General features: G+C 66.2%; 50 protein-coding genes and 1 pseudogene (2 of these 51 only partly in view). 26 read left to right on the top strand and 25 right to left on the bottom strand.

Annotated elements, in window-relative coordinates; translation table 11 throughout:
• On the top strand, positions 1 to 22 hold the 3' portion of the coding sequence (locus tag VGN62_RS03390; RefSeq protein ID WP_327451182.1) for a DUF6471 domain-containing protein. The gene continues 191 nt to the left of window position 1, outside the view; 22 of the gene's 213 nt are visible here — the last part of the coding sequence; the start codon falls outside the window, past its left edge; its stop codon occupies positions 20 to 22.
• 291 nt (positions 23 to 313) lie between these two features.
• Here VGN62_RS03390 and VGN62_RS03385 read toward each other — a convergent pair whose 3' ends face one another.
• Positions 314 to 817, bottom strand: coding sequence for a hypothetical protein (locus VGN62_RS03385; protein ID WP_327451179.1), 504 nt, complete (start codon positions 815 to 817; stop codon positions 314 to 316).
• 775 nt (positions 818 to 1,592) lie between these two features.
• Between VGN62_RS03385 and VGN62_RS03380 the strand changes: the two genes are divergently transcribed.
• The 8 genes from VGN62_RS03380 to VGN62_RS03345 all read left to right on the top strand — a co-directional run bounded on the left by VGN62_RS03380 (position 1,593) and on the right by VGN62_RS03345 (position 10,928).
• Complete coding sequence (locus VGN62_RS03380) at positions 1,593 to 4,031, top strand: TonB-dependent receptor (RefSeq protein ID WP_327451177.1); 2,439 nt, start codon at positions 1,593 to 1,595, stop codon at positions 4,029 to 4,031.
• Between the two features lie 100 nt (positions 4,032 to 4,131).
• Positions 4,132 to 5,085 carry a TauD/TfdA family dioxygenase gene (locus VGN62_RS03375; RefSeq protein WP_327451175.1) on the top strand — a complete coding sequence of 318 codons (954 nt, stop codon included), beginning with the start codon at positions 4,132 to 4,134 and terminating at the stop codon, positions 5,083 to 5,085.
• Positions 5,086 to 5,202: 117 nt separating this feature from the next.
• Positions 5,203 to 6,864 (top strand): arylsulfatase, encoded by a 1,662-nt coding sequence (locus VGN62_RS03370; RefSeq protein ID WP_327451173.1) that lies wholly within the window; start codon positions 5,203 to 5,205, stop codon positions 6,862 to 6,864.
• 110 nt (positions 6,865 to 6,974) lie between these two features.
• Positions 6,975 to 7,868, top strand: a complete 894-nt coding sequence (locus VGN62_RS03365) for a TauD/TfdA dioxygenase family protein (RefSeq protein ID WP_327451171.1) — start codon at positions 6,975 to 6,977, stop codon at positions 7,866 to 7,868.
• On the top strand, positions 7,865 to 9,262 hold the full coding sequence (locus VGN62_RS03360) for an FAD/NAD(P)-binding protein (protein WP_327451169.1): 1,398 nt from the start codon (positions 7,865 to 7,867) through the stop codon (positions 9,260 to 9,262). The genes VGN62_RS03365 and VGN62_RS03360 overlap by 4 nt, the downstream gene beginning before the upstream one ends.
• 205 nt (positions 9,263 to 9,467) lie before the next feature.
• Positions 9,468 to 10,076 carry a hypothetical protein gene (locus VGN62_RS03355; RefSeq protein WP_327451167.1) on the top strand — a complete coding sequence of 203 codons (609 nt, stop codon included), beginning with the start codon at positions 9,468 to 9,470 and terminating at the stop codon, positions 10,074 to 10,076.
• Positions 10,054 to 10,608, top strand: a complete 555-nt coding sequence (locus VGN62_RS03350; RefSeq protein ID WP_327451165.1) for an RNA polymerase sigma factor — start codon at positions 10,054 to 10,056, stop codon at positions 10,606 to 10,608. The genes VGN62_RS03355 and VGN62_RS03350 overlap by 23 nt, the downstream gene beginning before the upstream one ends.
• Positions 10,605 to 10,928: a hypothetical protein gene (locus VGN62_RS03345; protein ID WP_327451163.1), complete on the top strand. Its 324-nt coding sequence runs from the start codon at positions 10,605 to 10,607 to the stop codon at positions 10,926 to 10,928. The genes VGN62_RS03350 and VGN62_RS03345 overlap by 4 nt, the downstream gene beginning before the upstream one ends.
• A gap of 10 nt (positions 10,929 to 10,938) precedes the next feature.
• Here VGN62_RS03345 and VGN62_RS03340 read toward each other — a convergent pair whose 3' ends face one another.
• From VGN62_RS03340 to VGN62_RS03330, 3 genes are all read right to left on the bottom strand, one after another.
• Positions 10,939 to 11,664, bottom strand: a complete 726-nt coding sequence (locus VGN62_RS03340) for a hypothetical protein (RefSeq protein WP_327451161.1) — start codon at positions 11,662 to 11,664, stop codon at positions 10,939 to 10,941.
• A 3-nt stretch (positions 11,665 to 11,667) separates the two neighbouring features.
• The gene (locus VGN62_RS03335) at positions 11,668 to 12,879 is read right to left on the bottom strand and encodes a toxic anion resistance protein (RefSeq protein ID WP_327451159.1); all 1,212 of its coding nucleotides are present in this window, start codon (positions 12,877 to 12,879) and stop codon (positions 11,668 to 11,670) included.
• Between the two features lie 76 nt (positions 12,880 to 12,955).
• Positions 12,956 to 13,918, bottom strand: coding sequence for a bile acid:sodium symporter family protein (locus VGN62_RS03330; protein WP_327451157.1), 963 nt, complete (start codon positions 13,916 to 13,918; stop codon positions 12,956 to 12,958).
• A 58-nt stretch (positions 13,919 to 13,976) separates the two neighbouring features.
• Here VGN62_RS03330 and VGN62_RS03325 point away from each other — a divergent pair, with 58 nt between their 5' ends.
• From VGN62_RS03325 to VGN62_RS03305, 5 genes are all read left to right on the top strand, one after another.
• Entirely contained in the window at positions 13,977 to 14,627 is a 651-nt protein-coding gene (locus VGN62_RS03325; RefSeq protein WP_327451155.1) for a 5'-methylthioadenosine/S-adenosylhomocysteine nucleosidase, read from the top strand.
• Between the two features lie 75 nt (positions 14,628 to 14,702).
• The gene (locus tag VGN62_RS03320) at positions 14,703 to 15,623 is read left to right on the top strand and encodes a tetratricopeptide repeat protein (protein ID WP_327451152.1); all 921 of its coding nucleotides are present in this window, start codon (positions 14,703 to 14,705) and stop codon (positions 15,621 to 15,623) included.
• Positions 15,563 to 16,519 carry a hypothetical protein gene (locus VGN62_RS03315; RefSeq protein ID WP_327451150.1) on the top strand — a complete coding sequence of 319 codons (957 nt, stop codon included), beginning with the start codon at positions 15,563 to 15,565 and terminating at the stop codon, positions 16,517 to 16,519. Before VGN62_RS03320 ends, VGN62_RS03315 begins: the two co-directional genes overlap by 61 nt.
• Positions 16,520 to 16,623: 104 nt before the next feature.
• On the top strand, positions 16,624 to 18,456 hold the full coding sequence (typA, locus tag VGN62_RS03310; RefSeq protein ID WP_327451148.1) for a translational GTPase TypA: 1,833 nt from the start codon (positions 16,624 to 16,626) through the stop codon (positions 18,454 to 18,456).
• A 58-nt stretch (positions 18,457 to 18,514) separates the two neighbouring features.
• Positions 18,515 to 19,060, top strand: a complete 546-nt coding sequence (locus tag VGN62_RS03305) for an rRNA large subunit pseudouridine synthase E (RefSeq protein WP_327451146.1) — start codon at positions 18,515 to 18,517, stop codon at positions 19,058 to 19,060.
• A 56-nt stretch (positions 19,061 to 19,116) separates the two neighbouring features.
• On the opposite strand, the gene VGN62_RS03300 is transcribed toward VGN62_RS03305, so the two are convergent.
• Complete coding sequence (locus VGN62_RS03300; protein WP_327451144.1) at positions 19,117 to 20,259, bottom strand: acyl-CoA dehydrogenase family protein; 1,143 nt, start codon at positions 20,257 to 20,259, stop codon at positions 19,117 to 19,119.
• A gap of 141 nt (positions 20,260 to 20,400) precedes the next feature.
• On the opposite strand from VGN62_RS03300, the gene VGN62_RS03295 reads away from it, so the two are divergent.
• Together VGN62_RS03295 and VGN62_RS03290 are read left to right on the top strand one after the other, a co-directional pair.
• Entirely contained in the window at positions 20,401 to 21,105 is a 705-nt protein-coding gene (locus tag VGN62_RS03295) for a helix-turn-helix domain-containing protein (RefSeq protein WP_327451142.1), read from the top strand.
• A gap of 103 nt (positions 21,106 to 21,208) precedes the next feature.
• Positions 21,209 to 21,703 (top strand): hypothetical protein, encoded by a 495-nt coding sequence (locus VGN62_RS03290; RefSeq protein ID WP_327451140.1) that lies wholly within the window; start codon positions 21,209 to 21,211, stop codon positions 21,701 to 21,703.
• A 28-nt stretch (positions 21,704 to 21,731) separates the two neighbouring features.
• Here the strand turns inward: VGN62_RS03290 and VGN62_RS03285 are convergent, their stop codons facing one another.
• Positions 21,732 to 23,267 (bottom strand): PepSY-associated TM helix domain-containing protein, encoded by a 1,536-nt coding sequence (locus VGN62_RS03285; RefSeq protein WP_327451138.1) that lies wholly within the window; start codon positions 23,265 to 23,267, stop codon positions 21,732 to 21,734.
• Entirely contained in the window at positions 23,264 to 23,839 is a 576-nt protein-coding gene (locus VGN62_RS03280) for a hypothetical protein (protein ID WP_327451136.1), read from the bottom strand. The genes VGN62_RS03285 and VGN62_RS03280 overlap by 4 nt, the downstream gene beginning before the upstream one ends.
• A 91-nt stretch (positions 23,840 to 23,930) precedes the next feature.
• Here VGN62_RS03280 and VGN62_RS03275 point away from each other — a divergent pair, with 91 nt between their 5' ends.
• Positions 23,931 to 26,258, top strand: coding sequence for a TonB-dependent receptor (locus tag VGN62_RS03275; RefSeq protein ID WP_327451134.1), 2,328 nt, complete (start codon positions 23,931 to 23,933; stop codon positions 26,256 to 26,258).
• 75 nt (positions 26,259 to 26,333) lie between these two features.
• Here the strand turns inward: VGN62_RS03275 and VGN62_RS03270 are convergent, their stop codons facing one another.
• On the bottom strand, positions 26,334 to 27,107 hold the full coding sequence (locus VGN62_RS03270; RefSeq protein WP_327451132.1) for an SDR family oxidoreductase: 774 nt from the start codon (positions 27,105 to 27,107) through the stop codon (positions 26,334 to 26,336).
• A gap of 121 nt (positions 27,108 to 27,228) precedes the next feature.
• On the opposite strand from VGN62_RS03270, the gene VGN62_RS03265 reads away from it, so the two are divergent.
• Entirely contained in the window at positions 27,229 to 28,086 is an 858-nt protein-coding gene (locus VGN62_RS03265) for an AraC family transcriptional regulator (protein ID WP_327451130.1), read from the top strand.
• Positions 28,087 to 28,136: 50 nt separating this feature from the next.
• Here the strand turns inward: VGN62_RS03265 and VGN62_RS03260 are convergent, their stop codons facing one another.
• From VGN62_RS03260 to VGN62_RS03245, 4 genes are all read right to left on the bottom strand, one after another.
• On the bottom strand, positions 28,137 to 30,812 hold the full coding sequence (locus tag VGN62_RS03260) for a TonB-dependent receptor (protein WP_327451128.1): 2,676 nt from the start codon (positions 30,810 to 30,812) through the stop codon (positions 28,137 to 28,139).
• A gap of 198 nt (positions 30,813 to 31,010) precedes the next feature.
• On the bottom strand, positions 31,011 to 33,530 hold the full coding sequence (ligD, locus tag VGN62_RS03255) for a DNA ligase D (RefSeq protein ID WP_327451126.1): 2,520 nt from the start codon (positions 33,528 to 33,530) through the stop codon (positions 31,011 to 31,013).
• A gap of 157 nt (positions 33,531 to 33,687) precedes the next feature.
• On the bottom strand, positions 33,688 to 34,554 hold the full coding sequence (locus VGN62_RS03250; RefSeq protein ID WP_327451121.1) for a Ku protein: 867 nt from the start codon (positions 34,552 to 34,554) through the stop codon (positions 33,688 to 33,690).
• A gap of 64 nt (positions 34,555 to 34,618) precedes the next feature.
• Positions 34,619 to 35,620, bottom strand: a complete 1,002-nt coding sequence (locus VGN62_RS03245) for a pyridoxamine 5'-phosphate oxidase family protein (RefSeq protein WP_327451119.1) — start codon at positions 35,618 to 35,620, stop codon at positions 34,619 to 34,621.
• Between the two features lie 150 nt (positions 35,621 to 35,770).
• Here VGN62_RS03245 and VGN62_RS03240 point away from each other — a divergent pair, with 150 nt between their 5' ends.
• A complete protein-coding gene (locus VGN62_RS03240; RefSeq protein WP_327451117.1) occupies positions 35,771 to 37,963 on the top strand; it encodes a TonB-dependent siderophore receptor in 2,193 nt (730 codons plus the stop codon).
• Between the two features lie 61 nt (positions 37,964 to 38,024).
• Here VGN62_RS03240 and VGN62_RS03235 read toward each other — a convergent pair whose 3' ends face one another.
• Both VGN62_RS03235 and VGN62_RS03230 read right to left on the bottom strand, forming a co-directional pair.
• Positions 38,025 to 38,204 (bottom strand): hypothetical protein, encoded by a 180-nt coding sequence (locus tag VGN62_RS03235; RefSeq protein ID WP_327451115.1) that lies wholly within the window; start codon positions 38,202 to 38,204, stop codon positions 38,025 to 38,027.
• Complete coding sequence (locus VGN62_RS03230; protein WP_327451113.1) at positions 38,201 to 39,367, bottom strand: PepSY domain-containing protein; 1,167 nt, start codon at positions 39,365 to 39,367, stop codon at positions 38,201 to 38,203. Before VGN62_RS03230 ends, VGN62_RS03235 begins: the two co-directional genes overlap by 4 nt.
• 213 nt (positions 39,368 to 39,580) lie before the next feature.
• On the opposite strand from VGN62_RS03230, the gene VGN62_RS03225 reads away from it, so the two are divergent.
• Positions 39,581 to 40,054 carry a hemerythrin domain-containing protein gene (locus tag VGN62_RS03225; protein WP_327451111.1) on the top strand — a complete coding sequence of 158 codons (474 nt, stop codon included), beginning with the start codon at positions 39,581 to 39,583 and terminating at the stop codon, positions 40,052 to 40,054.
• Here the strand turns inward: VGN62_RS03225 and VGN62_RS03220 are convergent.
• Together VGN62_RS03220 and VGN62_RS03215 are read right to left on the bottom strand one after the other, a co-directional pair.
• Positions 40,026 to 41,660, bottom strand: a complete 1,635-nt coding sequence (locus VGN62_RS03220; RefSeq protein WP_327451109.1) for a ShlB/FhaC/HecB family hemolysin secretion/activation protein — start codon at positions 41,658 to 41,660, stop codon at positions 40,026 to 40,028. The genes VGN62_RS03225 and VGN62_RS03220 overlap by 29 nt on opposite strands.
• A gap of 11 nt (positions 41,661 to 41,671) precedes the next feature.
• A complete protein-coding gene (locus VGN62_RS03215; protein ID WP_327451107.1) occupies positions 41,672 to 42,640 on the bottom strand; it encodes a hypothetical protein in 969 nt (322 codons plus the stop codon).
• 431 nt (positions 42,641 to 43,071) lie between these two features.
• On the opposite strand from VGN62_RS03215, the gene VGN62_RS03210 reads away from it, so the two are divergent.
• The gene (locus VGN62_RS03210) at positions 43,072 to 43,353 is read left to right on the top strand and encodes a DUF3297 family protein (protein WP_327451105.1); all 282 of its coding nucleotides are present in this window, start codon (positions 43,072 to 43,074) and stop codon (positions 43,351 to 43,353) included.
• A gap of 88 nt (positions 43,354 to 43,441) precedes the next feature.
• Here VGN62_RS03210 and VGN62_RS03205 read toward each other — a convergent pair whose 3' ends face one another.
• From VGN62_RS03205 to VGN62_RS03195, 3 genes are all read right to left on the bottom strand, one after another.
• Entirely contained in the window at positions 43,442 to 44,026 is a 585-nt protein-coding gene (locus tag VGN62_RS03205; protein ID WP_327451103.1) for a CHAP domain-containing protein, read from the bottom strand.
• Positions 44,027 to 44,222: 196 nt separating this feature from the next.
• Complete coding sequence (locus tag VGN62_RS03200; protein ID WP_327451101.1) at positions 44,223 to 46,577, bottom strand: putative bifunctional diguanylate cyclase/phosphodiesterase; 2,355 nt, start codon at positions 46,575 to 46,577, stop codon at positions 44,223 to 44,225.
• Positions 46,578 to 46,686: 109 nt separating this feature from the next.
• Positions 46,687 to 48,438 carry a fatty acyl-AMP ligase gene (locus VGN62_RS03195; RefSeq protein WP_327451099.1) on the bottom strand — a complete coding sequence of 584 codons (1,752 nt, stop codon included), beginning with the start codon at positions 48,436 to 48,438 and terminating at the stop codon, positions 46,687 to 46,689.
• Between the two features lie 180 nt (positions 48,439 to 48,618).
• On the opposite strand from VGN62_RS03195, the gene VGN62_RS03190 reads away from it, so the two are divergent.
• The 4 genes and pseudogenes from VGN62_RS03190 to VGN62_RS03175 all read left to right on the top strand — a co-directional run.
• A complete protein-coding gene (locus VGN62_RS03190; protein WP_327451097.1) occupies positions 48,619 to 49,191 on the top strand; it encodes a regulatory protein RecX in 573 nt (190 codons plus the stop codon).
• 32 nt (positions 49,192 to 49,223) lie between these two features.
• Entirely contained in the window at positions 49,224 to 49,685 is a 462-nt protein-coding gene (locus VGN62_RS03185) for a DUF192 domain-containing protein (RefSeq protein ID WP_327451095.1), read from the top strand.
• Between the two features lie 60 nt (positions 49,686 to 49,745).
• Positions 49,746 to 50,132 (top strand): NADH:ubiquinone oxidoreductase subunit NDUFA12, encoded by a 387-nt coding sequence (locus VGN62_RS03180; protein WP_327451093.1) that lies wholly within the window; start codon positions 49,746 to 49,748, stop codon positions 50,130 to 50,132.
• A 176-nt stretch (positions 50,133 to 50,308) separates the two neighbouring features.
• Positions 50,309 to 50,545, top strand: a pseudogene (locus VGN62_RS03175) (DUF2155 domain-containing protein); the annotation flags it as partial.
• Between the two features lie 35 nt (positions 50,546 to 50,580).
• On the opposite strand, the gene aat reads toward VGN62_RS03175, so the two are convergent.
• Positions 50,581 to 51,372 (bottom strand): leucyl/phenylalanyl-tRNA--protein transferase, encoded by a 792-nt coding sequence (gene aat, locus VGN62_RS03170; RefSeq protein ID WP_327451354.1) that lies wholly within the window; start codon positions 51,370 to 51,372, stop codon positions 50,581 to 50,583.
• Positions 51,369 to 52,208, bottom strand: coding sequence for a class I SAM-dependent methyltransferase (locus tag VGN62_RS03165; protein WP_327451091.1), 840 nt, complete (start codon positions 52,206 to 52,208; stop codon positions 51,369 to 51,371). The genes aat and VGN62_RS03165 overlap by 4 nt, the downstream gene beginning before the upstream one ends.
• Positions 52,209 to 52,287: 79 nt before the next feature.
• Here VGN62_RS03165 and VGN62_RS03160 point away from each other — a divergent pair, with 79 nt between their 5' ends.
• A complete protein-coding gene (locus VGN62_RS03160; protein ID WP_327451089.1) occupies positions 52,288 to 52,476 on the top strand; it encodes a hypothetical protein in 189 nt (62 codons plus the stop codon).
• A gap of 3 nt (positions 52,477 to 52,479) precedes the next feature.
• Here the strand turns inward: VGN62_RS03160 and VGN62_RS03155 are convergent, their stop codons facing one another.
• The 4 genes from VGN62_RS03155 to VGN62_RS03140 form a co-directional block, all read right to left on the bottom strand.
• The gene (locus VGN62_RS03155; protein ID WP_327451087.1) at positions 52,480 to 53,976 is read right to left on the bottom strand and encodes a CpaF family protein; all 1,497 of its coding nucleotides are present in this window, start codon (positions 53,974 to 53,976) and stop codon (positions 52,480 to 52,482) included.
• 190 nt (positions 53,977 to 54,166) lie between these two features.
• Positions 54,167 to 54,424, bottom strand: a complete 258-nt coding sequence (locus VGN62_RS03150; protein ID WP_327451085.1) for an ATP synthase F1 subunit epsilon — start codon at positions 54,422 to 54,424, stop codon at positions 54,167 to 54,169.
• A gap of 45 nt (positions 54,425 to 54,469) precedes the next feature.
• A complete protein-coding gene (gene atpD / locus VGN62_RS03145) occupies positions 54,470 to 56,005 on the bottom strand; it encodes a F0F1 ATP synthase subunit beta (protein WP_225940784.1) in 1,536 nt (511 codons plus the stop codon).
• A gap of 57 nt (positions 56,006 to 56,062) precedes the next feature.
• On the bottom strand, positions 56,063 to 56,606 hold the 3' portion of the coding sequence (locus VGN62_RS03140; protein ID WP_327451080.1) for a F0F1 ATP synthase subunit gamma. The gene runs 332 nt beyond the window's last position; the window shows 544 of its 876 coding nt (coding positions 333-876); its start codon lies beyond the right edge, outside the window — the gene reads right to left on this strand; it ends in the stop codon at positions 56,063 to 56,065.

Here is a 56,606-nt window from a genome sequence, read left to right as displayed (position 1 = left end):
CGTCAAAACGCTCCATCTCTAATAGAGAAAAGGCTGGACATTTTTCATATCCGCAAGTAATAAGCCTTCGTATCGCGGTAAACGCGCATACAGATAGCCCTCCCTTCTGACTCAAGGGTTGGTTCCAGAAGCCCGCAGACGGTCCTACCCGCTGCGGGCTTCGTCGTTTCTGACGACGGAAACGCAAATAGACGTGAAAAATCGCAAGGGCAAGCATTTTTTTGCTTGACTAAGAGCTTTTAGTTTAATTGCTACTATGTGGAGTCGGATTTACAGTCAATGTATATTTATACCTTACATTGACGGTATTAAATTAGGGATCAAATTCGACCTCCGGTTTGTTGATAGCTCGCCATTGCATCGGGTAGCGTCCGGAAGATTCAACGGTCTTGCCTCGATGGTGTCGAAGTGAGGCTTCAACTGCATTTACAGTTCGCTGGGCCAGCTTTTGATCTGGATTTTCACACCCTACCTCCCGCAATACCTGCATCGCAATTTCGCGCGCGGTCATCGGTTCGGAAGCGTCGCGAAGAATGTTCATCCCCCGCCTCCCGCATGAACCGAACGGAACGGGCAAGGTATGCGTCCATGGTTGAATGGGAGGGGCTTGCTCGGGCTTCCAATCTGGATGCGCGTCACGAAGTAGCAACTCTGCACCGGAGATTAGATTCTCCAACTGCGGGATGCGTGCCTCCAACTCAGGCAGCTTTTCGGCTTCGCGCCGTATCCGGGCGATCGACGCGTGGACGACCTGCAACTCACCAGTAAGGGCCGAGTAGCGTTGCTCCAGCGATTTCTTGAAGTTTGAAATTCCCATGCCCCAAAGCATAGGGAACGACGCTCGAGTCCGGCTAGGTAGCTCTTGGTGCGTTTGCTACCTAATACCGCAGACTCCTCCTATCGATGAGATCCTCCGGCCTTCGCTTTGCGGCGCGCGGCGTTCCGCCCGAAGATGCCGCCCAGATCCCCCGTTTTCCTGCTTTTGCGCTTGTCTGATAAGCCGCAGCTTGTCCGGCGAAAGATTTTCTTCGTCGCAAAAAGCGGTACCCGTCATTGACGAATCTAAAATCAATCGATTAAGTTGACATTGTCATTCGGGACTGGTCGAGACGGATGACGGGCTCTCCTCCTCGACCCGCGGCTTTTGACCGGGAAGCAGCTTGCTCCGCGTTACCAACGGCTAAAGCGCGTGATGCTCGGGCGACAGCGCCAGGCATTGCGTTCCCCCCAGAAGGGGTATTGCGATGCGTATGTGTAGCACCATCGACTAGATCATCGCCGCGTGCGTGCGCGGGGTAGCGGACCGACCGCGCCCCGCCGTGCACGGCAGCTCTCCATCCTCTCCAGCCGCGCCTCCTCACGCGAGACGTTTGCGGCCTGACGTCCGGCACCCGAGCGCCGGCGCGGGGAAATATCATGCCTTTGCTGACCCAATCCGACCTGTCGGATCTGGCTCGCTATCCTGCGTCCCTGCGCAGCGCCGCCCGTGCGCTGTGGGGGGCTCAGCTGGCGGCCGGATCGGGCGCGGCGCACCGCGCCACCATCCATCACATCAAAAAGGGGGCGGGAGCACCGCCCGGGGACCATATCCAATGAACCGTTTCTCTCCCGATCATCGTTTGAAGCTTCTCCTCGGCGCCGCGCTGTTGCTGCCTGCCGTACCCGCCGCTGCCACCGAAACCGGAACGGCCTCCGCCGACGGTGCCGCCGTGGACGACGACGCTGCCGGCGCCGCGGTGGCCGCCGCGTCTGCCGCCTCCTACGACGGCGCCGAAATCATCGTGTCGGCGCGCCGCCGCGACGAAAGCGCACAGGATGTGCCGATCGCGCTGTCGGTCGTGGGCGCGTCGCAGCTCGAGGCAACGGGCAATTACTCGCTGACGCAGATCCAGCAGATCGTGCCGAGCCTGCAGGTGTTCAGCTTCAACCCGCGCAACACCAATATCAACATTCGCGGGCTCGGCAGCAATGTCGCGCTGACCAACGACGGGCTGGAGAATGGCGTCGGCTTCTATGTCGACAATGTCTATTACGGGCGCCCCGGCCAGTCGCAGTTCGACCTGGTCGATTTGCAGCAGATTGAGGTGCTGCGCGGGCCGCAGGGGACCTTGTTCGGCAAGAACACGACCTCGGGCGCGATCAACATCACGTCGAAGAAGCCCAGCTTTGATCCCGAATTTTCGGGCGAGGCGAGCGTCGGCGACTATGGCTATTACCAGCTGCGCGCGTCGGCGTCGGGGGCAATCATCGACGACCTGCTCGCCATTCGCATCAGCGGCTCGTCCACCGAGCGCCGCGGCTTCCTCTACAATGACACGCAGAAGGAGCGGGCGCAGGACTATTCCAACTGGAGCGTGCGCGGGCAGTTGCTGTTCACCCCGACGCCCAATCTCGAGGCGCGCATCATCGGCGATTTCTCGCGGCAGAAGCAGAACCATGTCCTCAACGTCTTCGCCGATTATTTCGGTACCTATGACAATGGCGCCGCGATTCCGAACAGCTTTGCCGAACGCGCGGCGCGCTTTCCCGGCTACAGCTTCCCGACGATCGATCCCTTCGCGCGGCGCGGGGAGGCGAACAGCCATTATCAGTCGAACATGGACGGCTATGGCGTATCGGGGCAGCTCGACTGGGACGTCGGCGCCGTCAAGCTGACCTCGATCACCGCTTATCGCTGGTGGGACTGGAACCCCGCGAACGACGGCGATTCGACCTCGCTCCCCGTCATCACCAAGGCGCAGCAGGCGAACCGCCAGCGTCAGTTCAGCCAGGAAATCAGGCTGGCGTCCGACAGCGACGGCCCGATCGATTATGTCGTCGGCGCCTATTATTTCTGGCAGGTCATCCGCGGCAAGGGCGCGAGCGCCTATGGCCCGGCGGCCGCGTTGTGGAACCGCCCCGCGACCTCGCCGATCCCGCTTGCGGCATGGGAAGCCGCGCTGAACGGCTTCGAGGCCAATTCGACCTCGGACCCGCGGACCAAAAGCTATGCGCTGTTCGGCCAGCTCGACTGGAAATTCACCGACCGGCTGACGCTGACCGCGGGGCTGCGCTACACGCATGAAAAGAAGAGCGGCTCGTTCACGCAGATCCATGTCGCGGGGACCGATCTGTCGACATTGCCGGCCGGAATCGCGGCGCAGGCGGCGGCGCTCCGCGCGCAATTCAACCCGGTCACCAGCTACTCGACGGGATTCAAGGACAACAGCATATCGGGGCTCGCGACCTTGTCGTGGCAATTCTCGGACGATGCGCTCGCCTATGCGACCTATTCGCGCGGCAACAAGTCGGGCGGGCTCAACCTCACCAACCTGCCCGCCGGGATCGACCCCGACGTCGCGCCCGAAAAGGTCGACAGCTACGAACTCGGCATCAAGTCGCAATGGTTCGACAAGGCGGTGACGCTCAACGTTGCGGGCTATTGGACCGAGATCAGCGATTACCAGACTGCGATCACCGAGCAGGTGCCGAACACGGTCAACGTCCGCCAATATATCGCGAATATCCCCGGCGTGCGCTCACGCGGGGTCGAGGGCGACCTGAGCTATGCGCCGTCGGAGCGCGCGAGCTTCTATGCCTCGGTCGCTTATGCCGACACGACGTACAGCGATTACCGCACCGCGCCGCAGGCGCCCGAGCGGCTCAACCGGGGGGGTATCCAGGACCTGACAGGCGAGCAATTGCCCGGCGTGCCGAAGCTCACCTACACGCTTGGCGGCGACGTGTCGGCACCGCTCGGCAATCTCGGCGGGCGCGACCTGTCGCTCTATGGCCACGCCGATTATTCGCACCGGTCGACCTTCAACACCTCGTCGAGCGACAGCCGTTATGCCGATGTTCCGGCCTATGGCATTGCCAATGCGCGGATCGGCATCCGCACCGATGACGGTCTGTTCGACTTGTCGATCTGGGCGCGCAACCTGTTCGACAAGGATTATTTCCAGACGCTTTCGCCCGCCGTCACCGGCATCGTGACCTCGCTGATCGGCGAACCGCGCACGATCGGCGCGACGTTGCGGACAAAGCTGTGATGCGCCCCGCCCATTCCCGAAATTCGCCGCGACGACAGCCGGAACCGGCCGGACGCGCCTGCGCCGAATACCCGCCGTCCAACCCCCAAAGGAGACTGACATGACGGACCTTCACAACAGCTATGCCAATGCGCGCGACAAGACTATCGACCTCGACGTCACCCCGGTGACCGGCACGATCGGTGCGATCGTGAACGGCGTCCAGCTATCGGGCGACCTCCCCGCCACGACGGTGCAGGCGATCCAGGCGGCGCTCGTGCGGCACAAGGTGCTCTTCTTCCGCGACCAGCAGCATCTTACCGACCAGGAGCATGAAGACTTTGCTGCGCTGCTCGGCGATCCGGTCGCGCATCCGACGGTGCCGGTCGCCGAAGGGTCGCGCTACCTGCTCGAGCTCGACAGCAAGGAAGGCTATGCCGCGTCGAGCTGGCACACCGACGTCACCTTCGTCGACGCTTATCCGAAGGCGTCGATCCTGCGCGCACTGACGATCCCCGAAGCGGGCGGCGACACGCAATGGGCGAATGGCGAGACGGCCTATGAGGGCCTGCCCGAAGTGCTGCGCCAGCTCGTCAACAACCTCTGGGCGACGCACACCAACCTCTATGACTATGCGTCGATCCTGCAGTCGGCGCCCGACGGCGAAAGCGCGGCGAAGCGGATCAAGGAGCATCGCAACGTCTTTGCCTCGACGGTCTATGAGACCGAGCATCCGGTGGTGCGCGTCCATCCGGTGAGCGGGCAGCGCAGCTTGTTGCTCGGCCATTTTGTGAAGCAGTTCGTCGGATTGAACGCCGCCGACAGCGCGCGGCTGTTCCAGACGTTGCAGGATCATATCACCAAGCCCGAAAATGTCGTGCGCTGGCGCTGGCGCGAGGGCGACGTTGCCATCTGGGACAATCAGTCGACGCAGCACCGCGCGACCGCCGACTTCGGGTTGCAGCGCCGGACGCTTCGCCGCGCGACGATTTTGGGCGACGTGCCGGTGGGGATCGATGGGCGGCAGAGCCGCACCGTCCGCAAGGAAAAGGCGGTTCAATACGAACCCGCCTGACGAAATCGGCCGGCGTTTAAGGTTCTCCCTTTCCTTCCTGTGACTGGCGCCGGTCCTGTCTGCGGCGCGCCCCGGTTTCATTCGCCGGGCGCGCCGGCCTTTTTGAAAGACTGCTCGATGATCCATGGTTCGCGTTTCGCCCGCCTCCTTTTTTCCGCGCTGATCGGTGCCGCCGCGACGATCGGTCCCGCACAGGCGAAGGAGCGGCGGCCGAACCTGCTCGTCATCGTCGCCGACGATCTCGGCTATTCGGATCTGGGCGCATTCGGGGGCGAGATACGGACGCCGAACCTCGACAGGCTCGCGCTGAACGGCATCCGGCTCGCGGGCTTCCATACCGCGCCGACCTGTTCGCCGACGCGCTCGATGCTGCTCTCGGGCACCGACAATCACCGCGCCGGGCTGGGCACGATGGCCGAGATGATCCGCCCGAACCAGCAGGGCAAGCCGGGTTATGAGGGCTATTTGCGCAGCGACGTCGCGACGCTCGCCGAGCGGCTGGGCGCGAGCGGCTATCGAACCTTGCTGTCGGGCAAATGGCACCTCGGCCTGACCCCCGAACAGGATCCCCATGCGCGCGGTTTCGAGCGCAGCTTTGCGTTGCTGCAGGGCGGGCACAATCATTTCGGCACCGACGCCGACCCCGAAAAGGGCGGCCGGGCAACCTACACCGAGCAGGGGAAGCGCGTGACGCAGCTTCCCGCCGATTTCTATTCGAGCGACACGTTCGCGGCGCGGCTGATCGAATTCCTGGGCGAGACGCCCGCCGGTGGAAAGCCCGCGCGGCCCTTTTTCGGCTATCTCGCCTTCACCGCACCGCACTGGCCGCTGCAAGCGCATCCCGAAGACATTGCGCGCTACAAGGGGCGCTATGACGAAGGCTTCGACGTGCTGCGCGCGCGGCGGCTGGCGCGGCAGCGCGAACTCGGTATCCTTGGCCCCGATGTCGCCGCGCATCTTCCGCGCAACCGCGACGGCAGCTGGGATTCGCTGACCGCGGAGCAACAGCGGTTCGCGGCGCGCAACATGGAAATCTATGCCGCGATGGTCGACCGGCTCGACCAGAATGTCGGCCGCGTCGTCGAGGCGCTGCGGGCATCGGGCGAGCTCGACAATACCGTTATTATCTTCCTCGCCGACAATGGCGCCGAGGCGCTCGACGTCGAAACCACGGGGGCGCAGATGCTCGCCGCGCAGTTGAAGGGCGCCGACAATGGTTTCGCCAATCGCGGTAAGGCGACGTCGTATCTCACCTATGGCGCGGGCTGGGCACAGGCGGCCACCGCGCCGTCGTGGCTGACCAAGGGTTATCAAAGCGAGGGCGGGACGCGCGCGGTCGCGTTCATCAGCGGCGCGGGCATCGAAGCGCGCAAGGGCGCCGAGACGCAATATCTGTCGGTCGCCGATATCGCGCCGACCCTGCTCGACCTCGCGGGCGCCGACGCCAAGGCGACGCAGGTTGCGGGGCGGAAGGTCGTGCCTATCACTGGCCGGTCGTGGGCCGCATGGCTGAAGGATGCCGGTGCGCGCGTCTATGGTGCGGATGACGGCGTCGGCGCCGAGCTGTTCGGATCGCGCGCGTATCGCCGCGGCGACTGGAAACTCACCGATATCGGCGATGGCGTCTGGCGCCTGTTCGATATCGCGCGCGATCCCGGCGAAACGCGTGACCTGTCGCTCGTCCATCCGGACCGCGCGGCCGAGCTTGCGGCGGCGTGGGATCGTTATGCGCAGGATGTGGGCGTGGTCCTGCCCGACGCGATCCCCTATCGGCCATAGGTCGCGCATATCGCGCGCTTCGGCGCGTCGGGACTTGTCAATTATTTTAGTTGAGTTACTTTCAAGCGTTCCGGGACTTTTTCCGAATCGAACGACCGAAAGGATTGTGCATGGCCACGCAGCTCAACACCCCCGACCTGTTCGAGGCCGCGCGCTCGCTCGGCGTGTCGATTTCGCCCGCGACCCCGACGATCGGGGCGGAGATCGGCGGACTCGACCTCGATCGCCCGCTGACGTCGGCGGAGGGTGAATGGCTGCGCGCGGCGTGGCTGCGCTTCAAGGTCGTCTTCTTTCGCGATCAGGACATCAGCCACGAAAGCCATGTCCGCCTCGGGCGTTTCTTCGGCGAACTCGAAGGCCATCCGGTGATCCCCTCGGTCGAGGGCTATCCCGAAATCCTCAAGATCGAAGGCGTCGAGGGCGTCCAGCTCACCGCCGAAACGCTTGGCGCTTTCCAGGCGTATAACAAGTGGCACACCGACGTGACCTTCCGTGAGAAGCCGTCGATCACCTCGATCCTGCGCGCACGGCACCTGCCGCCGCTTGGCGGCGATACGATGTGGGCCGACACCGCCGCTGCTTACGCCGGGCTGCCGCAGCCGGTGAAGGACCGGATCGAGGGGCTCGAGGCCGAGCATGACATCGTGCGCAGCTTCGGCGGCCGCGTCAGCGAGGAAAAACGCGCGCAGCTCGGACGCGACTTCCCGCCGGTGCGCCACCCCGTCGTGCGCTCGCACCCCGAAACGGGCGAGAAGATCCTCTACGTCAACTACACCTTCACCAGCCGCATCATCGATTTGCCCGAGGAAGAAAGCGACAGCCTGCTGCGCCTGCTCTTCGACCGGATCAAGGTGCCCGAATATCAGGTGCGTTTCCGCTGGACGCCGAACGCGATCGGCATCTGGGACAATCGGTCGACCCAGCATTATGCGGTCGGCGACTATTGGCCCGAATATCGCCTGCTCGAACGCGTCACCGTGTCGGGCGACGTGGTGACGCGTTGATCGAAGCGCAGCTTCATTCGCCGCGCCCGCGTTTCCGCACCGCGACGCGCGTCGCGATCGTCGGCGCGGGCTTTTCGGGCACGCTGCTCGCGATCAACCTGCTCGAACAGCCCGATGTCGAGGTGCTGCTGATCGAGCGCGACCGGCACCGCATGGGCGCCGGGGTCGCGTATAGCAGCACCGAAACATCGCACCTGCTCAACGTCCGCGCGGGCAATATGAGCGCTTTTGCGGACCGTCCCGACCATTTTTGCGAATGGCTGACGGCGCGCGGCCTCGGCTGCGAGGCGGCGTTTGTGACGCGCGCGACCTATGGCCGTTACCTGCGCGAAACGCTGCGCGCGGCAATGGAGCGTTATGGGCGGAGGTTGAAACTGGTCGACGACGAGGTGCTCGATATCGCCGAGAAGGGCGGGCAGGTGACGCTCGGCCTCGTCAATGGCGGGCTGATCGAGGCCGACCGCGCGGTGCTCGCGATCGGCAATCTGCCGCCGCACGACCCGCCCGCGATCCATGGCGCGCACCTGCCCTCGCATCGTTATATCGGCGATCCTTGGGCGAGCGCGTTCGAAGAGGGGCTCGATAAACAGGCGCCGGTGCTGGTGATCGGCACCGGGCTGACCGCGGTCGACGTGATCCTGCGCCTCGTCGCGCACGGTCATGAAGGTCCGATCACCGCGCTGTCGCGCCGCGGGCTGCGCCCGCATCGCCATATCGACGGGCTGCCGCGGCCGAAGCCCGTGCTCGCAAAGCCCGCGCCCGACCTTTCCGAACTGGTGCGCTGGGCGCGTGACGAAGCGCGCGGGCGCGACTGGCGGCTCGTCGTCGATTCGATCCGCCCGATCACCCAGATGATGTGGGCCGCCGCCGACGCCGACAAGCGCGCGCGTTTCCTGCGGCATCTGCGGCCCTTCTGGGACGTCCACCGCCACCGGCTCGCGCCCGAAGTCGCCGACCGGATCGATGCGCTGATCGCGTCGGGCCAGCTCCATTTCCGCGCCGGCAAGATAGCGAATGTCGCGGTCGAACCCGACGCGCTCGCGGTGTCGTGGCTGCCGCGCGGTGAGGCCGAACGGGTGACGGCGCGCGCGGCGCGGATGATCAATTGCACCGGGCCGCAAGGCGACCTGTTGCGCTCGTCCGACCCGCTGGTGCGCCGCCTGCTCGGTACGCGGCGCATCCGCCCCGATGCGCTGCGCCTCGGGCTCGACATCGATCGCGACGGGCATGTCGTCGACGCCGCCGGCAAGGCGTCCGAACATATACTGGCGATCGGGCCGATGACGCGCGGCGACCTGTGGGAAGTCGTCGCGGTGCCCGACATCCGCAACCAGGTCAGCGCGCTTGCGCGCCGCCTCGTCAACGCGCACTGGACGGGCGGCGAGGGGCTGTAGGCCCTTCTCGCAAAAAAATTTCCCGGTCGTGCATCCGCTGAGGCCTCTCGCGCCGTCCAGTACCTGATCGGCCTCCGCGCCGGTCCGGGCGGCGGCGCCCTGCGGTGGTCGATATGTGCTCCCCGGTGCAGATCATCTCCGCCTTGCCGGAGGCCGCCGCCTGTGGTTTCACCATGCCAAAAAGGCATGACGGAGAAATATGTCGATGGATATTCTGATTGCCGCCGCGGCCGCCGCCGCCACTGCGACCACCCCCGCGGCGGTACCTCCCGCCGTCACGACGATCACGGTGCCGGCCGGCGAGTCGATCAGCGCCGAACAGGTCGCGGCCTATATCAGCCCGCGCGAGGTCGCCTCCTACGTGCCCGCGCCGCCGCCGACCACCGAGCTGGTCGCGGTCAGCGACGCCTTCTTCAGCTGGCTTGAAAATATCACGGTCGTCGCGCTGTTCGTCGTCGGCTTCTTTCTGCTCGCGCGGCTGCTGCACGCGTGGATGCTGCATCGCTCGATCCGCCGCGCGCTCGAGGCCAAGTCGGACGCGGTGAGCCCGCTGATCGACAAGCTCAACAAACCCTATGAGCATCTCGGCGGACAGGGCGACAAGGAAACGGCCAGTGGCGGCGACGACCGCAATGCGCTGGTGCTGCTGGCGATCGGCCTCGCGATGGCGGGGTTCGGGATCATCCAGGGACATGAAGAGCTGGTCCGCATTTCGGCCGGTGCCGCGCTATTTCCCGCCTTCGTCGGTATCGCGCTCCTCGTCCGCCGCCGCCTCGCGCGCGCCGCGGCGCTTGAGGAGCGCAACGCTGCGTGATGAGGCAAGCGCCGATGAAGATTGGGCCCTCAACCAGCGCGTTGCCGGGGGAGATCGCGCCGCTTTCCAGCTCCTCGTGTTGCGACACGAGGCGCGGTTGCGCGCCTTCCTGTCCCGCGCCGCCGGGTGCGACGCCGACGATCTGGCGCAGGAAGCTTTCGTTCGCGCGTGGCAACGCGCGGGCGAATATCGGGGGCAAGGGAGTTATGCGGCGTGGATCATGGGAATCGGCTGGCGCCTGTTCCTCGACCAGCGGCGCACCGCGCGGCGGCGCGAGGGACTGGCCGCGGGCGAGGAGCATTCGACGTCGACCGACCCACGCCCGGCAAGCGACGCGGCGATCGACGCCGACCGCCTTCTCGCTGCGCTGTCGCCACCGGAACGCGCCGCGCTTACGCTTTGCTTCGGCCATGGCTGGTCGCACGGCGAGGCGGCGGAGATCATGGGCGTGCCGCTCGGTACGCTCAAATCGCTGGTCTTGCGCGGGCGCGCAAAGGCGCAGAAGATGATCGGCGAAGGAGCGGACGCATGACGACCCCCGACGAACGCGAAACCGACGCGCTGCTCGCCGCGATGCTTGCGCCGCCCGCCCGCACGGGCGACCGCGGCTTTGCCGTCGGAGTCGAGCGCGCGATCGACGCGCGGGCCGCCTATACCCGCGCGCGCGCGCGTTTCTGGCGCAGCTTCGCGTTCGAAGCGGCCGCGGTCGGCGCCTTGCTGGCGGCGCTATGGCTGCTGTCGTCGGCGCCCTTGCTCGCGCCCTATGCCGGACCCGCACATTGGGGGCTGGCCCCGCCGCTGCTGCTCATCCTGCTGCTGTGGTTCGGGACGCAGCGCTGGCGCCAGACCTGACGCACCGGCTTTAGCCGGCGGGCGTGTCCTCACCGTCGAGGCCCTGATATTTGAGCTGGAGATAGCGTTCGCGCGTCGCAAGCTTGTCGAGTTCGCCCGCAGCGAGGTTACGCGCGGCGTTGCCGATCTCGCTTTCGAGCATCTTTAGCCCGCCGACCAGCGTCTCGTCGGGGGTACGCCCGGCGTGGGCTTCGGTACGCAGCCCCGCGGGAATGCGCTGATAGCCCGCGACGAGTTCGGGCAGGTCTTCGCCGACGAGTTTACGGATGTTCGCCGCTGCCGGGCTCGACGCGTCGAGCGTCTGGAGCTGCGGGGCGAGCAGGTCGAGCTGGACGCCGATGCCGTCGACGAGCTGGCGTGCGGGCGCGGGCAGCGCCGGGCGCTGCGCCTCCAGCCAGATTTCGGTGCGCCCCGCGAGCTGCTTCAGGTCGGCCTTCGGCAAATCGGCCTGGCGCGGTTCGGGGAAGGGCGTCCGGCCGAACAGCACCGCGACGCCGATGAGCAGGACGAACAGCGCGAGCAGGCCGGTGAAGCCGAGCGGCTGGATCAGCGCGCCGAAGACCGCGGCGCCGAGCAGCACGATGCCGCCCGCGATCAGCACGCGGCCGAGCTTCTTGTAGAGATGCTGGCGGCGCAGCGCGATGCTCTTGGTTCCGATCGGGCGGCGGCGTTCGCGCGATCTTTCGATCGCCGAAGCCGCCGAAATCCGGACCTTGTCGACTTCGCTCATCGTCATCCTTTAGCCTTCGAGTGCGGCAAGCGGGCTGGCCGCGCCGCTGACGCTCGACTGCGCCTGCGTCGCCCCTTCGGCGCGCGCGATATAACCCTTCGATTTGACGACCTCGCCTTCGAGCGTGGTGACCGTCGCCTTCATCGTGTCGAGCGCCTTCAGCTTGAAGGTGTCGATCGCGTCCATCGTGTCATAGATATTCTGGAAGGCGCGCTGGAGTGTTTCGACGGGGATCGTGCTCGATGCGGCCTGTTCGTGAATGCGCGCGGTATTGTCCTTCAGCATCTGCGAGGTGCCGTCGATGATGTTCGCGGTCGTCGTGTTGAGCGCGGTGATCTGTTCGAGCACCAGCTTCTGGTTCGTCATTGCCTGCGCGACGGTTATTGCGGTCTTGAGCGCGCCGACGGTCGTGGTCGAGGCGCGTTCGACCCCCTTTACCAGCTCGACATTATTCTTTTTGACGAGGTCGAGCGCGAGATAGCCCTGGACCGTCACCGCCATCTGCGTCAGCAGGTCCTGCGTACGCTGGCGCGCATAGAAGAGCGCGTTTTCGCGGATGACCTTCGCTTTCGCGGGGTTGCTGCTGTCGAGTTCGGCGGCCTTTTCCTCGAGCCGCCGGTCGAGCGTACCCGCGACGTGGATCATCTGTTCGAGCTTGCCCATCGCTTCCCACAGCTTGCGCCGTTCGACGTCGATCGCGGCATTGTCCATGAGCAGCTCGTCCTTGCCGTTCGACAAGGCGGTCAGGATGCCGCCGATATGCGTCTGCGCGCTGCGGTACTGGGCAAAATAATTGTTGATCTTGCTGCCGAAGATCTTGTCGAAAAAGCCGCGTTTGTTCAGCAGCTTGCCGTTCGCCGAGGGATCGAGCTTCTCGACCGTGGTGCGCAGTTCGATCAGGCTCTGGCCGATGTTGGTGTCGCGGTCCATCGCCTTGATCGGGCGGTCGAGGAAGCGGTTCGACTGGTTCGCCGCGTCGAGCATTTCCTTGCGGCCCATGTTGGTGATCTGGTCGATCCGCTTGCCGAATTCGGGCGAATTTTCATCCTGCGCGATCAGGTCGTCGATAAAGCCGTCGACGCGTTCCTCGAGCTTCGATTTCTGGTCGGTCGACAGCGGCACCAGGCCCGCCGCCTTTTCGGGCGTGATCGCGGGCATCGGCTCGGGCGGGGTCAGCTTCAGCTCATCGGTCGCGGTCGCCGTTGCAGTCAGTTCGCTCATTCGTCTTCCTTCCAGCCCCAAGTTACGATCCAGGGCCGCCTGCCTACATGGCATGCGGACCTGTGTTATTCAAGCACTACACCTTGTCATCGCGAAGCGCCGGCGCGATCCACGCGGACAGGATCAGTTGCGCCATGTGATAGACGAGGATCGGGACGAGCACCATGCCGGCGATGGCAGGCGGGAAAAGCGTCGCGGCGAGCGGTGCGCCGACCGCGATGCTCTTTTGCGCGCCCGAAAAGAGCAGGGTGATGCGGTCGGGCCGCGCGAGCTGCAGCAGCCCGCCGAGCGCCCAGGCGCCGCCGAAGGACAGCGCCAGCAGCGCGGCGACCGCGGCGAGCACGATGCCGATCTCGCGTCCGTCGAGCAGGCCCCAGATGCCGGCGACGACCGCCGCCGAAAAAGCGACATAGACCGCGATTGCGATCGCGGTGCGGTCCATGAAGGTCGCGAGGCCGCGGTGCGCGAGCACCCACGGCCGCAGCCAGCGCTGGACGAGCTGCCCCGCAATGAAGGGGACAAGCAGGATCGAAACGATGCGCAGCACCGCCTCCCCGTGGATTTCGCCCGCGCTGCCGGCGAGCAGCGCGAACAGCAGCGGTGAGAGCGCGACGCCGGACAGGTTGAGCAGCGCGGCGGCGACGACGCTCGCCGCGATGTTGCCGTCCGCGAGGCTCGACGCGGCGGTTGCCGACTGGACAGTCGAGGGCAGGATGCCGAGGAAGAGAAAGCCGAGCGCGAGCGTTGCGGGGAGCAGCGGCGCCATCGCCGCCTGCGCCGCGAGGCCGAGGAGGGCCATGAAGCCGAAACAGAAGGCGAGCGCAGCGCCTTGCAGCTTCCAGTTGCGGATGCCGTGCAGCACCTCGTCGCGCGGCAGGCGCACGCCGTTCAGGAAAAAGAGGAAGACGATCGCAGCGGTCGACAGTCCTCCCGCAACCGGCACCGCCGCGCCGCGCACGGGGGCCACGCTTGCGAGCAGGATCGTCACGAGCAGAACGGGGACGAAGCGGTCGGGAAAGATGCGAGCGAGCATTGCCATGAGCGATGGCGTTGCGACGCGCGCTTGGCAAGGCCGCACGAGACGGTAGACAGGTGCGATGTCCGATATCCTGATCCTCGCCGCCTTGCCCGAAGAGGCCGATGCGCTGTTTACCCGCGCGGGCGAGCCCGTTGCTGGTCCGTTCGCGGCAAGGCGATTCGACGGTTCCGGGCACCGCCTGACCATCGCGACCTGCGGGCTCGGCAAGGTCAACGCCGCGCTTTGCGCGGGCGTGCTTGGCGCCGACGCCGACCTGCTGCTGATGACCGGCACCTGCGGGTCGCTCGGCGCGGCGCCGGGGGCGTACTGGATCGCCGAGGCGTTGCAGCATGACTATGGTGCCAATCAACCGGGCCTGTTTCGCCGCTATCGCGCGGGCGAGTGGCCGATCGGCGAGGCGGGTGAGGCGCACTTCCGGGCGATGGCCGATCCGGGACTCGGCTTGCCCCGCGCGCGGATCGCGAGCGGCGACAGTTTCGTCGCCTGCCCCGATGCGGCGGCCGACCTGGCGGCGCTCGGCGCGACGCTCGTCGATATGGAGGTTGGCGCGGTGGCGCAGGTCGCGGCGCGGCTCGGCAAGCCATGGGGCGCGATCAAGGCGGTGACCGACGAAGCGAATGGCGACAGCGCGGGCGATTTCCATGCCAACCTCGTCCGCGCGGCGCGGACGGCCGGGCAGGAAATCGAGCGGCTGGTCGCGATGGTCTGAGCCGCGCTTCGCCGTTCCGCACGGGGCGCACTTGTGATAGGCTGACGTCCGTATCGACCGAGGGAGAGACTCGCCATGCGGTATCGATCTTCACTAGCCATTCTTGCCGCCTGCGCGGTCTTTGCCGCGCCGATGACCTTCGCGGCCGGCAGCGGCGGGAGCGGCAGCAGCGCGCCGCCGAGCCAGAGCAGCTACGACCCGACGGTCGATTATCAGAAGGGCACCGACGCCTTCGCCTCCGGTCAATATGCCGAGGCGGCGAAAGCCTTCAAAAAGGTCGTGTCGGCGGTGCCGAAAAACCCGCAGGCCAATTATCTGCTCGGCGCGAGCTATATGGCGCAGGGCGATTTCTCGCGCGCGGTGAAGCCGCTCGAAGCTGCGGTTCGCTATGACGAGAAGATGGTCGACGCGCGCCGCGACCTTGGCATCACGCAGGCGAAGCTCGGCAAGGCGGAAAAGGCCGACGAACAGCTCGGCGCGCTGAAGGCGATGCAGGAAGGGTGCGCGGGGACATGCACCGATTCGGCGAAGCTCGCCGACGCGGTTGCCAAGCTGGAGGCGGCGGTCGCCGCGGGACCGCAGGTGCAAAGCGCGGTCGAGCCCGAGGTACGGCTCGCCGCGGCCGAAACGCTCGATGCGACCTATGTCGCCGCCGTCGGCCTGATCAACGAGCATCGCTACGAAGCCGCGATCGCGAAGCTCGACGCGGCGCTGTGGGCGGCGGGACCGCACCCCGATGTGCTCACTTACCTGGGCTTCGCGAACCGCAAGCTGAAACGTTATGACGCGGCCGAAGCCTATTATCGCGAGGCGCTCGCGATCGCGCCGGCGCATCGCGGCGCGCTCGAATATTATGGCGAACTGAAGCTCGAGCGCGGCGATGTCGCGGGAGCGAAGGCGCATCTCGCGAAGCTCGAGACGATCTGCGGATTCGGATGCCACGAGGTCGACGAACTCCGGCGCTGGATCGCGGCGGGGCGCGCATCCGCAAGCTGATTGCGTTCGCGGCGCTGCTCCTTGGCGTGGCGGCGACGCGCGGCGATGCGCCGCCGGTTTTCGAGCAGTTGCGCTGGACCGCGCCGGGGGCCGAGCTGGCATTGTTGTCCGGACAGCCCGCGGCTTGCCTTGCGCCCGGCGACGACGCGCTGGTGCGGAGCGGACGCGCGCTGTTCGGCGCGCCGACGCTGCTTGGCGGGCAGGCGGCCAAGGCGGGGCTGAGCTGCGCCAGCTGCCATATCAACGGGCGCGGCAATCCGCATTTCCTGCTCGCCGGCGTCTCCGCCGCGCCGGGGACGGCCGACGTCACGAACAGCTTCTTCAGCGCCGCGCGCGGCAATGCGCGCTTCGACCCTGTTGTCATTCCCGACCTGGCGATGCCCGGAAAAATCTCGCGCGACCCCGATACGCGCTCGCTCGAACCCTTCGTCCGCAACCTGATCGTCGAGGAATTCGGGGGGCAGGAGCCGACCCCGGCGACACTCGAAGCGCTGGCCGCCTATGTTCGCGCGGTGCGGCCGTGCACACCCGAACGCACCGCCGCGCGGCGGCTGGACGACCAGCTTGGCGCGCTCGACGACGGCATCGCGGGGGCGCAACTGATGATTGGTCGCGGCGACCGGCAAGGGGCGGCGCTGTCGATCGCGGCGATGCGCCATCAACTGGGGCTGATCGCCGAGCGCTACGCGGGGCGAGGGTTCGCCCGCGAGCAGGCGGCGCTGCTCACGGCGTCGCGCGAATTGCGCGCAATCGGCGATATGTCCGACCCGGTCCGGTTGGCGGCCGCCCTCGACCGCTGGAAGGTCGATTTCGACAGGGGCGCGGCGAAACGGTTGCGCCGCGCCGAGAATCGCTCGCTCTATGAGGCGGGGCATTTGGCGCAATCGCAGCGATAGAGCGCGGCTTCGGCAATCATGTTGCGCCGCAGCACCACTTCTGTTAGGGGCGCGGCGTCTCGCGGCGCTCCGGGCGCTGCCCCCTTACATCAAGGCTTATCCGCATGTCTTTGCGCAATATCGCCATCATCGCGCACGTCGATCATGGCAAGACCACCCTCGTCGACCAATTGTTCCGCCAGTCGGGCACCTTTCGCGACAACCAGCGCGTCGAAGAGCGCGCGATGGATTCGAACGATCTCGAAAAGGAACGCGGGATCACCATCCTTGCGAAGTGCACCAGCGTCGAGTGGGGCGAAGGCGCCGACCAGACGCGGATCAACATCGTCGACACCCCGGGCCACGCCGACTTCGGCGGCGAGGTCGAGCGCATCCTTTCCATGGTCGACGGCGTCATCCTGCTCGTCGACGCGGCCGAAGGCCCGATGCCGCAGACCAAGTTCGTGACCGGCAAGGCGCTCGCGCTCGGCCTGAAGCCGATCGTCGTCGTCAACAAGATTGACCGCAGCGACGCGCGCGCCGCCGAAGTGCTCGACGAAGTGTTCGAACTCTTCCTCGCGCTCGAAGCCAATGACGAACAGCTCGACTTCCCGATCCTTTATGCCTCGGGCCGCGGCGGCTATGCCTCGGAAAGCCCCGAAGCGCGCGAAGGCACGCTCGAGCCGCTGTTCAAGACGATCGTCAGCCACGTGCCGACCCCGGGCCTGCCCGAAGACGCGCCCTTCACCTTCCTCGCGACCCTGCTCGACCGCGACAATTTCATCGGCCGCATCCTGACCGGCCGCGTCCAGTCGGGCACGGTCAAGGTCAACCAGCCGATCCACGCGCTCGACATGGACGGCAAGGTGATCGAAACCGGCCGCGCGTCGAAGCTGCTGGCGTTCCGCGGGCTCGACCGCGTGCCCGTCGAAGAAGCCAAGGCGGGCGACATCGTCGCGATCGCGGGCCTCACCAACGCGACCGTCGCGAACACGATCGCCGACACGAGCGTGAGCGAGCCGATCGCCGCGCAGCCGATCGACCCGCCGACGCTGTCGATGCGTTTTGCCGTGAACGATTCGCCGATGGCGGGCCGCGAAGGCAGCAAGGTGACGAGCCGCATGATCCGCGACCGCCTCTTCCGCGAAGCCGAAACGAACGTCGCGATTCGCATCACCGAAAGCGCCGACAAGGACAGCTTCGACGTCGCGGGCCGCGGCGAGCTCCAGCTTGGCGTGCTCATCGAAACGATGCGCCGCGAAGGCTTCGAACTCGGCATCAGCCGCCCGAAGGTCCTCTATGGCGAGGACGAAGCCGGCAAGCGCACCGAACCCTATGAAACCGTCGTCATCGACGTCGACGACGAGCATAGCGGCACGGTCGTCGAGAAGATGCAGGTCCGCAAGGCCGACCTGACCGACATGCGCCCGTCGGGTGGCGGCAAGACGCGCATCACCTTCAGCGGCCCCTCGCGCGGCCTGATCGGCTATCATGGCGAATTCCTGTCCGACACGCGCGGTACCGGGATCATGAACCGCCTGTTCGAGAAATACGGCCCGTACAAGGGCGTGATCGAAGGCCGCAAGAATGGCGTCCTGATCTCGAACGGCAATGGCGAAGCCGTCGGCTATGCGCTTGGCCCGCTCGAAGAGCGCGGCATCCTCTTCGTCTCGCCCGGCGAGGCGCTGTACGAGGGCATGATCATCGGCGAAAATGCCAAGCCCGACGACCTCGAGGTCAACCCGATGAAGTCGAAGCAGCTCACGAACTTCCGTTCGACGGGCAAGGACGACGCGATCCGCCTGACCCCGCCGCGCCGCATGACGCTCGAACAGGCGATCGCCTATATCGACGACGACGAAATGGTCGAGGTGACCCCGAAGAATATCCGCATCCGCAAGGCGCTGCTCGACCCGCACGAGCGCAAGAAGGCGTCGCGCAAGAAGGAAGCGGCATAAGATACAGACCGGCGGCCCCATCGGCCGCCGGTTTTTCTTTGGGGTTGAGGAGCGCGCCGTGGGACGGTTGATCCTGTTCAACAAGCCGTACGGCGTGCTGTCGCAATTCACCGATCGCGGCACGGACGGTGCGCGCGCGACGCTGTCCGACTATATCGACATGCCGGGCGTCTATCCGGCCGGACGGCTCGATCGGGATAGTGAGGGGCTGCTGATCCTGACCGACGACGGCGCGTTGCAGGCGCGGATTTCGTCGCCGAAGCACAAGACGCCCAAAACCTATCTGGCGCAGGTCGAGGGCGAGCCCGACGGGGCCGCGCTGGAAGCGCTCGGCCGCGGCGTCACGCTGAACGACGGCCCGACGCGCCCCGCGGCGGTCCGCCGCATCGACCCGCCCCAGCTCTGGGAGCGCGACCCGCCGGTGCGGTACCGCAAGAGCGTGCCCGACAGCTGGATCGAACTCACCATCACCGAAGGCCGCAACCGCCAGGTTCGCCGCATGACCGCCGCGGTCGGCTATCCGACGCTGCGGCTCGTCCGCTGGCGGATCGGGGGGTGGGAGATTGGCGGGCTGGCGCCGGGGGAGTGGCGCGAGGCGACATAATGCCGGCGGCGCCATGCTCTGCCACCCTGCGTTCGGGGTGACGGAGCGCGGCCGGCCTAGCCGTCGATGTCGAGCCCGAGCGCCAGCCGGCCGCTGAGGTCGCGTTGTGCAGGCTCCTGCAGCGGATGGAAGCGGGCGCCCTGGACGTCGCGGAAAGCGCGCTCGATCGTCGCACCCCGATAGAAGGCGCCGCCCCCGGCCAGTTCCAGCGCGAGTTCGGCGGTGCGGATCGCGGCGCGGCCCGTGACCGTTCTCCCGGTCATCACCGCGCTCGTCGTCTCCGGCCCGGGGCTGGCGCTCCCGGCGGTCGCGATCATCGCGGCGAGCGCGGTTTCGGCGGTCCAGAAGGCAGTCTGCATCTCGCCCGCCAGCGTTATCAGCGCGGGGCTGGCCGGCTTGCGCCGCGCCGCGGCGAGCGCGGCATCGCGCGCGCCCTCCGCGACGCCGAGATAGGCCGAATAGATGAGCGGAAAGGCGATCATGCTGATGATGTGGAACAGCGGGTGCCATTTGCCCTGCGGACGGCGGCCCGACACGGCTGCCTCGGCGAGGAAGACGTCCTTCAATTCGACATCGTGCGATCCGGTCCCGCGCATCCCCATGGTGTCCCATGTGTCGAGGATCGTCACCCCCTCGGCCCCGAACGGCAGCGCGAAATGGAGGACGGTGGGTTCGCCGGCCGGATCGTCGAGCACCGCGCTCGTCATCAAAAGATCGCCCGCGGGGCATCCGCTCGAAAAAATCTTGCGCGCGTTGATCCGGTAGCCGCCCTCGACCGGGGTGGCGGTTCCGCTTCCGTGCAGCCAATCCGACCCGCCGCTCGACACGAGGACGAGGTTTTCGGCGGCGACGCGGCGGAGCAACGCGTCGGTCGGCGCCTGCATATGCTGCCAGCGCCAGGCGGCGACGGCGACCTGGTGGCAGTGCATCGAAAAGGCGAGCGCGGTCGAGCCGCAGGCGGCCCCGATGCGGCGGACGATGCCGCACAGCGTGGCATAGTCGAGCCCGTCGCCGCCGAGTTCGATAGGGACCGCCGCGCCGATCAGCCCGGCCTCGCGGAGCAGGATATAGTTTTCGGCGACGAAGCGCCCGTGGCGGTCGTGATCCTCCGCCGATGCGGCGATCCTTTCGGCTATCCGGTCGGCGATCGCGTACCAATGGTCCGGGGTTTTACTTTGTGCTGCGATTAACATGGTCATCTCCTGAGCATTCCTTGCTGGCGATGGCATGACGACTTGCCGGTGCGGCGGATAGTTCAGGAACTGAATCCGCCCGGTACAGAAACTGAACTCGCGTTCCGCGCGACTCCTGAACTATAATATGTGCCGGAGGAGTGTATCATGGCGAACGCCAGTTACGGTCAATTCTGTCCCGTCGCGATGGCGGCGGAGATATTGTGTACGCGCTGGACGATCGTCCTTGTCCGCGAACTGGCGGCCGGATCGACCCGTTTCAATGACTTGCGACGTGGGGTTCCGCGCATGTCGCCCGCGCTGCTGTCGCAGCGGCTGAAGGACCTTGAGGCGGCAGGGATCGTCCACCGGACCCCGGTTGCGCGCGAATCGGGCGTATTCGATTACCGGCTGACGCGCGCAGGGCAGGAATTGGCGCCCGTCGTCGAGGCTTTTGGCGTCTGGGGCAAGCGTTGGATCGACGGCGACCTGACGCTCGAACGGCTCGATGTGCAGCTCTTGATGTGGGATATGCGCCGCGGCCTCGTCCTCGACCCGATGCCCGATCGCAAGGTCATCGTGCAATTCCGCTTTGGCGAGCTGGCCGCGGATCGGCGGTCGTGGTGGCTGGTCGTCGAACCCGACCGGGAAACCGAGCTATGTTCGATCGACCCCGGCTTCGACGTCGACCTCTATGTCGCGACGGACCTGCGGACGATGACGGCGATCTGGATGGGTTATGATACGCTCGCCGATGCGGCGAATGCACGGCGGCTGATGCTGACCGGCGACGACGCGCTGTCGGACAGCATCGAATCCTGGTTGGGCCTCAGCCCCTTTGCCAAGACGAAAGCGGTGGCCGCGGTTTCCTGATCTTGCCTTTTTCCCGGGCGCGGCCCGCCTTTTCCGGAAGGTGGCCATATCCATTATTTCGCCGCATTCCCGCGTGATGAAGCGGTTTCAGGGAGGGGCCATTATGACCATGAAACAGATTTCCGCTGCGATCGCGCTGCTCGCCTGCTGCGCGTCGCCCTTGCAGGCGCAGACCTTCGGCGGCGGCGCGCCGATGAACGGCGCTTCGCCGATCGCGACGGGCGGCTTCGTCGGTGCGCGCATCCGGATTCCGCTGGGCGGGAAGCAGGAAGGCGGCGAGAAATTGCGCGCGAGCCTGACCGTCGCACCGATGCAGCGGAGCGACGGGACGGGGCTGAAAGGCCCCGCGTGGCGGATCGGCGAGGGGCTTGAGTTCGGCTTTACGGGCGGCGACCGCGCGCCGCGGCTTTCGCTGGCGGGGCAGCAGCTGGCGACGACGCGCTATGCTCCCGGCGGGCGCGCCGCGACGAAGGGGCGGAGCAACATGTCCGACGCCGGGACCGCGGCGCTCGTCGTCGGCGGGCTCGCGCTCGTCGCGGGCATCGGCTTGCTCGTCGCGCTCGATGCGCAGGGCGACAATGACCGCTGCTGCGAATAGGCGCTGCTGACCCGCGCGCCGCCGCCGGTCAGGCCGGGGCGGTCGCGGGTTCGGGCCTGGCCGCGGCGGTGGCTGAACCGCGCCTCCACAGGAGCAGGAACAGTCCGCCCGCGACCAGCGCGGCGTTGACGATCCACGCCATGCTGTCGGCGGCGCCGATGCCGCCGCGCAGCGCGAGATGCGTCGCGGCGGCGGCGAGGATCAGCGCGCCGGTCGCAAGGCGGCCGACACGCGACAGGGCGGCGGCGGGCAAGCGGATCGCGGCGAGGAGGAAGGCGAGGCTGACGGCGAGCCACGCGGCGATCGCGGCGGGCGTGCTCGCGAGGGCGAGGCTGGCGATCGCGGCGGCGGCGAAGCCCGCGGGCTGGCCCCACACGGTCGCGGCCCAGGCGCGTTCCCACCCCGGTGCGGGGCGGCCCTTGTCGCGGCGGCGCGCGAGCCAGATGTTGACCCCGCTCGCGGCGAGATAGGTGAGGCCGAGGCCGAGCGCGAAATAGACGATCTTGACGATCCCGCCGCCGAACCAGCCGAAGTGCAGCGTGCCCGACGAGGCGAGGATATCTTCGCCGAGGTTGTTCGCCGCCGCCGGTTTTTCGTTGTAGATCGTCGCATCGCGGCGGAAGGCATAGCTGTCGGTGCCCGCGAGCCGGTTCGGATGCTTGACGTTGAACAGCGCCGCGCCGCCCATCTCGGTCGGATGTTCGGTGAAGACATATTCGATGCGGCCGCCATGGTCGGGCAGCTTCGCGAACATCGGCCGGAGGTCGAGCACCGGCGCGGGGCGCGGATCGTCGACGGGCGGCGCGGGGATGAACAGCGCATAGACCTTGTTCACATCGCCGTTGAACATCGCCATGCCGAGCACCCCGACGATGATCGTCGTGAGCCCGAGGAAGGCGCCGGTGAGCGATATGAGGATGTGGAAGGGCAGCGCCCAGACGCCGAGCCGGTTGTGGAAATCGGCCTCCTGCAAGCGCTTCGACCCGCCGAGGCGGAGGTGGAAGGCGTCGCGGAAGATGCGCGGATGCGCGAGAATGCCCGAGATGAGCGACGAGAGCAAAGCGACGCCGATCAGCCCGACGAGGAAGCCGCCCCAGGTACGCGGCAGGTGAAGGTTGATGTGGAGGCGCGTGATGAATTCGGTCCACGCCGCCTCGCCCCCCGGCGCGATCTGCCCCCCGGCGTCGGCGAGGAACTGGCGATCCTTGTCGGCATCGACATAAAGGAGAAGGCGCGGGAAGTCGGCCGAGGGGAGCGTGATATAGACATGTTCGACCCCGGGGCCGCTCCTGGCGATCGCGCCCTCGAACGCGGTCTGGACCGCATCGGGGGTTACGGCGGTGACTTGCGGCGCGGTCGCGCTTTCCCAGCGCTGGAATTCGTGCGCGAAGACCGCGATGCTGCCCGACAGGCAGACGAGGTAGATGAGCGCGGCGAAGGCAAGGCCGAGGCTGCTGTGCCCGCGCAGCACCGCGCGGACGAAGCCCGCGGGGATGCGCGACATCAGATCCTTCTTCTTTGCGGGCTTTTTGGTCGCGGGCTTGCCGGCGGGGGTGGCGGTCATGCGAAGCCCTTCACGATGGCGGCGGTAAAGCTGACGATCGCGACGCCGGTGAGAACCGCGGTCGCGCGCAGGATGCGGTTGTCGGCGAGCGTCCACGCCATGCAGGCGCCCCACGCGACGGGGACGATCATCCCCCCGACGACGAGCCGCGTCTGCTGTTCGCCGGGGACGAGCGCGGCATAAGCGATGCCGACGCCCATCGCGGCGATCATCCCGATCGGGCCCGCGAGCAGCCAGCGCAGCGTCTCGCGCCCTTTGGTCGTCGCGCGGTCGGAGGGTTCGGGGGCGAGGCTTTCGCGCGCGGCGCGCGCCTTCGCCTGACGGACGCTATAGTTGGAGGCGACGACGAGCAGCGCCGCGGTCGAGACGAGCGCGAGCGCGACGAAGAAGCCGCGCGCCGCGCCGAGCATCCACGCCGGCCAGACGAGCGAGAGGGCGATCAGCATCCAGCCGCCGAGCACGAGGCCCGGCTGCGGAGCCTTGCCCCGCCACGCGCGGCGGAGCAGCCACGCGCCCGCGCCCGCCATTCCGGCGATCAACAGCGCCGGCAAAAGCGCCGGAGTGTCTTGCATATATCCCCCTGTATCGTTCCGACTCACTATTGACTCGCATTCGCAATAGCAATAGCGCGCCCTTCGATAGCTAAGCGGGGAGCTAAAGACAATGACCAAGAATTTCCGGCCGGTTCTGGCCCTGATGCTCGCGAGCGCGGCGATGCCGGTCCATGCCGGGGAGGCCGCGCTGGATGCGGCCGCCGCCGACGCGGGCGCAGCGGGCGAAAGCAATGAGATCGTCGTCACCGGCATGAAATTCGACCGGACGCTGCAGGACACGCCCGAAAGCGTGAAGGTCTATACCGCCGAGCAGATCGACCGGCAGAATCTGGTCAGCGTCTACGACCTGATCGACCGCACCGCGAACGTCGCCTCGACCTTTGCCGAGTCCGGGTTCAACATCCGCGGCATTTCGAGCACCAATGTCTCGGGCTATGGTTTCGGCGACCTCGCGACGATCTACCTCGACGGATCGCCGCTCCCCAGCGAGGCGGCGGCGGGCGGACCGCTCGATCTGTGGGACCTCGAACAGGCCGAGATCCTGCGCGGGCCGCAGTCGACGCTGCAGGGGCGTAACGCGCTCGCGGGCGCGATCATCCTCAAGACCGCCGACCCCAGTTTCGACTGGCGCGGCAAGGCGCGCGCGATGATCACCGATGCCGATGGCGAATATCGCCTTGCCGCCGCGATCGGCGGGCCGATCATCGACGATGTGCTGGCGTTCCGCGTCGCGGGCGAACTCGCGCGCGGCGACGGGCTGATCAAGAACCGGCTGACCGGCGGCAATTACGCGCGGACGAACAGCGAGGTCGTGCGCGCCAAATTGCTGTTCACCCCCGCGGGTGCCGACGGGGTGCAGATCAAGGCGGCGTATCTCTATGACCGCCATTTCGGCAACGACGGGCGCGGCTATGTGTTCAGCGACGTTCCGAACGCGTGGGACAATCGCTACGTCCTTGCCAACCGGCCGACCTTTACGCGGACGAGCGCCGACCTGTTCACCTTCGACGTGACGCTGCCGGTCAGCGACGTCTTCACCCTGTCGTCGGTGAGCACCTACAACCACCTCAAGACCTTCTCGACCTATGATGGCGAGCTCCGCGCCGAGGACGAATCCTATGGCGATTTCGCGACCAACCAGAAAATCTACAGCCAGGAATTGCGGCTGACCTTCGATGCCGGGCCGCTGCAGGGGCTGGTCGGCGGCTATTATTCGCGAACGAAGAACCCCGCGTCGGATTCGAACAGCACCTTCAGCCTCGATCCCGATGCCGACCTCGGGCTGACCCCGCAGGTCGCGGCGCTGCTCCAGAGCCAGTTCGGGCTGCCCGCCGATCAGGCGCTGGGGCTCGCGCAGCTGGCGCGCAGCTATTATCCGCCGCGCGTCTTCATTTCGTCGGCCCAGCGCTATGCGGTCGATATCGAGACGATGGCGCTGTTCGGCGACGCGAACTGGGAGGTGGTGCCGGGGCTGAAGCTGCTCGCGGGTTTCCGCTATGACCATGAGCGGCAGAAGGTCGCGAACAACAATGTCGTCGTCCTCAACACGGTGCTTCCCGACCCCGCGGCGGCGCCCACGCCGACGCTCGGCCTGATCCTGCAGACGATCAACGGGCTGCTGCGCCAGCAGGTCGCGAACGCGAACAGCGCCGGACCCGAATCGACGACCACCTACAAGGCCTTCCTGCCCAAGGGTGGTATTTCGTGGGAGATCGCGCCCGACAAGACGCTCTCCGCCATCGTCCAGCGCGGCTATCGTTCGGGCGGCAGCGGGGTGAATCCGGGGCGCGCGACGACGCATGTCTACGATCCCGAATATACGTGGAACTACGAGCTGTCGCTGCGCACCCAGTGGCTCGACCGGCGGCTGACGCTCAACGCCAACGCCTTCTACGTCGACTGGAAGGACCAGCAGGTCTATGTCCAGCTGTCGGACAATGTCTATGATTACGAGACGCAGAATGCGGGCAGCTCGCGCGTCTGGGGTTTCGAGGTCGAAAGCGATTTCGACGTCACCGACCGGCTGAATGTCTATGGCTCGGTCGGCTATGCCAACAGCAAGTTCCTCGATTTCCAGACGACCAACGGGCAGGTGCTCGACCTTTCGGGTTTCGAGTTCGCCAATGCGCCGCGCTGGACCTGGGCGGCGGGGCTCGACTGGCGCCACCCGTCGGGGTTCAGTGCCAACCTCAACGTCAATTATCGCGGTCCGCAGTTCCAGGATATCCGCGACCAGAGCGGCGGTCGCGACGTGCCGGGGCGCACTTTGGTCAATGCCAAGGTCGGGTACAGCAACGAGAATTTCGGCGCCTATCTGGTCGCGACGAACCTCTTCGACGACAAATATTACGACTATCAGTACGAGAATGGCGGCCGGATGCAGGCGTTGTTCGGCGAACCGCGGATGATCGGGCTGACCTTCGAAGGGCGGTTCTGAGCGAACGGGCGGACGGCGCGGCGTCGCGCCATCCGCCCGGCTTCCCGGTCGCCGGGGCGGCGGCCGGGGGAGGGGTCACTTGGTCGTGTAGCCGCCGTTGACGAGGATCGTCTGGCCGGTCATCCACCAGCCGTCCGACACGAGCATGCGGATCCACGGCACGATATCCTCGATGTCGGTGAGCCCGGTCTTCGAATAGCCCGACAGCGCCGCAGCGGACTTGTGATAGGCCTGCGCATCGGCCTCTTCGGCGGGGTAGAAGAAGGGCGTGTCCATCGGGCCGGGGCCGATCGCGGTCACCGAAATCCCGCGCGCGCCGAACTCCTTCGACGCGGCGCGGGTGAAATGTTCGACCGGCGCCTTGGTGCCCGCATAGGCGGCGTAAAAGGGCGTGTAGGCGCCGAGCAACGATGTGACGAGCGTGCACACCTTGCCATTGTCGTTCACATGTTTGCCCGTCTCTTTCAGGAAGAAGAAGGCGGTCTTCGAATTGACCGCAGTCATCTCGTCATATTCGGCCTCGCTGATTTCGGTGAAGGGCTTCTTGAGCACCTTGCCGACGGTGTTGATCGCGATGTCGGGGCGCCCGATCGCGGCGATCGTGTCGGCGAACAGCTTTTCCATGGACGCGGCCGACGTGAGGTCGGCCTGGAAGGCGACCGCCTCGGCTCCGGCGGCGCGGATCGCGGCGAGCGTTTCTTCGGTCTCGGCGGCCGAAGCGGGGCTGTTGTAGTGGACCGCGATGGCTCTCGCGCCCTGTTCGGCGAGGTCGCGTGCGATCAGCCCGCCGAGATTCTTGCCGCCGCCGGCGATGAGGACGGTCTTACCCTTGATGCTGTGATCGGCCATTTTGGTCTCCTTGGTCGTTACCTGTCCAAGGCTAAGCCGCTTTGATCTTGTCCGCTTTCAAATTCCGGCGCAGCGTTCGAATATTGTTTCGGCGAGTCGTGGGGACTCGCAAGGTGGGTGATTGACCGAAGCCGCAACCGTCTGGGATGGCATCAGGCCGCGATCGCGACGCGACGTCGTCGCACGGCATCAGGCGCGGATCGGTCAGCTCGGCGTGCTGGCCGCCACCGAAAATCTCGAAGTACCGACCGACTGGGCGTTCGAGGAAGATCATCACACGATCGTCGTCCATCTCGGCGGCCGGCTCGACCGGATGGAATGCGAATTTTCGGTCGGGCCGTCGGGGCCGGCGCTGCCGGCGCGCGGCGATATCTGGGTGATCCCGGCGGCGTGCCGCTACGCCGCGCTCGCGCAGGGCGAAAGCGCGGCGTTTGTCGAATTGAGCGTGCCGACGGCGTTGCTCGCCGACGCCCCGCTGGCCGCGCGCGTGCGGCATCGCGACGAGGCGGTTTTCCGTGCGGCGGCCCGGCTGTTCGAACTGGTGTGCGCGGGCGACGATCTGGCCCGGATGGCGGCCCACGAGGTCGGCGATACGCTCGAGCGGCATTTCGGTGAGCGATATGCGCTTCGCGAGCGGTTCCGGGGGTATCGTGCCTTGTCGGCGTCGGATCGCAACCGCCTTGCCGAAGCGGTCCGCGGACAGCTAGATGCAGAGCATAGCCTTGCGGCGCTCGCCGCGCTCGTCGGCATGGACGTGAGGCGATTTACGTCGGCGTTTCACGACGCGTTCGGGCTGTCACCCTGGCAATATGTGATGCGTATGCGGCTCGACGAGGCGGCGCGGCGGCTGTGGTACGGGACGGCGCCGGTGACCGAGGTGGCGCTGGCGACGGGTTTCGCGTCGCCGAGCCATTTCGCGACGGCTTTTGCGCGGCGCTTCGGGGTGCCGCCGTCGCGTTACCGCGCGGCGGCGCGGTAAACCGGACCGGTATCGGGCGTGTGGCACGCCCGATACCGGCCGCGGGGGGATCAGAACTTCAGGCGCGCCCCGATATAGAATTGGCGGCCATTGTCATAGATCGCGCGCGGGCGGTCACGGCTGCCCGAATATTGCTCGATCTTCTCGTTGGTCAGGTTGATCGCGTCGGCGGTGAGCGCGATATTGTCGGTGATGTTGACGCTGACCGACGCGTCGAGCGACGAGAGCGCGGCCTGGTTGAGCGGCGCCGCGCGATCGATATCGATGAAGAATTTCGACCGGTAGTTGTACGAGAGCCGCGCGCTGACGAGGTCGTTTTCATAATAGCCCGTCAGGTTGAGCGAGTGTTTCGAATTGCCCGGGATCGGATCGCCATTGTTCGCCTTGGCGTCCGAATAGGTGTAGTTGACCACCGCGCCGAAGCCGCCCCAGATCGGGCGCGAAACCTGGAATTCGAAGCCCTGGTTGCGCCCGCCGTCGCCGTTGCTGCGGCGATTGATCTGATAGGGGCAGTTGAACAGGTTCGGATTGCCGCCGCCCGCCGCGACGCAGCCCGCGGGCTGCGACCCCGGCACGAAGACGCCCGGCAATATTTCGGTCGAGGTCGTGTTGACGATGTACGACTGGATATCCTTGTAGAAGGCAGCGAGCGCGACGATCGTCTCGCGGTCGGGATACCATTCGATCGACAAATCATACTGGTTGGCGCGATAGGGATCGAGGTTCGGATCGCCGCCGCGGCCGGTGAGCAGCGTGCCGTTGAGGTCGACGCCGGGGGTGATGTCGACGAAATCGGGGCGCGTCACCGTCTTGCCTGCGGCGAAGCGCAGCACGACCTGATCCGACAGGTCGACCGAGAGGTTCGCGCTCGGCAAGATGTCGGTGTACGACCGCTTCGCGGTCGACGGGGTGAAGCCGCCGAACGGGTTGGTGAATTGCGGGTTCGCGCCGCCGATGATGAAGCCGTCCGACGTCTGCTTCGTTTCGATCACGCGCACGCCGACATTGCCGCGCCAGCCCTCGCCGCCGAATTTGGCGAGGCCATAGCCGCCCCACGCCTTTTCGTTGATCGAGTAAGTGTTGCCGGGGACGAGGAAACGGTCGGTGCCGGGCGCGGTCTGCGACCCGTAGATCTGGCGCAGCTTCGCGGGATCGACGCGCCAGTAGTCTTTGAGCGTGCCGGGCGCCGCGATATTGTCGAGGAAGTCGCCGGGCATCCCGCTGCCGGTCGCGAAATCGGCCGAGGTGCATGGGGCGCCGCCGCAGCGCAGGCCGGGGGTGAACACCCCGCCGTTGGTCGCGAAGCGTTCGGCGACGCGGTCGTGGTCGGTATATTTGACCCCAAATTTGAGCGCGGTGAGCGGACCCCATTCGACCTGTTTTTCGATGTCGAGGTAGAAATATTTCTCCTCATCGTCGTTCGTCACCGACTGGATACGCGCGAAGTCGGGGCGGATCCCGGCCGGGTTGAGCGGGTTCGGGTTCGAGAAGCTGACTTCGGGGCGGCCGCTGCGCAGGTCGTAAGCAAAGGCACCGGGACCGGCGAACTCGATGAAATTCTCGTTGCTCGTGTCGCCGTTCGCCTTGGTCCAGCCCGCCTTGAAATGGACCGAGAGGCTGTCGGTCGGGCGGTACGTCAGGTCGAAGTCGGCCGAGACGGTCTTGGCGACCGCCTGGCGGTCGATCGCGTCATAGACGACGCCGAAGCCCGTCGTGCCGCCGGTCGCCGAGGCGATATTGCCCGCGACCGCGACACCGTCCTCGACCACGGCACCCGTGATCGCGCCGCCGCCGGCGAGCGCCTGTTCGCCCCATGCGATATAATTCTGGTTGAAGTTGTCGGCGTTGAAGCGCGAATAGAGCCCGGTGATGTTGATTTCGAGCTCGTCCGACGGGCGGAACTGGATGCCGATATTGGCGCCATAACGTTCGCGGTCCTGTTCGAACATCGTCGAGCCGATCAGCGTCGGGACGAGCGCATTCTGCCCGCCGCCGACGGGGAAGGAGCGGTAGCCGAAGATTTCGAGGCCGTCGCGGCGCGTGCGGCGCTTCTGGTAGATCGCGCCGAGGAGAACGCCGAAGGTTTCGTCGGCGTTCTTCCAGCTGACGAGCCCCGAAAGCTGCGGGTCGAACTTGCCCGACAGGTCCGAATAGACGCCCTGTACCGACGCCGAGAGGGTGAGCGGTTCGAGGTCGAGCGGGTTGCGCGTGATGACGTTGATCGTGCCGCCGACCCCGCCTTCTTCGACGTCGGCCTGCGGACTCTTGTAGACTTCGAGGCGGCCGATGATCTCGGCGGGCAGGGTCAGATAGTTGAAGCTGCGCGTCGAGGCGACCTGATCGAGGATGAACCAGTCGGCGGTCGCGACGCTGTGGCCGTTGAGCAGGGTCTTGGTGAGGTTCGGCGCGGTGCCGCGGAGTGAGACGCGTTCGCCTTCGCCGAATTCGCGGTTGACGACGATGCCGGGGACGCGCTGGAGCGCCTCGGCGACATTCTTGTCGGGGAATTTGCCGACATCCTCGGCGGTGACGACGTCGGCGATCACGGCAAGGTCGCGCTTCGCGTCGATCGCCTCGCGGAGCGATCCGCGGATGCCGGTGACGACGATTTCGCTCTCGGCTGCCGTGTCGGTCGCGGGGGCGGAGGTTTGCGCTTGGGCTGCGCTGGCGGCAAAAAGCAGCGTACCAATGCTGGCCGAAGCGAGCAGATATCTTGCATTGGTCATGTCGAGTCTCCCTTATTTTGATCGAAAATCAATTATTGCTCTGATTTTCGGGGGACATTAGACATACCAATCTATACGTCAAGCTCGTTTCGGCGCGATTTTGCCCCGGAGCGAACAAAATATGCTGCACTTTGGTATTCTATTGGTATTGTTAGAATGCTTATTAGTAAGCTAACCAATTTCTGGCGGCCGCAGGCGCTAGAAATCGGGGAGTGACTGGCTTGCGAAGCCCCAGCCCTTGAGGTCGGGCCCCGCCGCGCGGGCGAGCAGCTCGTCGGCATCGCCGATCGTCCATTGCCCCGCCTTTCGGGCGCCAGCAAGCGCGTCCCAGCCGATCGGGACCGCAACCGGTGCATTTTCGCGCGCGCGCACCGACCAGGGCATGATCGCGGTGCTGCCGCGCTGGTTGCGAAGCCAGTCGATGAAAATCTTGCCCTTGCGTTTCGCCTTGCTCATCGTCGCGACAAAACGGTCGGGCTCGGCGAGGCTCAAGGCCTCGGCGAAGCGTTTCGAGAAATCCTTGTGCGCGTCCCAGTCATGCCCCGGATCGAGCGGCACGACGACATGCACCCCCTTGCCGCCCGACAGCATCGCGAAGCTCACCAGCCCGATGTCGGCGAGCTGGCGGCGGATGTCGAGCGCGGCCTTCTTCACATCGGCGAAATCGAGCCCTTCGTCGGGATCGAGGTCGAACACCATGCGGTCGGGCTTTTCGAGGCTGCCGACATGGCTGCCCCAGCCGTGGAATTCGATCGTCCCCATCTGGACGCACGCGAGGATGCCGTCGGCGTCCTCGACATAGAGATAATCCTCGTGCCCGCCGTCCTTCTCCCTGATCGGCACGTGGAGGACGTGATCGCCGAACGATCCCGAATCATGCTTCTGGAAAAAGCATTTCTTGCCGCGGCCCTGCGGACAGCGGACGAGGCTGATCGGCCGGCGTGCGGTGTGCGGGAGCATGATCGGCGCGATCGCAGCATAATAATCCGCAAGGTCGCCCTTCGTCGCCTTCGCTTCGGGGAAGATGATGCGGTCGCGGCTGCTGATCGTGACATCGCTTTCCGGCGCGGGGGCGGGCTGCTTCTTTTCGGGGGTCACGTCTTTGGCCTCCTTGTCTTGGCGCAGGCCGCGGAAGCTTGCGTGGCGGACCGATCCGCTCGCGGTGAATTCGGCGAAGGCGATTTCGGCGACGAGATCGGGTTTGAGCCAGCGGACCTTGCGTGCGGTGGCGGCATCGACGTCGAGCGGGGCGGTCTTGCGTTCCAGCCTCGCAAATCTCTTCGCGAGGTCGGCCATCGTATCGCTGTCGAAGCCGGTCCCGACATTGCCTTTGTAGACAAGCTCGCCCTTCTCGCGCTGGGCGAGGAGAAGCGACGCGAAAGCGCGGCCCTTCGCCGAGGAGGGGTTCCAGCCGACGAGGATGAACTCCTGCCGCCGCGTGCATTTGACCTTCACCCAATTTTTCGAGCGGCGGCCCGAATAAGCGGCGTCGGCGCGCTTCGAGATGATACCTTCCTGTCCCGCGCCGCACATCGCGGCATAGAGCTTTTCCCCTGCGCCGATGACATGGTCGGCGACCGCGACCGGCGGCCTGGCATTGCGGAGCAACGCTTCGAGCCGCTCCTTGCGTTCGAGATTGCCGAGCTTTGCGAGCGATTTTCCGTCCAATTCGAGCAGGTCGAAGGCGAAGAGGTGGAGTGCGGTTTTCTCGTCCTGCGCGCCGTGGCCGCGCTTCAGCACAGCCTGCAGCGACGAGAAGTCGGGATTGCCGTCCTTGCCATAGGCGACGATCTCGCCGTCGATCAGGCACGGCGGCAGGTCGAGCGCCGCGATGTGGCGGACGAGCGGGGCGAACTTGTCGGTCCAGTCGAGGCCGTTCCTTGTGTAGACGCGCACGTCGGCGCTCGCCGCGGCGATTTCGGCGCGGTAGCCATCATATTTGATCTCGTGGAACCAGCCGTTGCCCGACGGCACCGCGTCGACCAGCGTTGCGAGCTGGGGCGGGCGGAATTTCGGCGGCTTGCCCTTGGCGGCAGGTTTCGCGACCTTTTTGTTGTGCGCTGCGGCCGTCCGCATCTTCTTCGTGAAGGCAGCGCCCCTGGCGTCCTTCAACGATTGCTCGCCGCCTTCGTCGCCCGCGATTTCGGCCATCGTGCGGCCGGTGAGGACGCTGGTGAGCTGCCGCCCGACGAGTTCGTCGGCGCCGCCTGCGAAGGCGTCGTCGATCTTGCGCAGCAGCCAGTTCTCGCGCTTTTCGCCGGGGCGCGGTTTCATGCGGACGAGCAGCCATTGGCCCTTCATGCGCTCGCCGTCGAGGGTGAAGTGGAGGTGACCCTTGTCGATATCCTTCGCGCTCTTGCCTTCGACGGGCTTCCACGTGCCGCGATCCCACAGCATCACCGTGCCGCCGCCATATTCGCCTTTGGGGATACCGCCCTCGAAGTCGGCGTAGCTCATCGGATGGTCTTCGGTGCGCACCGCGAGGCGCTTGTCGGCGGGGTCGGCGCTCGGACCCTTGGTGACGGCCCAGCTTTTGAGGACGCCATCGACCTCGAGGCGGAAGTCGTAGTGGAGCCGCGTCGCGTCGTGCTTCTGGACGATGAAGCGGTTGCGCGTTTGACGTTTTTGGCCCTTCTCGACCTTGCCCGCAGGTTCGGGGGTCAGCGCGAAATCGCGCTTGGCGTTATATTGCGCGAGCGGGTCGGTACGCCTGGCCATCAGAGTCTCGCCGCCGTGTGCCCCTGCGAAGGCAGGGGCCCATCACCGGACCCGGCCATATCAACCAACCCGGACCGAAATGAGGAAAGGGCAGGTGATGGGCCCCTGCCTTCGCAGGGGCACGGGCAGGGGAGGTGTGGCGCGATTCTCATGGGTATCAGGCGCGCTTGCGCGCTGGTGCCTTTTTCGCCGGGGCTTTCTTCGCAGATGCCGCTTTGGCAGGCGCGGTCTTCTTGCCGTCGACCGAGGCCTTGAGCGCCGCCATCAGGTCGATGACGTTCGAGCCGCGGCCGGTGCTCGCGGGTTCCTCGACATCCTCGAGCACGCGCTTGCCCTTGGCTTTCGCTTTCTTGGCGATCACGCGCTTGAGCGCGTCGATATAATGGTTGTGATAGTCGGAGGCGTCGAACTTGCCGCTTTTCTTGGCGATCAGCGTTTCGGCGAGGTCGAGCAGGTCGGCGTCGGGCTTGCTGGCCCCGACGTCGCGGAAATAATTGGCCGCCTTGTTCACCTCGTCGGCGTAGCGCAGCACTTCGAGCACAAGCCCGCGCCCGCACGGACGCAGCGCGACGAGCTGTTCCTGCCCGCGCAGCGCGAGCTGGCCGAGCCCGACCTTTTTCGTGCGCTTCAGCGCCTCACGCAGCACGATATAGGCTTCTTCGGCAAGCTCGTCGGCCGGGACGACATAATAGGGCTTGGTATAATAGAGGACGTCGATCGCGTCGGTGTCGACGAACTGGACGAGCTCCAGCGTGCGTTTGCTCTCGAGCTTGACCGCCTCGATTTCTTCCTCGTCGAGCAGGACATAATTGCCCTTCGACAGTTCGAAGCCCTTGACGATATCGTCATGGTCGATCGCGCCGATGCCGGGCACGACTTTTTCATATTTGACCGGCTTGCCGCTCGGCTCGTGGATCTGGCGGAAGGTCACCGCGGCGCCCGATTTGGTCGCCGAATAGATTTCGACCGGGATCGACACCAAAGCGAGGCGGATCTGACCCTTCCAATATGCGCGTGCGGCCATCGACGTTCCTTTCGCTGCCCGACTCCAAATGTCCGGGGGCGCGAGGGGTTCCGTCGGACGCGGCTTAGTAGAGATTGTCCTTGTAATCCTTGTCGAGCCCGCGCTGCATCAGCCCGGGGACCGAGACGAACGCGCCCGCGATGCGCGCACCGAGCCCCTTGTCCTTGTTGAGCCGGACATGTTCGGCAAACATCTTGGCGGGCTTGATATCGGCGGGTGCGGGGGCGGCGGGCCAAAGCGCGGCGCGCGCGAGGGCGGCGCTCGACCGGCGTTCGATCACGACATCGTCGACGCGCGTTGCGAGCAGCGGCACCTTGCTCTGCACCGCGAAGGTCGCGCGTGCGGTTTCGTCGTCGGTGAGCGTCGCGGTGCCGCGAAGGATCGCGACGTCCGCCGACCCGGGGATCAGCAGCGCGGCGGCGATACGCGGCTGCGCGATGAGGTTGCGGAAGCTGTCGGTGCGCCGGTTGCCGGGGCGGTCGGCGAACCAGAGCTGGTCGCCGTCGAGATGCGCCATCGACCCGGCGGGGTCGCCCTTCGGGCTGAGGTCGGCATGGCCCGCGGGGTCGATCGTCGCGAGCGCCATGAAGGAGGCCGCGGCGGCGAAGGCGGGGCTGGCGGCAGGTGCTGCCGCCATCGGATCGGCGGACCAGAAACTCGAGCGGATCAGCGCCTTGGCGCAATGGACGTAGCATTCCTCGACCGCGACCTGCACATCGCCGCCCGCCACCGCCGCGACGCGGCCGTTGATGCGCAACGTCTCGCCGATCCCGGGGACGAGGAACAGCGAACCGAAGCTCGCGCCCGGCAACGCGAGCGCCGGATCGTCGAGCGCGGCGAGGGGAATGGCGAGCGTCTTGTCGTCGGCGACGGCAAAGCCGGCTCCGCCGCCGCCGAGCGTGATCGCGATGCCGTTCGCGTCGCCGAACCCGGCGAACATCAGCGGCGAGGCTTCGAGCCAGCGGCGCGCCGTGGCGTCGGCATGATCGATGACCTTGAGATTCACCGCGGGCGGCGCCTTCCCCAAAATGGCCTCGAGGCCCGCGATGCTGTCGACGTCGCTCATCGGCTTTTCCTCTGTTTCCCTGTCGCCATGGCCCGATCGAGAAGCTTTTTGGCCCGAACGATGGACTGCTTCACCGCAGTCTTATTGCAAATCAGTCGCAATTGCCTTAGCGGTTTCGGCAGGACCGATCAAGCTTGAGGGATACGGAAAATGCGCGGATTCAGGGGCCTCGGCCTTCGCACGGGTGCGTTGCTGATGGCGGGGGCGGCTTGGGCGCCGTCGGCCGCGCTGGCGCAGGACAGCGCCGCGGTCCCGGCGGACACGGTCGAGGAAGGCGGCGTCGAAGCGGTGAAGCAGGACGATGGCGCAATCGTCGTCACCGCGCGCCGCTTCGTCCCTTCGGGCGCGATCACCGCGAGCAAGACGACCGCGCCGCTGATCGAGACGCCGCAGTCGGTGTCGGTGATCTCGCGCGACCAGATCGACCTGTTGAACTTCGTCGATGTGCAGCAGGCGGTGCGCTACACGGCGGGCATCGTCGGCGAAAATTACGGCCCCGACCTGCGCTTCGACTTCCTGACGCTGCGCGGCTTCGTCCCCGTGCAATATGTCGACGGACTGCAGGCGCCGGTCAGCTCGACGATTTCGAACGTCGGGGTCGATCTCTACGGCTTCGAGGCGGTCGATATATTGAAGGGTCCCGCGGGCGTCCTCTATGGCACGACACCCCCGGGCGGCATCTATAACCTCACCAGCCGCCGACCCTCGACGCGCACGAGCGGCGAAATCCAGCTCAAATATGGCACCGACGATTTCAAGCAGGCGGCAGGCACGATCACCGGCGAGCTGACCAACGGCGTCAGCGCTCGGCTGACCGGCCTGTATCGCGATCGCGACGGCCAGACCGATTTCGTCACCGCGCGCCGCGCCTATGTCGCGCCCGCCGTGGCGTTCGACATCGGCCCCGACACGAAGATCACCGCGCTCGGCTATTATCAGTGGGACCGCGTCGAAGGCGATACGAACGGCTTCCTGCCCGCGGTCGGCGTGCTTGTCCCCAACCCGGTCGGCAAGGTCCGCCGCGGTATCAACCTCGGCGAGCCCGACTATAATTATTACCGCCGCGAACAGTGGAGCCTCGGTTACGAATTCACGCACCGCTTCTCGTCGGCGCTGCGCTTCACGCAAAATGCGCGCTGGAGCGATTACAGCGAATATCAGCAGATCATCTATGCGAACGGCCTTTCGGCCGACAATCGCACGGTGACGCGCTCGAACTTCCCCTTTGCCGACGATGTGCAGCAGTTCGCGGTCGATTCGCGGTTCGACGCGCAGTTCGAAACGGGCGCGATCGAGCATCATGTCCTCGCGGGCCTCGACTATCGCAATTATCGCGAGCAGTCGGCGTTCAACTTCCTTCCCGCAACGAACATCGACCTGTTCAACCCGGTGTATAGCGCGACGCCGATCCCGGCGCCGACCTCGCTGTTCGACTTCACCAACCAGCGGCTGAAACAGACCGGCGTCTACCTGCAGGACCAGGCGCATATCGGCAACCTGATCCTGACGCTGTCGGGGCGTCACGACTGGATGACGATCAACAATTATGCGACCGGCGCCGCCTTCCCCGAAGTGAAGGAAAGGAAGTTCACCTGGCGCGCGGGCGCGACTTATGTGACCGACAGCGGTATCGCGCCGTACATCAGCTATGCGACCTCGTTCCAGCCGCTCGTCGGGCAGACGTTCGGCGGGAACGCCTTCGATCCGAGCGAGGGCAAGCAGATTGAGGCGGGGGTCAAGTTCGACGGCCGCAACATGGGCGACGATTTCAGGATCTTCGCGACCGGCGCCCTCTATCGCATCGTGCAGAGCAATGTGCTGACGCAAGACACGGTCAACCCGGGCTTCTCGGTCCAGACGGGCGAGGTCACCTCGAAGGGCCTCGAACTCGAGGTCGTGGCGCGTATCCGCCAGCAGCTGTCGATCAACGCATCCTACACCTATCTCGACGCGAAGGTCAGCGAGAGCAACAATCCCGCCGAGGTCGGCGCGCGCCTTGCCGCGCAGCCGCGACACAAGGCGTCGCTGTTCGTCGACTATACGCATGGTAGCGGCGCGGGCGGCGGGGTTGGCGTGCGCCACCTCAGCAGCAGCAATGGCGTCGTTGCGCTGCCCGGCGCGACGGTGACCACGCCGAGCGGGATCGTCATCCCGGCGACCTTCACCAGCCCCGCGGTGACATTGTTCGACGCGGCGCTGCACTATGACATTCCGGGCTGGCGCTTTGCGGTCAACGGCAGCAATTTGTTCGACAAGCGTTACGCGGGTCGCTGCACCGGCCTTGCCGGCTGCTTCTTCGCCGAAGGGCGCCAGGTCATTGCGACGGTGACCAAGCGCTTCTGACCTCCCGCGTCCACGGCAGGCTTTCGAGGGCCGCCGGGCAGGCTCCGTGGCCCTCTTCGCTTTAGCGGCGGCGCGCCTTCATCGCCCAGCCGGCCACGAGCACGGGGATGCCGAGGGCGATCCACGCCGCGCCGTCGCGCCAGCCGTCGCCGGTGAGCGCAACGACCAGCCCCGCGACGCTGAGCAGCGCGAGCAGCAGCGGGACGGCGAAGATCCGGCGGAGGCTTTGAGGTTTCTTCATTCGGCGGGAACCACAGTGCCGCCGCTTTCGACCTCGCGAACGAGCGCGTCGGTCCCCGCGCGGCGCTTGCCAAGCCAGAGGTAGAGGCCCGAGCCGAGGACGATGATCGTGAAGAGGGTGAGCACCGCCCAGAGCAGCTTGAGCGGCAGCCCGCCATAATCGCCGAAGTGGAGCGGCTGCGACACGAACAGCGCCTGTGCGTACCAGGGCATGGCGCGCGCGTCGGTGAACTCGCCCGTCTCGGCATCGACGAGCGCGGGGGTGAGCAGCCGTTCGGTGAGCGGTGTCGCGCCCTGGAAGAAGATCGCGACATGATGCTTGCTGCTGAAATCGCCGCCGGGGAAGGCGATGAATTGCGGGTTGTTGCCCGGCACGGCCTTGCGCGCGGCGGCCATCGCCTTGTCGATCGAGCCGTAGCGTTCGGGCGGCACTGCGCCTTTGCCATCATAGGCGCGCACCATCTCGGCGAGCTCGGTCGTCTGCCACTGCGCGAAGATCGGCGTCGCGAGGGCGTTGATCACGCCCGTCGCGCCGACGACACTCATCCACGCGAGCGCGACGATGCCGAGGAGATTATGGTAGTCGAGCCATTTGAGGCGCGTGCTGCGCGATGTGCGCAGCGTTCCGAAATCGAGCTTGCGCATGAAGGGCGCGTAAAGAACGGCGCCCGAGATAATCGCGGCGACGAAGAGCAGCCCCATCAGCCCGAGAAAGAGCATCCCGGGAAGGCCGAGGAACATGTCGGTGTGGAGCTGGAGGATGAAGTGCATCACCCCGCTTTCGTCGACCGCGCCGGTGGCTTCCCCCGTCGAGCGGTCCCAGAGCTGGATCGTCATTGCGCTATCGGGCGAATCGGGTCGCGGTGCGGTGGTGATCGTCATCGACGGATTGTCGTTGTCGAACGCCATGAACACGGGCACCTCGCCCGGGCGCGCCGCGAGCGCCTTTGCGAGCATTTCGTCGAGCGGGCGGAGGCCCGGCGCTTCGCCCGAGGATCCGACGCCGGGCAGGCCATAGCGCGGCGCGGTTTCGGTCAGCGCATCGATTTCGTCGTGGAAGATCAGCGGCAGGCCGGTGAGGCACAGCATCAGCAGGAAGGCGGTGCAGATGATGCTCGTCCATTTGTGGACGAGGAACCATGCGCGGATGGTCGGTCGTTGCATAAGCTGGCGGGCCGCGGTTATTGCGAGAAATTCTCAAATAGCCCTATGGCGAGGTCCCGCTTTTGACAACCGGAATCGCGAGCGTTGCCGCGTCGTTCGGGCCAGCTATGCCAGTGTTCGGGCCGCCTTGGCTGCGCATACCGATTCACTTTCCTTTCACGGCGCGCGGCGTATAGTGGCCGTCGAGGGACCGCTCGCACCGCTGGAGCCACTATGCCCTTGAGCCGCGAGATGCAGCGATTGCGCGCCGAACATGCGGCACTGGTCACGCTGTCGCGGATCATCCTCGATATGACCCGCGCCCCCCAGCCCCCCGATGCAAGCGAATTGGCGTCGGCGCGCGGCCTGCTTCGCGAAACATTGGTGCGCCATTTGAAATGCGAGGATTGGGTGCTCTATCCCCGCCTCAACGCGACGGGCGATCCCGAACTGATGCGGATCACGCACGCGTTCGAGCTGGAAATGGGCGACCTGGCCGCGGAGTTTGTCGCCTATGACGACAAATGGACGGGCGAGCGGGCCGCGGCGGACTGGCCGGGTTTTTGCCGCGCGACGGCGAGCATCTTCGAAATGCTGGCGGTGCGGGTCGAGCGCGAGGAACGTGAACTTTATCCGCTCGCCGACAAGCTCTACGCTGCGGCGGCGGTCGATGCCGCGATCAGGGCCGGATCGCCAATTTCCAGCTGAGCGCGACGCGCCAGTCCTGATCATAGCCCGGCACCGGCTGTTTCCACGCATCGGCGAGTTCGAGGCCGATGGTGGCGTTCTCGGCATAGGACAGGCGTACCCCGCCGCCCCAGCTGCCCAGCCGGAAATCGGTGCGCGGGATCGCGGTGCGTGCGAGCAGCGTGACGTCGGCATAGTCGACGAAGCTGTAGATTTCGCTTTTGGACAGTTTGCCGCTGCGCAGCGGGCGCCAGGCGAGCTCGCCGAAACTGGCGAAGCCGCGGTCGCCATTGACCAGCCCGTCGGCGAAGGCGCGGCCGAAGGTCGCGCCGCCGACGCTGAAGCGCTGCGCCGCGGGCAGGCGGTCGCGCGTCCAGCGGCCGGTCGCGGCGGCGCGGACGACCGCGACCTTGCCGATCGCCTGGTTCGCCTCGATGCTCGCGTCGGCATAGAGGAAGCCAACCTCGCCGACGCCCGGATCGACACGCGCGCCGGCGAAATCGAGCCCCTTGGCGCCGCCGATGCGCGCGCCGACGACGGTGCGGTCTTCGCTGAGGCGGAAGGCGAGGCTCCCGCTTGCCGTCCATGTCTTTTCGGCGGCGATCGTCGAGCCGAAAAGCGCGTTCTTCGAATCGAGATAATCGAGCCGCGCCGCCGCGACGAGGTTGCGCCGCGACGCGCGGATCAGCGGGTGGGTGACCCCGAGGCCCGCGCTCCACGCTTCGCCGTCGATCGCGATGCCCTTCGGGCGGGTGCGTAGCGCGGCGCCGGAAATCTCGGCGCGCGTGCCCCCGGCGCCGAGCGGGGTCGAATGGCTCGCGGCGATATAGAGCAGGGATTTGAAGTTGAGCGCTGCGGCGCCCGAGAGGCGCGTTTCGTCGCCGCTGCGCAGCAGGCTGGTACCGCGCGCGTTCGCCTCGACAATGCCGTCGTTGACGAACTGGCTGGTGCGCGTCGTGAAGCCGAGGCCGAGCGTCGGCTTTTTCGCATCGACCGCGAGGTCGAGCGCAACCGCGCCCTGTTCGGTGCCGAGCGCGAGCGAGGGGGTGACGGTGACCCCCGGGATGTCGGCGATACTGCCGAGCGCGCGTTCGAAGCGCGCGCGCGGGAGTGGACGGTGGCCGGTGAGGCCCGCCGCCATTTTTTCGACAAGCGGCGCGGGGCCGCTCTCGCGCTCGCCGCTCAAGGTCACCGACCCGACATGGCCCTCGGCCGAGGCGACGGTGACGACGCCGCCCGACAGATCCTGTTCGGGGATGACGAGCGTGAAGAGCGCGACGCTCGAGCGATTATAGGCGCGCGTCATCGCGGCGGCGAGCTTCGCGAGATTGTCCGCCGAGGCGGGCCTGCCGACGAAACGTTGCGCTGCGCGGCCGACGTTCGCGGGGACACCCGCGCCGACGAAGCGGATTTCGCGGATCGTGACGTCGGGCCGCGCGCCGAGTTCGACCTTGCCGAGCGAAAGCGGCTTCGCTTCGGGGTCGGGCAGCGGATCGCGGCTGCGGTCGGGGGCGAGGGGCGGGCGGCCGTCGAGCGGCGTCGCCGCGGGCTGGGTAGTCCATGCCGCGGCGGGGCAGAGCAGGGCTCCGGCCGCCGCCGCGGCACAGGCGATGCGCAGATTGCGCATGGGGCGCAGCGTCAGTTGCCGCGCTTCGGCTTCACGCCGCCGAGGACGCCCCCGACGGTGCCGGTCACCCCGGTGACGAGGCCGGTGACGGGATCGACCGCCGTGCCGCCGCCGGGCGTGCCGCCGGTGACCCCGCCGCCGACCTGCGCAAGCGCACCGGTCGCGGTGGTGACGACGTTGCTGACAAGCGTGACCGGGGTGGCGGTCGGGTTTCCGCCGGGCGTGCCGCCCGTCAGCCCGCCGGTCGCGCCGCCGAGCAGGTTGCCGCCGGTGCCGGGCTGGAGCGTGACGAGCTGGCCGCCCGATCCGACGCCGACGGTCAGCAGGCTGCCATTCTGCTGGCCGGGCGACAAGATGCTCGCGCCGATCAGCGGCGAGGCGCCGGGACTGCCGATCGCGGTCGCCTTGCCGATCGTCGCGGTGACGAGCTGGCCGGGAGCGGCGGCGAGTCCGTCGACCAGATATTGCTGGCCGCTGCCCGTCTGGACGAGCGCGACGCCGGTGCTCTTCACGACGCCGACGACGGTGCCGACGAGGTTGGTATTGCCCGGCACCTTGCCGTCGACCGCGCTCGCGAGCAGCAAGCCCTTGTCGGCGATGACATTGACGAGGCCGCCCGTCTTGACAAGCACGTTGCCGATCACCGGGTTGGTGGCAGCGGGATCGCCGGTGTTGGCGAGCAGCCCGGTGCCCGCGACCCCGCCGGGGCCGACGAGGCCGCCGACTGCGAGCGCGCCGGCGCTGCCGAGGCCAAGGCCGCTGCCCGCGGGTCCGGCCGGACCTGCAGGTCCCGCGGGGCCGGTGGCGCCGGTCGGGCCGGCTGGCCCCGTGGCGCCCGCCGGACCGACGGCGCCCGTGGCACCGCCGCTGCCGACGCTGCCGACACGATAGCTGCCCGACGATTCGCAGGCCGCGAGCGCGAAGCACGCCGGGATGAGAATGAGATGGGCTGGACGAAATTCAAGACAGGACAAAGGCATGAGACATCCCCTTCGTACATGTTATCTGGTCCCTGAGCCGGATATTCCTGCCGTGCGAATAAGTTCCCTTCCTTATTGATAAAGTGTAAATAAGGCAGGGCTGTAAACCAATAGAATTACGCAAAGCCAAGCATTTTATGCAAAAATGGTATTTGAAGTTAACTATAATTTATTTTCACTTTGTGCTTCTTGTCTGCGCTACCCTTCGGAAGCCTGTGCCTATTTGAAACAATTTTCGCGGTTGAGCGAAGCTGCACCGCGTTCCCACCCCGCGCGGCCCGCCAACGGGGCGCGGCCCGCGCATCCGCCGGGTGGCCAGGTTGGCCAGCGGTGCGGCCGGCCGCGGCGGTGAGTTCTGGCGCCGCCTTTCGATTGACGATCACGGCGTCATCCAGCTAGGGCCGCGCCATCATTTTTTGGGAAACAAGTTCATGACCGATACGCCCCCCGACCGCATGTCGACCAATCCGCGCTCGCCCCATTTCGACATGGAGGTGCTGCAGCGCGGGATCGGAATCCGCTTCAAGGGCAAGGAGCGCACCGACGTCGAGGAATATTCGATCTCCGAAGGCTGGATCCGCGTCGCTGCGGGTAAGTCGAAGGACCGGTTCGGCCAGCCGATGACGATCAAGCTGTCGGGTGAGGTCGAAGCCTGGTTCGAAGACAGCGCGGCGGGCGAAGACCCCGCTGCCAGCGAAGGTGACAACGCCTAATCACCGGTGCGCCCGCGCATGAAGAAAGCCCCGGAGCGATCCGGGGCTTTTCTTTGCGCGCGATGCGCTGGCAGAATGTCGTTTGGGCTTACTGGCCGAGCGAGGCGGCGACGAATTCGAGGCCGTTGCCGGGTTTCCAGTCGTTCTGCGCCCAGACCGGCGCCTTGAAGCTGGGGGCCTTGTTCGGGGTGCCCGCTTCGCCATTGGCATAGATGAAGCCCTGCACCGGGTTGGCGCGCAGGCCAAGGTCGCCGATCGGGGCGTACCAGACGCGAACCATGCTCCAGTCGCCATCCGAGCTGACGTCGACGACGCGGACGTTGCGCTCGATCTGGCCGCGGCGGCCGTTGATCGGCGACCAGTTGGCATGGTCGATCAGGATTTCGCGGTCGCTGACGATCTTCTTGACCACCGCGACATGGCCCATCGGCATGCCGCCGGTGCCGGCGAACGCCATCACGGCGCCCTTGCGCGGCTCGTCGCCGCGTTCGTAGGTGCCCGCGGCCTGCGACCACCAGGTCTTGGCATTGCCGCGGATTTCGACGCCCGATTCGGCGCGGGCGAAGGGGACGCACTGGAGATAGCCCTGGGCCATAGCCGGGACGCTCGCGATCAAGCCAGTGATGGTCATCACAGACGCGATGGCGGCTGCCAGGTAACGACGATAGAGCATGAAATGCGACCCCCGATGGCTTGTCTTCAAGCGTTGGAGCGTCTTTGCTATGCCTTGCGCGGGCCACCAACCGCATAGCGACGAGTTGCGCCGTCGGTGCGGTGGATGGGGGAACCTTTTGTTAAGGCCTTCAATTCGTCGTGCGGGCGGTTCGGTTTGTCGCCGTCAGGCGGCGAGCGCCTGAACTCCGTCGCCGTCAAGCGGCGACGGTCGCCACATCGTCGGGACGGCGGAACAGCGTGAGCACGTCGCTCGCGGGCATCGGCCGCCCGTAATAATAGCCCTGGATATTGCTGCACCCGAAGCTGCGCAGCGTTTCGACCTCGAGTTCGGTTTCGGCGCCTTCGGCGGTCGTCGACATGCCGAGGCTGTCGGCGAGCGCGACGACGGCGCGGATGATCGCGATCGATTCGATGCTGCCCTTGGCGGCGCCGACGACGAAGCTGCGGTCGACCTTGATCGTCGAGAATTGCGTCTTGCGCAGGTAACCGAGCGACGAATAGCCGGTGCCGAAATCGTCGAGGCTGAGGCGGATGCCGAGCCCGATGAGCTGGTCGAGCAATTGCGCCGCGCCGCCGCCGTCACGCAGGAAGACGCTTTCGGTGACCTCGATTTCGAGCCGCTGCGGCGACAGCCCGCTCTGTGCCAGCGCCGAGACGACGACCGAGGCGAAGCTGGGGTCGGTGAGCTGGTCGGCCGAGACGTTGATCGCGACCTTCAGGTTCGACGGCCATTTCATCGCTTCGTGGCAGGCGGTGCGCAGCACCCATTCGCCGATCGGCGAGATCAGGCGCGCGTCCTCGGCGAGCGGGATGAAGCGGCCGGGCGAGACATTGCCGAGCTTCTGGTTGTGCCAGCGGATCAGCGCCTCGAAGCCGTTCAGCGTGCCGTCGGTCGCGGTGACCACCGGCTGGTAATAGAGTTCGAACTCGCCGCGCTCGAGCGCGCCGCGCAGTTCCTGTTCCATCACGCGCCGCTCCTCGGCTTGGGCGTGCAATGATGCGACATAGGCGGCGACGACGTTGCCGCCGCGGTCCTTCGATTTGTAGAGCGCGAGGTCGGCGTTGCGGGTCAGCGTTTCGACCGTCGCGCCGTCCTGCGGCCCGATCGCGAAGCCGATGCTGGCGCCGACGAACAACTGGTGATTGTCGACGACATAGGGGCGGCTGATCGTCGTAATAAGCCGCTTCGCGAGTTCCTCGGCGGCGTCGGCCGACGGCACATTGTGCAGCACGACGGCGAATTCGTCGCCGCCGAGACGGCCGCACGTCATACCGCGTTCCATCAGCCCCTTGAGCCGCGCCGCGACCTGCGCGAGCAGTTTGTCGCCGACCGGGTGGCCCAATGTATCGTTGACCGCCTTGAAGCGGTCGAGGTCGATCATCAGCAGCGCGCAGCGCGACTTGGCGCCGAGTGCATGATCGAGCGCGCGGGCGAGGTCCTCGTTCAGGCTGAGGCGGTTGGGCAGCCCGGTCAGATTGTCGAAACGCGCCATTTTGGCGATCTGTTCGGCGGTCGCGCGCTGTTCGGTGACGTCCGAACCGACGCCGCGGAAGCCGAGGAACTTGCCCGCCTCGTCGAGGCGCGGCGACGCTGACAATTCCCACCAGCGCGGCATGCCGCCGATCGTGACGGGTACGATCAGGTTCGAAAAGCTTTCGCGCCGTTTCATCCGTTCGGCCATGTCGTGCAGGCTTTTGGGAAACAGCCCGGTTTCCCATGCGTCGCCCGACAGCGCCTGGAGCAGCGGCAGCCCCTCGATCGCCTCGGCGGTGCCGCCCAGCGCATAGGCGAGGCGCGGCGAAACATGGACGAGGCGGCGGCTGTTGTCGGTCTGCCACAACCAGTCGGCCGAGGTTTCCTCGAACTCGCGGAGCAGCAGGCTGACCGTTTCGGTCTTTTCGTGCAGCGTCTCTTCGGCGCGGCGGAAGCGGATGTGGCTTTGCGCGAAGCGGACGCAGAAGGCACAGAGCAGCAGCCCCGCGGCCAGCGCGACCCCCGCGAGTTGCGGGGCGTCCGCGCGGACGAGCGCGACCGCCGCCGACAGGGTGACGGGGCCGATGAACAGCGCGCACGCCATCGGCACGCTGTGCGCGACGATCGCCAGCGTCACCATCATCAGCACCGCGATCGTCCACATCGACAGCACATGGTCGAGTGCGGGGCTTGCTCCCTGCAGCCAGAAGGGGCTGCCCCACAGTAGCGCCGAATAGAGCGCGTGGCGGCAACATAGCCGATATTCAGCGATCCCCGACAATTTGGGGTCCCCGAGCGGCAGGTTCCGGAACTTGCTGTACGACCACAGGCAAAAGATCAGCGCGCAGCCGAACCAGCCGCCGGCGACCGGCAGCGGCACGCTGTGGATCATCGTGAAGGCGGCGACGAGCGCCATGCCGAGGCCCATCAACAGGCGCAGCGACCCGCGGCCGCGAAGCGGCGCGAGCTGGAGCTGGCGGAGGTCGCCGATGTCTTCGTTTCGCGCCCCCAGCCCCAACAGGGTTCGCGCAGGAATGACTTCGGCAGCAATCGGGTCGGTCAGCAGGCTTTTCACCCGCCCCGTTTAGCGTGCGGGGGTTACCCGAAGGTAACTATCCGCCCGCCAGCGCACGCTTTTTTGTATCCCGGCGGGACAAAATCGACCTGATTGTTCAGGGGGTTGGTCAGGCCGCCATTGCGAAAGGCTGAATTTCCCCGGCCAGATATTGCGCGCGGGCTTTCGACCGGCTGAGCTTGCCCGAACTGGTGCGCGGCAAGGTGCGCGGCGGGATCAGTTCGATCAGGCAATTCATGCCGGTGATCGCGCGGACGCGGTCGCGAATCGTCTCGCGCAGCGCGAGGCGTTCGGCCTCGTCGCTGGTGCGGCACTGGACGAGAACCGCGGGGGTTTCCTCGCCGCCGGGCGCGGTGATCGCGAAGGCCGCGATGTCGCCCGACTTGAACCCGGGGAGCTGCTCCACCGCCCATTCGATATCCTGCGGCCAGTGGTTCTTGCCGTTGATGATGATCATGTCCTTGGCGCGGCCAACGATATAGATGTAACCATCTGACAAATAACCCATATCGCCGGTGTCGAGCCAGCCGTCCTTCATGCAGGCGGCGGTCGATTCGGGGTCGCGGAAATAGCCGGTCATCAGCGACGGGCCGGTGCACCACACCTTGCCGACGGTCTGGTCGGGGAGGGCATTGCCCGCTTCGTCGCGGACCTCGATGACCATGTCGCGCGCGGCACGGCCGCAATTGACGATCGCGCGATAGCGCGTCGGACGGCCCGAATCATTCGCGGCGCCCGACAATTCGGTTTCCTCGACCAGTTCGACGACGATGCCTTCGCCCGGCGGCATGATGCTGACCGCGAGCGTCGCTTCGGCGAGGCCATAGCTCGGCAGGAAGGCGCTCGCCTTGAAGCCCGCGTCGGCGAAGGCGTCGACGAAGCTCTGCATCACATCGGGGCGGATCATGTCGGCGCCATTGCCCGCGACGCGCCAGCGCGACAGGTCGAAGCGGTCGGCGACATGCGTCTGGCTCGACACGCGGCGCGCGCAGATGTCGTAGCCGAAGGTCGGCGAATAGCTGAGCGTCGTGCCCTCGTTGCGGCTGATCAGGTCGAGCCACGCGAGCGGACGGCGGGCAAAATCCTCGGTCTTGAGATAATCGACCGACACCTGGTTGGCGACGGGCGAGAGCAGGCAGCCGACGAGGCCCATGTCGTGATACCACGGCAGCCACGAAATGCAGCGGTCGCTGTCGCGCACTTCCATGCCATGGCTGTGCGCCGCGAGATTGTTGAGCAGCGCGGCGTGTGTGACCGCGACGCCGTGCGGGAAGCGCGTCGAGCCGCTGCTGTACTGAAGATAGCAGGTCTCGTCCGATTTCTGCTCGGGCAGCGCGGCGACCGGCGCCGCATTCTGCTCAAATTCGCTCCAGTTGACGGGTTTGACGCCTTCCTTCTCGGCCGCTTCGACCGCCATCGCGGCGATTTCGGGGGGGAAAAAGAGCATCGTCGGATCGCAGCTCGACAGCTGGACGACGAGCTGGCCGACATAGGAGTCGCGGCCGCCGAAGCTTGTCGGCAGCGGCAGCGGCACCGGCCAGGCGCCCGCGTAGATCGTGCCGAAGAAGAGCGCGGCGAATTCGGCGCCCGTTTCGGCGATCAGCGCGATGCGGTCGCCGGGCTTCACGCCCGCCGCGATCAGGCGATAGGCGGTCGCCAAAGCGTCGGCCTTGAGCTCGCTGTACGGATAGGGGCGCACGAGCTTCCCGCGCGGATCGTGGAAATTGAGCCCGCGCGTGCCCTTTGCGGCATAATCGAGCGCTTCGCCGACGGTGGCGAAGTCCGAAAAGCGGCGCGGCTGGGCGCAGAAGGTCGGCGTCGACGCCAGCGCGTCGGCCTCGGTAGCAGTGAGATCGGTCATAGGGGGTGCGACATCCCGCGAAACGGGCCGCGCGGCAACAAGCATGTCATCTTTTTGAGCCATGGTTACCGTGCGCGAGCCCTGTGTTGTTAGAACAATCGCCCATTTCCGGGCGTTATGGCCGGATATGGCGGTGTTGATCGTTCTCAATCAGGCCCGACTGTGGCACAAACATGGCATATGCCCAAGCATCGCGCTCACCCCGACCGATCGAAAAGGCCGCTCGGCGCAGCGAAACTCGACGAACTGGCGCTCGCCTATGTGGCGCGATTCGCGACGAGCCGCGCCAAGCTGACGCGCTATCTGTCCCGAAAAGTCCGCGAATCCGAATGGATAGATGAAGGTGACGCCATGACGGCGTGCGAGGCGATCGCCGACCGGATGGAGAAATTGCGCTACCTCGACGACCGCCAATATGCCGCGATGCGCGCGGGAGCGATGACGCGGCGCGGGCTGGGGGTGCGGCGGGTCAAGGCGCAGCTTTATGTCGACGGAATCGCCGAGCAAGACAGCGGCGAGGCGATCGAGACGGCTGAGGGCGCTGCGGTGGCGGCAGCAGTGGGATTCGCGCGGCGGCGGCGGTTCGGGCCGTTTGCGACGCGCGCGAGCGACGATCCGAAGCTGCGCGAGCGGCAAATCGCCGCCTTTCTGCGCGCGGGGCACAGCATGACGATCGCGCGCCGCATCCTTGCCGTCCCGCCGGGGGACGAGGCGGCGCTGGCGGCGCTGGACGACGAAGCGGGGCTCGATTAGGTCCGGCAAATTCACGGGATAAGGATTTGCCGATGCGCGCCATTTTTACCGCCCTTGCACTGTCGCTCGCGCTGCCGATGGCGGCGTGCAGCCGCGATGCCAGCGAGGAAGCGAGCGCCGCGACGATCCCGGTGACGATCTCCGCGGCGGGCAAGGCGCATGTCTTCAACGTCGAAGTCGCGCGCACCGACGAGGAACAGGACCGCGGGCTGATGTTCCGCACCAGCCTGCCCGCCGATGGCGGGATGATCTTTCCGTTCCAAAAGCCGCGGATCGGCAGCTTCTGGATGAAGAACACGCTGATCCCGCTCGATATGATCTTCATCCGCGCCGACGGCAGCATCGACCGGATCGCCGAAAACACCATCCCCGAATCGCTCGAGCCGGTGGTCAGCGGCGGCGAGGTTTCGGCGGTGCTCGAGCTTGCGGGCGGCACCGCGGCGCGGCTCGGTATCGACGAGACGGCGAAGGTGACGTGGAAAGATGGAAAATAGCGCCCGTCCGCGTGGTTTGCGGCTTGCGGACTTTGCACCCTTGCCTGTAAACGCCACGCCATGAGCATCTTGGGCAAGATTTTCACCTGGTGGGACGGCGCGACCGTCGGCACGTTGCTGAACAGCTGGAGCACCGGCGAGAAGGTGGGCGAGGACAGTCTCGGCAACCGCTATTTCCGTGCGAAAAAGGGCAGCCGCCGCTGGGTGATCTATAATGGATCGAATGATGCAAGCCGTGTGCCGCCCGAATGGCACGGCTGGCTGCATGGTACGCTCGACGAACTGCCGACCGACGTGCTCCCCGCGCCGCGCGCGTGGGAGAAGGAGCCGACGGCGAACCTGACCGGCAGCACGGGCGCCTACCGCCCCGCCGGCGCGCTCGAACGCGGCGGTCGCCGCGCCGCCGCGACGGGCGATTATGAGGCCTGGCGGCCCGGCGCCGAGTGAGCGCTGCGGTGCAAAGGCTGACCGCGACGCTGGGACTGGCGGCGATCGCCGCCGTCTCGCTCGGCGCCTGCGACCGGACCCAAGCGACCAAGGCGGGCGGCAGCGACAAGGCGCCGCAGATCGCCAAATCCGAACGCGTGCCGCAGGAAGTCGGCGGCATCGAAGGCGCGACGCCGATGGCCGATCGCGTCGCCGTCGTCGGCTTGCTCAACAAGCGCAACGGCCTCGTCCGCGATCTCGAAATGAAGCCCGGCGATACGGCGCGGGTGGGCCGCGCGATCGTGCGGCTGCGCGCGTGCGAGCAGACGGCGCCGTGGGAAGATCCGCCCGAGACGGGTGCATTCGTGCAGTTGACGGTGCAGGACCAGCGCGACGACAAATGGTACCGCGTCTTTTCGGGCTGGATTTTCCGCGAGCGGCCCGACCGTAACGTGATCCAGCACCCGATCTATGACGTCTTCGTCAAAAGCTGTGCGATGACATATCCGGGCGGCGAACCCGTTGCGCGTTCGGCGCCGAAATCGGGCGCGGCCGCCGCTCCGAAGGCGTCGAGCGCACCCCAGTCGCCCGCGACGAATGGCGGCGAGGGTACCGCGACACCCGTGGCGCCGCCGGTCGTTCCGGCCCCGGCGCCCAAAGCCGCGCCGCCTTCACCCCCCGCCAACACCGAATAGAGCCGCGCGAGATAGTCGGCCTGGCGGATCTCGATCGCGCCGAGGCTGGCGAGGTGCGGGGTGATGAACTGGCAGTCGAGCAGTTTCCAGCCGCCGGCGACCAGCCGCGCGACGAGGTGCGCGAGCGCGACCTTCGATGCGTCGCGTGCGCGGCTGACCATCGATTCGCCGAAAAAGGCGCGGCCGAGGGTCACGCCATAAAGTCCGCCTGCGAGTTCGCCATCGAGCCAGCATTCGACGCTGTGCGCGTGGCCGAGCTGGAACAACCGGTCGTAGCTCGCGCGGATAACGGGATTGATCCACGTCGTCGGCCGGTCGTCGGCGGGCTCGGCGCACAGCGCGACCATATCGGCGAAGGCGGTGTCGGTCGTCACGCGGAAGCGGTCCGCCACGATCACCTTTTTCAGGCTGTGTGAGAGGTGAAAGCCATCCAAGGGCAGGATCGCGCGCAGCCGCGGTTCAACCCAATGGACCGACGGGTCGTCCACCCCGTCGGCCATCGGGAAAATGCCCTGCGCATAGGCGCTTAAAAGTAGCGCCGGGTCGATGGACTCGAAGTGCTTCAGTTTGCTGGCTTCACGAATTTCAGCGTCATGCGGTCCGATTCGCCGATCGCCAGATATTTTTCGCGGTCCTTGTCGCCTTCGGTCAGCGACGGCGGCAGCGTCCAGACGCCCTTGGGATAATCCTTGGTGTCTTTCGGGTTGGCGTTGATCTCGCTGCGGCCGGCGAGCTTGAAGCCCGCGGCTTCGGCAAGCGCGATGACCGTGCTTTCCTTCAGATAGCCCGATTTCTCTTCCTTCGCGCTGTCGTCCTTTTCGTTCAGCCGGTGCTCGGCGACGCCAAGCGTGCCGCCGGGTTTGAGCATCGCATAGATTTGCCGGAAGGCGTTCGCGGTGCTTTCGGCGCCGCCCGACCGCCAGTTGTGGACGTTGCGAAAGGTCAGCACGACGTCGGCGCTGCCATCGGGGACCTTGGGGTTGGTTCCTGCGTTGGGAAATTCGGCGAGCTTCACCGCGCCATAAAGATCGGGCTTGACGCCCTGCCATTCCTTGACCTTGTTCAGGCCGCGTTCCCACGGCGCAGCGGCGTAGAGCGTACCGCCGCCCGATTTGGCGAGCGGTGCGAGGATTTCGGTGTACCAGCCGCCGCCGGGCCACAGCTCGACCACCGTATCGCCGGGCTTCACGCCGAAAAAGGCAAGCGTTTCGGCGGGGTGGCGATATGGGTCGCGGGCAAGGTTGGCGGGGGTGCGGGTGGGTGCGGCGACCGCGGCGGCGATCGCTTCATGCCCCTTGTGCGCGGCGGGGGCGTGGTGTCCGGCGTGGCCGTCATGCTGCATCGCGGCGGCGGGAACGGCAATCAGGGCGGCGGTACTTGCAACAATCGATAGGACACGCATATGGACACCTCTCTGCGCAGGGATTTGTCTCCTTTGCGGAGACTGGGGGAAGGCCCTGTTTGCGAAGGGATGCGCGGCAATGCAAGTGTCGATGCTGTCGGTCGGGATTGCGGCCGCGGCGCTGTTCGGGATCGCCGAGATTGCCAACTGGCGCCGCAACAACCGGCGCGACGTCGAACAGGTCGGTTTCATGCCGTGGCGCGGGATCGCACTCGCGTCGGCCGCCGTCGCGCTGTTCGCGACGGCGTTCTGGCTGGGCGGCCGCTAGCGCTTACAGGCAGGCTTCGAGATAGGGCTGGTCGAAGCCGTATTGGCGCGCCTTTTCGAGCGTATAGGGGCGCAGGCCCATCGCGCGATATTCGCCGACGATCTTGCCGTCCTTGTCCTCGTCGAGATATTCGAACTTGAAGAGTTCCTGGGTGACGATGACGTCGCCTTCCATCCCGATCACCTCGGTGACGTTGGTGACGCGGCGCGAACCGTCGCGCAGGCGCTTGATCTGGACGATCAGGTCGACCGAATCGGCGATCTGCTTCGAGATCGCTTCCTTCGGGATCTTGATGTCGCCCATGAGGACCATATTTTCCATACGGCCGAGGCACTCGCGCGGGCTGTTCGAGTGGAGCGTACACATCGACCCGTCGTGACCCGTGTTCATCGCGGCGAGGAGGTCGAAACACTCCGCGCCGCGGACTTCGCCCATGATGATGCGGTCGGGACGCATACGCAGGGCGTTCTTCACGAGGTCGCCCATGTGAATCGCGCCATTGCCTTCGAGGTTCGCGGGGCGCGTTTCGAGCGGCAGCCAGTGCGGCTGCTGCAGGCGAAGTTCGGCGGCGTCCTCGATCGTCAGCACGCGTTCCCCGGGGTCGATCATCTTCGACAGCGCGTTGAGCATGGTGGTTTTACCCGAACCCGTACCGCCCGAGATGACGATGTTGAAACGGCTGGCGCCGGCGATCTTGAGCGCGGTGCACATCTTCTGGCTCATCGCGCCCCATTGGCAGAGCATGTCGAGCGTGATCGGCTTGGCCGAGAATTTACGAATCGAGATCGCGGTACCGCGCAAGGATAGCGGCGGGACGATCACGTTGACACGGCTGCCGTCCTTCAAACGGGCGTCGGCGAGCGGGGTGGTCTGGTCGACGCGGCGGCCGACCATGTTGCAGATGCGCTGCGCGATCTGGAACAGATGCTGTTCGTCGCGGAACTGGATCGGCGCGATGACCAGTTGGCCCTTCTTTTCGATATAGGTCTGGTACGGGCCATTGACCATGATGTCCGAAATATCGGGGTCGGACAAAAGTTCTTCGAGCGGGCCGAAGCCGAGCAGTTCGTCGACGAGCACCTTTTCGAGCGCGAACTGTTCGCGGCGGTTCAAGGTGATGCGAAGCTCGGCGAGCACTTCGAGGATGATCGGGCGGAATTCCTCGGTCAGCTCGTCCTTCGACAGCGTCGCCGCGGCCTCGGGGTCGACGCGTTCGAGCAGGCGCGGCAGCACCTGTTCCTTGATCTTGTGGACCGACGCTTCAAACCCTTGTGCCTTTTCGGGCTCGGCCATTTCGGCGGTCGAGCGCTGGTTCAGCCGCTCCATTGCCTCTTCTTCGGGCGACAGGTTCGACGGCATCTGCGGAATGTCGGCGGGCGGCGGGGTGTCGATGGACGGGAATTGCGCGCCGCCGGGCACGCCGGGGCCAGTCTGCATCGGCTTCGCGACGCCAAAGGCGGGGCGGCCAGCGGTTCCGGGTCGGCGTCCGAATGCACTCATCGGTTTATCCTGCTTCCATATCTTCGGGAGCATCGCCGGCCGTGGCAGACGAACCCCCATCCGACACGGTGAATAAATCGGAAACTTTGACATTGTCCTAATGCGCCGGGGCGATTGTCGAGCGGGCACAAAAAAAGCCCGCATCCGATGGGGATGCGGGCTTTTTGATCGGCCGCGAAGGGCGGAATGATCAGCCGGCGATATGCTCGGCGAGGACGGTCAGGCCGGCCTCGTTGACCTCGGCAAAGCCGCCCTCGACCTCGATCACCTCGGGTTCGGCGCCCGCCGTCGCATAGATGGTCAGCGGGCCATTGCGCAGCGTCGCCATGAACGGCGCATGGCCTTCGAGCACCGAGAAATCGCCCTCGGTCCCCGGGACGGTGACCATATGGACGTCGGCGGTCCGCTCGAGGCGGGCGGGAGTGACGAGTTCGAACTTCAGAGCCATGATATGTCCTTAAACCCCTCCCGCACGGGGAGGGGCGTAGGTTTGTTACGCGTCTTCGGCGAGCTTCGCGGCCTTGGCGACCGCTTCGTCGATGCCGCCGACCATGTAGAAGGCCGCTTCGGGCAGATGGTCATATTCGCCATCGACCACCGCCTTGAACGACTTCACCGTGTCTTCGATCGCCACGAACTTGCCGGGGATGTTGGTGAAGACTTCGGCGACGTGGAACGGCTGCGACAGGAAGCGCTGGATCTTGCGCGCGCGGGCGACGACCAGCTTATCTTCTTCCGAAAGCTCGTCCATGCCGAGAATCGCGATGATGTCCTGAAGCGACTTATACTTCTGGAGCGTTTCCTGAACGCGGCGGGCAGTCTCGTAATGCTCCTGCCCGACGATCGCGGCGGTCAGAACGCGCGAGGTCGAGTCGAGCGGATCGACCGCCGGATAGATGCCGAGTTCCGAAATCGCACGGTTCAGCGTCGTCGTCGCGTCCAAGTGGGCGAACGAGGTTGCCGGCGCGGGGTCGGTCAAGTCATCCGCGGGAACATAGATGGCCTGCACCGAGGTGATCGAGCCCTTGTTCGTCGAGGTGATGCGTTCCTGCAGCGCGCCCATGTCGGTCGACAGCGTCGGCTGGTAGCCCACGGCCGAAGGAATACGGCCGAGCAGTGCCGACACTTCCGAACCCGCCTGGGTGAAGCGGAAGATGTTGTCGACGAAGAAGAGCACGTCCTGGCCTTCCTGGTCGCGGAAATATTCGGCGATCGTCAGGCCCGAGAGCGCGACGCGAGCGCGGGCGCCCGGGGGTTCGTTCATCTGGCCGAACACGAGCGCAACCTTCGAACCTTCGGGGGTCGGGTTGCCGTCCTTGTCCTTGGCGATAACGCCGGCGTCGAGGAACTCGTGATACAGGTCGTTGCCTTCGCGGGTGCGTTCACCGACGCCCGCGAACACCGACGTACCACCATGGCCCTTGGCGATGTTGTTGATCAGTTCCTGGATGAGCACGGTCTTGCCGACGCCCGCGCCGCCGAACAGGCCGATCTTGCCGCCCTTTGCGTAAGGCGCGATCAGGTCGATGACCTTGATGCCGGTGACGAGGATGCTCGTTTCGGTCGACTGGTCGACGAATTCGGGGGCCTTGGCGTGGATCGGCGCGGTCGCGGTGGCGTTGACCGGGCCGCGTTCGTCGATCGGGTCGCCGATGACGTTGAGGATGCGGCCGAGCGTCTGCGGGCCGACGGGGACCGAGATCTGCGCGCCGGTGTCGACGACGGGCTGGCCGCGGGTCAGGCCGTCGGTCGCGTCCATCGCGATCGTGCGGACGGTGTTCTCGCCGAGGTGCTGCGCGACTTCGAGGACAAGGCGGTTGCCGTTGTTGTCGGTTTCGAGCGCGTTCAGAATCGCGGGGAGCTGGCCGGTGAACTGGACGTCGACGACGGCGCCGATGACCTGTGCGATGCGGCCCGTGGCGGTGCCGGTGCTTGCAGCCTTGGGAGCGGCAGCCTTCTTCGGCGCAGCAGCCTTGGGCGCGGCGGCCTTCTTGGCAGGAGCCTTCTTTTCAGCGGGAGCGGTAGCCATGGTCTTCTTCCTTGGGTTGATCGATTAGAGCGCTTCGGCGCCCGTTTCTTCGCGGAGCTACAGCGCTTCCGCGCCAGCAATAATTTCGATGAGTTCGGTCGTGATCGCCGCCTGACGCGTGCGGTTGTAAACGATGGTCAGCTTGTTGATCAGGTCGCCCGCGTTGCGCGTCGCATTGTCCATCGCGGTCATCGACGCGCCCTGTTCGGACGCGGCGTTTTCAAGGAGGCCCTTGAAGATCTGGATCGTGATGTTGCGCGGGAGCAGGTCGGCGAGGATTGCTTCCTCGTCGGGCTCATATTCGACCGCGGCGCCGCTCGATGCCGGAACGTCGACGGGCGCGGGAACGGGGATCAGCTGCTGGCCGGTCGCTTCCTGCAGGAGCGCCGAACGGAACTTCGAATAGAAGAGATGCGCGACGTCGAAGGCACCGGCTTCGTAAAGCTCCATGACCTTGGCCGAAACCTCGTGCGCCTGCTCGAAGCCGATGTCGCGGATGCCCGTCGTCTCGTAGAGTTCGACGATCTGGCCCGCGAACAGGCGTCCGATGACCGGACGGCCCTTGCGGCCGATCAGGTAGAAGATGACCTTCTTGCCTTCG

The organism is Sphingopyxis sp. (assembly GCF_035998905.1).
In the GTDB taxonomy this organism is placed as follows: Bacteria; Pseudomonadota; Alphaproteobacteria; order Sphingomonadales; family Sphingomonadaceae; genus Sphingopyxis.
This window is presented reverse-complemented; position numbering and strand designations above follow the sequence as displayed.

Coding starts and splice junctions, on each gene's coding strand:
- ligD (WP_327451126.1), bottom strand. CDS start 33,530: ATGGCCAGGCGTACCGACCCGCTCGCGCAATATAACGCCAAGCGCGAT.
- VGN62_RS03385 (WP_327451179.1), bottom strand. CDS start 817: ATGGGAATTTCAAACTTCAAGAAATCGCTGGAGCAACGCTACTCGGCC.
- VGN62_RS03330 (WP_327451157.1), bottom strand. CDS start 13,918: ATGGCAATGCTCGCTCGCATCTTTCCCGACCGCTTCGTCCCCGTTCTG.
- VGN62_RS03165 (WP_327451091.1), bottom strand. CDS start 52,208: ATGCGTGTCCTATCGATTGTTGCAAGTACCGCCGCCCTGATTGCCGTT.
- VGN62_RS03215 (WP_327451107.1), bottom strand. CDS start 42,640: ATGCCTTTGTCCTGTCTTGAATTTCGTCCAGCCCATCTCATTCTCATC.
- VGN62_RS03180 (WP_327451093.1), top strand. CDS start 49,746: ATGAGCATCTTGGGCAAGATTTTCACCTGGTGGGACGGCGCGACCGTC.
- VGN62_RS03190 (WP_327451097.1), top strand. CDS start 48,619: ATGCCCAAGCATCGCGCTCACCCCGACCGATCGAAAAGGCCGCTCGGC.
- typA (WP_327451148.1), top strand. CDS start 16,624: ATGTCTTTGCGCAATATCGCCATCATCGCGCACGTCGATCATGGCAAG.
- VGN62_RS03325 (WP_327451155.1), top strand. CDS start 13,977: ATGTCCGATATCCTGATCCTCGCCGCCTTGCCCGAAGAGGCCGATGCG.
- VGN62_RS03365 (WP_327451171.1), top strand. CDS start 6,975: ATGGCCACGCAGCTCAACACCCCCGACCTGTTCGAGGCCGCGCGCTCG.
- VGN62_RS03280 (WP_327451136.1), bottom strand. CDS start 23,839: ATGCAAGACACTCCGGCGCTTTTGCCGGCGCTGTTGATCGCCGGAATG.
- VGN62_RS03335 (WP_327451159.1), bottom strand. CDS start 12,879: ATGAGCGAACTGACTGCAACGGCGACCGCGACCGATGAGCTGAAGCTG.
- VGN62_RS03235 (WP_327451115.1), bottom strand. CDS start 38,204: ATGAAGAAACCTCAAAGCCTCCGCCGGATCTTCGCCGTCCCGCTGCTG.
- VGN62_RS03355 (WP_327451167.1), top strand. CDS start 9,468: ATGGATATTCTGATTGCCGCCGCGGCCGCCGCCGCCACTGCGACCACC.
- VGN62_RS03250 (WP_327451121.1), bottom strand. CDS start 34,554: ATGGCCGCACGCGCATATTGGAAGGGTCAGATCCGCCTCGCTTTGGTG.
- VGN62_RS03150 (WP_327451085.1), bottom strand. CDS start 54,424: ATGGCTCTGAAGTTCGAACTCGTCACTCCCGCCCGCCTCGAGCGGACC.
- VGN62_RS03230 (WP_327451113.1), bottom strand. CDS start 39,367: ATGCAACGACCGACCATCCGCGCATGGTTCCTCGTCCACAAATGGACG.
- VGN62_RS03285 (WP_327451138.1), bottom strand. CDS start 23,267: ATGACCGCCACCCCCGCCGGCAAGCCCGCGACCAAAAAGCCCGCAAAG.
- VGN62_RS03240 (WP_327451117.1), top strand. CDS start 35,771: ATGCGCGGATTCAGGGGCCTCGGCCTTCGCACGGGTGCGTTGCTGATG.
- VGN62_RS03195 (WP_327451099.1), bottom strand. CDS start 48,438: ATGACCGATCTCACTGCTACCGAGGCCGACGCGCTGGCGTCGACGCCG.
- VGN62_RS03275 (WP_327451134.1), top strand. CDS start 23,931: ATGACCAAGAATTTCCGGCCGGTTCTGGCCCTGATGCTCGCGAGCGCG.
- VGN62_RS03315 (WP_327451150.1), top strand. CDS start 15,563: ATGCCACGAGGTCGACGAACTCCGGCGCTGGATCGCGGCGGGGCGCGC.
- VGN62_RS03260 (WP_327451128.1), bottom strand. CDS start 30,812: ATGACCAATGCAAGATATCTGCTCGCTTCGGCCAGCATTGGTACGCTG.
- VGN62_RS03155 (WP_327451087.1), bottom strand. CDS start 53,976: ATGAGTGCATTCGGACGCCGACCCGGAACCGCTGGCCGCCCCGCCTTT.
- VGN62_RS03340 (WP_327451161.1), bottom strand. CDS start 11,664: ATGACGATGAGCGAAGTCGACAAGGTCCGGATTTCGGCGGCTTCGGCG.
- VGN62_RS03380 (WP_327451177.1), top strand. CDS start 1,593: ATGAACCGTTTCTCTCCCGATCATCGTTTGAAGCTTCTCCTCGGCGCC.
- VGN62_RS03225 (WP_327451111.1), top strand. CDS start 39,581: ATGCCCTTGAGCCGCGAGATGCAGCGATTGCGCGCCGAACATGCGGCA.
- VGN62_RS03295 (WP_327451142.1), top strand. CDS start 20,401: ATGGCGAACGCCAGTTACGGTCAATTCTGTCCCGTCGCGATGGCGGCG.
- VGN62_RS03375 (WP_327451175.1), top strand. CDS start 4,132: ATGACGGACCTTCACAACAGCTATGCCAATGCGCGCGACAAGACTATC.
- VGN62_RS03220 (WP_327451109.1), bottom strand. CDS start 41,660: ATGCGCAATCTGCGCATCGCCTGTGCCGCGGCGGCGGCCGGAGCCCTG.
- VGN62_RS03245 (WP_327451119.1), bottom strand. CDS start 35,620: ATGAGCGACGTCGACAGCATCGCGGGCCTCGAGGCCATTTTGGGGAAG.
- VGN62_RS03185 (WP_327451095.1), top strand. CDS start 49,224: ATGCGCGCCATTTTTACCGCCCTTGCACTGTCGCTCGCGCTGCCGATG.
- VGN62_RS03290 (WP_327451140.1), top strand. CDS start 21,209: ATGACCATGAAACAGATTTCCGCTGCGATCGCGCTGCTCGCCTGCTGC.
- VGN62_RS03300 (WP_327451144.1), bottom strand. CDS start 20,259: ATGACCATGTTAATCGCAGCACAAAGTAAAACCCCGGACCATTGGTAC.
- VGN62_RS03205 (WP_327451103.1), bottom strand. CDS start 44,026: ATGCTCTATCGTCGTTACCTGGCAGCCGCCATCGCGTCTGTGATGACC.
- VGN62_RS03160 (WP_327451089.1), top strand. CDS start 52,288: ATGCAAGTGTCGATGCTGTCGGTCGGGATTGCGGCCGCGGCGCTGTTC.
- VGN62_RS03270 (WP_327451132.1), bottom strand. CDS start 27,107: ATGGCCGATCACAGCATCAAGGGTAAGACCGTCCTCATCGCCGGCGGC.
- VGN62_RS03210 (WP_327451105.1), top strand. CDS start 43,072: ATGACCGATACGCCCCCCGACCGCATGTCGACCAATCCGCGCTCGCCC.
- VGN62_RS03320 (WP_327451152.1), top strand. CDS start 14,703: ATGCGGTATCGATCTTCACTAGCCATTCTTGCCGCCTGCGCGGTCTTT.
- atpD (WP_225940784.1), bottom strand. CDS start 56,005: ATGGCTACCGCTCCCGCTGAAAAGAAGGCTCCTGCCAAGAAGGCCGCC.
- VGN62_RS03345 (WP_327451163.1), top strand. CDS start 10,605: ATGACGACCCCCGACGAACGCGAAACCGACGCGCTGCTCGCCGCGATG.
- VGN62_RS03370 (WP_327451173.1), top strand. CDS start 5,203: ATGATCCATGGTTCGCGTTTCGCCCGCCTCCTTTTTTCCGCGCTGATC.